Here is a 56,269-nt window from a genome sequence, read left to right as displayed (position 1 = left end):
CGGGAAAGGACGCCAGCACCTGGACCACCGGTTGCGCCGCTCTGGCCACCCGCGGGTTCATTCCGATCCATACCCCGACCGGCACCCAGACCACGGTCGCGAAGATCACCAGCACGACGACGCGGGCGAACGTCGCCGAGCCGAGCAGCAGCGCGTGCCCGACTTCGCCGAATCCGACTGTCGCCGAGATGAAATCGACGGCACGATAGGCTCCGTAGCCGACGACCAGACACACCGTCGCGGCGAACGCCCAGTCCCCCACCCGCCGGCGCGCCGTGGGCGTGCGCAACGGATGCTCTGCGATACCGAACACCGCCATCAGTCGGTCGAGCGGGTTGACCAGCAGTCCCAGGGGGCGGCCGACACCGCGGCCGATACGGGAGCGTCGAAGGATGTTCAGCGTCAGGCTCCGCGGCGCCTCGGCGGATTCGGAATCCTCCATCCGGAACCGCTCGGCCCACGCGGTCAACGGGCGCCAGAACAGCACGTTGACACCGACCACCAGCACCACCATGACGGCGATGGCAAGCAGGACTCTGTTCAGTTCACCGTTGTCGCCGGCCGCGGCCACATAGGCACCGATGCCCGGGAGCGCGAAGTCGTGATTGTCGACACTCAGCGCCTCCGACGCGGTGAGGAAGAACCACCCGCCGCCGAAACTCATCATGCCGTTCCACACCAGCGGGATCATTCCGCTGGGCACATCGACCCGCCAGAAGCGTTGCCAGCGTGAGAGTCTGAGCAATCGAGCGGCCTCGTCGAGCTCCCGCGGCTGGGACACCAGGCTGTGGTAGAACGCGAAGGTCATGTTCCACGCCTGCGAGGTGAATATCGCGAAGATGGACGCGCATTCCAACCCGAGTTCCGATCCCGGGAACAAGGCGATGAACCCGGTGACGGTCACCGACAGAAAGCCGAGGATCGGCACGGACTGCAGAATGTCCAGCAGCGGGATCAACACCTTCTCGGCGCGCCGGGATCTGGCCGCCACCGTCGCGTAGACGAAGGTGAACACCAGTGAGGCGCCGAGCGCGATGAACATCCGCAGCAGCGAACGTCCTGCGTAATAGGGCAATTCGGCAGGGTCGGTGGATACCGACGCCGGAGCCGTCTGCACGGTCCACGGCACGTCGGCACTGTGGACCAGTCGCACCACGAGCCACACCAGTGCCGCCGCGCCGACGAAGACCATCACGTCAGCGCCGACGTGGACGGAGGGCCGGGCGAAGGCGGCCCGCAGGGAATAGGTGCGCAGCATGACCATGGTGGTGTCACTCCTCGGTTCGATGGTCCGCGTATTGGGCGCCGAGACTCGGCTGAGATCCAGATCGGTTGCACTCGTGCGCAAGTCAGCTGTTGCGCACCCAGGACGTCACCGCAGGGCGGACGGATCCCCGGTCACGCGGAGGTACTCACTCGCCGGCCCCATGCGGGCTGCCGGCCACACCGGATACGACCGGATCAGGCGGAGAGCGCGCATGGAGGCGGTGTACTACTTCCCTCACTCATGAGGGCACCTCCGATCGGTCATCGATTGCGCCCACCCGGGGCGCTGCACTGAGATCAGTAGACCTCACCGCGGCCCGACAGTCAAACGCTTATCCAACTGTCGAGTGTCACTGCGTGGGTACCCGCCGCCAGACAAACCACCTACCACCAGCTCATTCAAACTATTATTTGAATGCGTTATCGTTTGACTACCGATCGAACTCGATCAGTTTTGACAGCGCGCGCACCGGCTTCCCGACAGCCGGTTCACAGGATGTACCCGGACACTCGCGCGCATGGTCCTCGAAGTCGGCTCAGGCGCGCCGCTTGCGCGCCCGGCCGCTTTTCCGTTCCAGTCGCCGCGATATCACCAAGGTCGCCAGATCGACGGCGTCCTGATCGATGGCCATGTAGACCCGATGCCGGCCGGCAACCCGGTCACCGACCAGCCCGGCGAGCTTCAGCTTGTTCAGATGGTGGCTGACGGTGGGCAGCGTCTGGTCGATGGCTTCGGCCAGGGTTCCGACATCCTGCTCGCCGTGCGAGAGCAGCCACAGCAGGTGCAGACGTACCGGAGTGGCCAGCAGCGCCATCGTGGAGGCGGCCTCCTGCAACAGCTCATCGGGGAGCGGCTGCGGTTCGGAATTCTTCGGCACGTGGCGGCGTCCTCTCTCGACAGATGTCAGCATCCCGGCTCTTGCATGGTTGTGCAACCATTTGACTGCCGCGTCGTGCGGACGGCGACCCGATGAACGATCGCCCCGAGGCCGAACCGACGTTGCGGGCATCCGCGGCGATGTCGTCGTTTCTGCTCTATCGGTCGATGGACAGCGGCCCCGCCGGCCTCACCGAAGCCGAGGCCGCACGGCGCGTCACGCACACGATGTCCGAGAATCGGCACCGCACCGCTGCCGTTCGGTCGCCTCGACGTGTCGGTCTTGCGCTGGGCTCACCGTTCGTCGCGCTGCTGGCCGGACTCGATATCGTCTTCGCCGTTCTCGGCGATGCCGGGGCGGCGATCACGGTCGCGGCGATGATCCTGCTCGCCGTGGCCCTTCGACTGTGGCAGCAGGGCCGGTCGAGTCGTGCGGTGGCCGCTCTGCGCCGCAGCATCCCGAGCACCATGACGGTGCGCCGGCGCGCCTCCGACGGGGACCCCGCCGTGGAGCGGGAGGTGCCCGTCGACGATGTCGTTGCCGGTGACATCGTGGTGTTGCGCCCGGGTGATGCGCTACCCGTCGATGTGCGCATCGTGACATCCCTGGACTTGTTGGTGGACCAGTCCACCCTCAGCGGGGAGTCGCTGCCCGTCGGCAAGTCCGGCGAGGAGGAGCCCAGTTTCTCGACCCGGCCGGTCCCCGCCAGTTCCCGGCTGTGCCTGGCGGGCACGACGGTGCTGGCGGGGTCGGCGACCGCGGTGGTCCTGGCCACCGGCGCCGCGACCTACGCCCGCAGCCTGGTGGCGACGGCGCGGCGGCTGCCACGGCGCTCGAGCTTCGACCGCGGCGTGCAGTCGGTGGGCTGGACGCTGATCCGGTTCATGCTGGTGATGATCCCGTCGGTGATGGTGATCCGCGGTCTCGTCGACGGCTCCTGGGCGCAGGCCGCGGTTCTCGCCGTCGCCGTCGCGGTGGGCCTGACACCGGAGATGTTGCCGGTGGTGGTGACATCGAACCTGGCCCGCGGCGCGATGCGCATGGCGGGCCAGAAGGTGATCGTCAATCGGCTCAACGCCATTGCCGACCTGGGAGCGATGGACGTGCTGTGTGTCGACAAGACCGGCACTCTCACCGAGGACCGGATTGTCTACGCCCACAGCCTGAACACCGCAGGTCGCCTCGACGGCGCCCCCGCGTGGTACGCCGCCATTGCCGAACGCCACCGCTGTGACATCGACATCCGCTATGGCGAGGCCATCACCGCACTGGTGACCGAGGCTCCACCCGATCAGGCCGGTGCGGGTGAGCACACCAAGATCGCCGAGATCGGCTTCGATTACACCCGGCGCAGGTCGACCATGGTGGTGGCCGACGGCGCAGCCCACATCCTCATCTGCCGTGGCGACCCCGATCGGGTGTTGGAGTGTTGCAGCAGGATTCGCACCGATCACGGCGATATCGAGATGTCCCACCAGGACGAGTCCTGGCGCCTCGTGCTCGGCGACTGCCACGCGCGCGGATTCCAAGTGCAGGCCATCGCCATTCGCCGCGGGCCTGCGCGATTCGAGAAGTACGGCGCCCGCGATGAGCGGGATCTCGTCCTGCTGGGATTTCTCTGCTTCCTGGACCCGTTGCGCGCGAACGTGTCCGACACCATTGCCACCCTGGAGACGCACGGTGTCGGTGTGCGGATCCTGACCGGCGATGCCCAGGCCGTCGCCGTCGACGCCGCCGTACGCGCCGGACTCGACGTCGCCTCGGTCGTGGTCGGTGACGATTTGGAGGATCTCGACGAGGATCAACTGCTGCGGCGCACGAATGACACCACCGTCTTCGCCGAACTCACCCCTGACCAGAAGGCGCGGGTGGTCACCGCCTTCCAGCGGGCCGGCGCGGTGGTGGGCTTCGTCGGGGACGGGCTCAACGACATCGCGGCCCTGCGCGCCACGGATGCCGGGATCGCCGCCGACACCTCGACACCGGCCGCCAAGTCGGCGGCGGACTTCATCCTTCTCGATCGCGATCTCGGCGTCATCGCCGACGGCGTCCTGGAGGGCCGGCGCACCGTGGCCAACACGTTGAAATACGTGCGCGTCACCGCGAGTTCGAACTTCGGCAACGCCCTGTCCCTGGTTGCCGCCAGCGCGTTGGTACCGATTGTGCCGATCCTGCCCGTGCAGCTGCTGGTACAGAACCTGCTCTACGATCTGGCCCAGTTGGCCCTGCCGTGGGATCACGTCGATCCCGACTACCTGAGCCGACCGCGGACATGGCGCTCCGACGGACTGGTGGGCTTCATCGTCATCTTCGGACTGTTGAGCTCCGTATTCGACGTCTTCACCTTCGGGGCTTTGTGGTTCGCTTTCGGCGGCGACCGGGACCATGCCGTCTTCCAGTCGGGCTGGTTTCTCGAAGGCCTGCTCTCGCAGTTGTTGGTGGTGCTGGTGCTGCGCACCGGCGGTGCGCCGTGGGGTCGGCGCCGCCCGAGCCTGGCGGTGATATCGGCAACCGTCGCCGCGGCCGCCGCCGGATGCTGGTTGCCGTTCAGCCCGCTGGCTGCGAAGCTGCACATGAGCCCGCTCTCGCCGGCCTGCTGTTCCTTCATCGGCGCCACCGTGCTGGTGTACGCCGCAGCCGCGCACGTGGTCAAACGCGTCCTGGCGCGCAGGCAGCCTAGAGCGCGGGCCGCGCGATCGGCGTCGCCGGCGCATCTTCCGGAGTAGTCACCGACGTCGTGACGCCCACCGTCATCGTCACGGGAGCCGGGGTGGTGTAGGTCGTCGACACCCCCGCGTTGTTGATGCTGTTGTGGCCCAGCGTCGTCGTGCCCGACAGCGCCATCTGATCCACACCCAGCCAGCACCACACACAGACCGCCAGAACACCCGCACCGAGCGCCACCCGCTTGCCGCGACGGCGTCTTTCACCGAACCTCATGAGTTCGCCTCCAATCTTGCAATACGACGATTCGATAATCATAGAATGATTTGAATATCGGCGCGACCCCTACCTCCGCCGTCGACCGAAGGCGGCATGCCTCAGTTCGGTACCGGTGCCCGCCCCTCACCGCCGGCCAGCAAGGACAGCAGCAACTCGGCGCGCACCCTGGCCACACCGAGATCGCAGTCCAGCAGCCTTTCGGCAGTCCTGATCCGGTTTCGCAACGTATGCCGGTGGATCCCGAGCTCCGCTGCGGCCGTCTCCCACTGCCCGTTCGCCTCCAGAAACGCATGAAGCGCTTCGATCAGGCCGCCGCGCTGCTCGCGGTCGTACTCGACCAGGGGCGCCAACACAGCCTCCGCCACAGTGGCGAGCACCTTCCGGCTCGCATTGTCGGACAGCAGGATCTGACCGGCCACCGCCCCGAATTCGACCGGCGCGCCGCCCCGTGTGGCCATCGCGGCGGCGCGCGCGGAATGCTGCACGGCAGTGGGCAGATCGTCGAGCACGTGTGTTCCGCTCATCCCCACCCGCACGGCCCGGCGGGTGGGCGCGTCCAACCCGTCGATGAGCCGGCCCGCGAAATCGATGCCCACCCCGCCCGGGACGATGACCACCACCTCGACCTCGCCGGCATGCACAAAACACTGATACCCCTCGCGCTCAAGGAGGTCCGCGCACGCAGCACCGACAGCCGGCAGCACCTCCCGCGAATCACTGTCGATCGACAAGGCGCGAATCCGCCGATGCGAATCCGCAACGGGGGCCAGCAACGTCCACGCGGGCTGCACGTCGGCGGTGGCGGTCAGCACCAAGCCCAGCGCCGAGGAATTCAGCCGGCGCTGGGCGTCAGCCAGCCGTGCCGGCTTGTCGAAGTCAAGGGCCAGAAGGGCGTTCGCATGTCCGAGCAGCACCTGATCGATGTGGCTGAGCGGCTGCGCCCCGATGACCACCAGTTCGCCGTACGATCTCGATCCCACTCGGATGCGTTGGTGCGCAACGGTGGTCGGCGCCCCGTTCAGTACGACGGTCGTCGCGCCCGCGTCGGCACCCGGCAGCACTGCGCGTCGGATCTCGTCCAGTACCGTGACATCGGCCGGCGCCGGATGACATGCCACCACGTCGCCGACGGTGTCCACGATCACCACCGTGGCGGCCAGCGCGCGGCCGAGTTCGCGTGCCACGGCGTGCGCTCCCCCGGTGATCACCGCCCGGGTGAGATGCGGCTGCGCCCTCGACACGCGGACGACGTCGTCGTACTGCAGTTCGGCGATCCGGGCCGTGACGGCTTTGACGATCGCGGCGAAAGGTGTCTCCAGCGGCACCTCGATCAACGGTAAGCCGATCTCGTCGGCCACGGCGATGAGATCCTCCGGTACCGCCGGGTGGGTCAAGCCGGTCGCGAATCCGAGACCCGCCACCCCGCGGTCGTCGAGTTCGCGTAGGTAGGCGGCTCGCTGCGGGGCCGTGTCCGGAAGTCTGATCCCGGTCGTGAGCACGAGTTCATTGCCCGACAACCAGCGCGACGGATCGGCCAGTTCGGTGGTGAGCACCACGTCGATCGGACGGCCCACACCGGTCGCGCCACCCCGCAGCCGAAGCGCCAAACCCGTCTGAGTGAGCACCCACGCCACCGAAACACGCACCCGGCGATTATACGGAGTGGTGCAAAATCACCTCAGGAATGTACAGAACGGAGCGGGCCGCATCGGTGTGGCACAGCGCACACTTCTTGGGTGCAGCAGACTTCCCCGCAGGCTCCCTTAGGTAGCGTCTCCACCTCCCCGCGCCTGTCCAGGTCGCTCGGCTTGTGGGCGATTGTCGGCCTCGGCCTCGGCTATATGACGCCGATGACCGTCTTCGACACCTTCGGCATCGTGTCGGAAGAGACCAACGGGGTGGTCCCGCTTGCCTACATCGTGGCGCTGATCGCCATGATCTTCACCGCGCTCAGTTACGGACGGATGACCCGCGTCTTCCCCTCGGCCGGGTCGGCGTACACCTACGCCTCCGAGGTGATCCACCCCAATGTCGGTTTCCTGGTCGGCTGGTCCTCCCTGCTGGACTATCTGCTCCTGCCGATGGTCAACGCGGTCATCGGCCGGATCTACTTCGAGTCCTTCTTCCCCGACACCCCGTCGTGGATATTCGTCGTCGTCTACGTCGGGGTCGTCACCGCACTCAACTGTTGGAGCATCAAGGGCACCTCGAGCATCAACGGCGTGCTGGTGGTCTTCCAGGTCCTTCTGATCGGCATCTTCGTCGTCCTGACCTACATCTCCCTCACCCGAGGCTTGGGTCAGGGCACCGCCCTGACGCTTGCCCCGCTCTATCACGCCGGCGTCGACATGCAGGCCGTCATCGCGGGCGCCACCGTGGTGTGCTTCTCGTTCATCGGATTCGACGCCATCACGATGTACAGCGAGGAGGCGAAGTCGGCGACCACCGTCCCGAAGGCGATCGTCCTCGCGCTGCTCATCGGCGGCGCGATCTTCCTGCTCGGCGCCTGGTTCAGCCAGGCCGCCTTCCCCACCCTCGACGGCTTCGAGGTCACCGACGACACGCTTCCCGAGCTCGCGCTCAAGGTGGGCGGCGAGTTCTTCAAGATCCTCTTCGTCTCGGCCGCGCTATCGGCCATGTTCGCCTCCAGCCTGTCCTCACACGCCAGCGTGTCCCGGATGATCTACGTGATGGCCCGCAACGGCACGGGCCGGATCCCGCGTTTCCTGTCCTACATCCACCCGAGGTTCTTGACGCCGCTGCACGCCGTGCTCATCGTCGGCGCGGTATCGCTGCTGGCCTTCCGGTTCACCCTCGAGTTCGTGTCATCGATGATCAACTTCGGTGCCCTCATCGCCTTCACCATGGTCAATCTGACCGTGCTGCTGTACTTCGCCGTCTATCAGAAGAAGCGACACACGCCGGCGGAGATCTTCACCAACATCGTGCTGCCGATCATCGGCATGCTGCTGACTGCCGTGCTGTGGCTCAACCTGCACTTCGACGCGCTGCTCTACGGCGCCATCTGGTTCGTCATCGGACTGACCCTGCTGATCTACGTCACCCGCGGCTTGCGCAACCCGATGACCATGAGAATCGAAGAGGACACCCTCGCCGAAGAGGGCACCCCGATCCCCCATATCCAGCACGGCAAGAAGGGCGGTTCCCGATGACGCTCGTCGTGGGTTATCTCGCGACAGCCGGTGGGGCCGACGCCTTGTCGCTGGGCGTGCGGTTGGCCCGTACGCTCGGCACGGATCTGCAGGTGTGCTTGGTGCTGGCCCCCGACGACGTGACCACGCCCCGTCTGACCTCGGATCGGTACCACGAAGTACTGGCCGAACAGGGTCAGGCGTGGCTGGCCGAGGCACTGCGCCTGGTGCCGGATGACGTCACGGCCGACGGAAAGGTCATCGTCGCGGAATCGGTGGCCGAAGCCCTTGGCGCAGAAGCCCTTCGGCTCGACGCCGAGGCCATCGTGGTGGGCGGCTCGGGCGGCGGGCTGGCCGGCAGCCTGTCATTGGGCGCCCTGGTCGATGAGCTGTTGCATACCGCGCCGGTCCCGGTCGCGGTGGCGCCGCGGGGCACCCGCCACTCCGAAGTGGAACGCGTCCGATCCGTCACGTGTGCGATCGGCGACCGTGCCGGCGCACGCCGGTTGCTCGACGCCGCCGTGCGGACGAGCAGCGCCACGGGCGCACCACTGCGGCTCGTGTCGCTGGTAGCACTCGACCAGCACGGCGCGGCCGGAATCGAGGCCGCCCGCGAACACGCTTACCGCACACTGAAGTCCGCGCAGGCTGCGCTTCCGGAGGGTTTCGCCGTGACGGCCGTCGTCGCGGACGGTGCGACCATCGAGGCCGCCGTGGACGAGCTCGACTGGGCGGACGGCGACCTGCTGATGCTCGGCTCCAGCAGGCTGGCTCCGCCACGGCGCCTGCTCATCGGGTCGACCGCCGCCAAGATCCTGCGGGTGCTGCGGGTACCGATCATCGTCACACCGGGCGAGGACTAGCCTTCGGGGTCAGTCGGCGTTCTTGGCCGACTTCCGCTCGGCGAGCTTGTACTTCACCAGCGCGACCAGTGCTTTCGGGTTGCGGGCCAAGGCGCCTGCGGCCTGCAGGCCCAGCTTGACCTTCTGCCCGAACGTCAGCTGCTGCTCTGGTTGCGTCACTGGCTCTCCTCTGTTGCCGATGGGGTTCGAACAATAGCGTGCCGGAGCTCCACGCTGTCCGGCACGGCGACTACCGTCCCCATCGCAGCGCCGCGGTGTGCACCGGGGCGTCCCACCACTGGGCCAACTCGTCATCGAAGGTCATCAGCGTGAAAGAGGCACCGGCCATGTCCAGGCTGGTCACGTAGTTCCCGACCAGATTTCGCGCGATACCGATCCGCCGGCGGGACAGTTCATCGGCCAGATCGTTGAACAGCAGGTACAGCTCCATCAGCGGTGTCGCACCGAGGCCGTTGACCAACGCCACCACCTGGCTTCCCGCATCGAGCCCGAGGTGGGCCACCAGGATCTCCGCCGCCTCGGCCACCAGATCGGCGGCCGGGCGAAGGCGGTCACTGCGACGGCCTCGTTCACCGTGGATGCCGACACCGATCTCGATCTCGTCGGGACCAAGCGCCAGGATCGGCCCGGCTCCCGGAGGCGACGAGGACGTCAGTGCGATACCGAAACTCGCGCTGCGGTTGACGACGTCCACCGCCGCGGCGTGCACATCTTCCAGCGACCCTCCGGCTTCGGCGACCGCTCCGGCGATCTTGTGCACGAACAGGGTGGCGCCGGTACCGCGGCGGCCGACCGTGTGATCGGAGCCGTCGACCGAGACGTCGTCGTCGACGAGCACGCTGGCCACGTCGATCCCCTCGGCCCGGGCGGCCTCGGCCGCGTGGCGGAAGTTCAGCACGTCGCCGGTGTAGTTCTTCACGACGTGCAACACACCGCCTCCGGCCGATGCCGCCCGGGTGGCGGCCAGGATCTGGTCTGTGCTCGGCGAGGCGAACACCGCACCGGGCGCCGCCGCGGCCAACATTCCCACGCCGACGAATCCGGCATGCAGCGGTTCGTGACCCGAACCGCCACCGGACACCAGACCCACGCGGCCCGCACCCTGTGCCGTCGCCCGGCGGACGATCTGCGCGTCGGCATCCCACACCACCAGATCCGGCACCGACCGTGCCAGCCCGGCCAGACTCTCCAGTGCCGCATCGGCGGGGTCGTTGAGAAACTGCTTCGTCTTACCACTGCGGGTGTCCTCGATCGGTGCGGCGGCGTCGGCCGTCAAATCGCTGACATCGGGTACCTCGACACCCACCCCGCGCCCGGCGGCGGCAGCGATCTCGGCCACCGCCACCGCACCGGGATCGGGCGCGCCGATATTGCGTTGCGCCGAATAGGCGGCTCGGCCACGCTTGGCCACGAATTCCCGGGTGGATCGCGCACCCTCGGCCGCGGCGACCGCAGCGTCGGTGTAGGCCGCGGTCGCGGTGCCACCCTGCGCCGCGACCCGGGCGATGGCGGCTCCGGCCGGCAGCAGGGCGTCGAGCAGGGTCTTGTCCCCGGGACCGCTCTGCCCCAACTCGGCGATCCCCGCCGCTGCGGCCTGCACCATGGCGCCGGCAGTGGCCACGTCGATCGCCTCGACATCACCCGCCTTCGCCCCTGCTCGTTCACAGGCCACTGACAGCAGCGGCCCTGAGCTACCGCCCATTTCGCGATTCAGCACGGCACCCACAGCCCGCAGGAACGTTTCCGGAGACGAGCGGTCGAGGTCCTCCCACTGCGCCGCGACGCCGCGCGCGCCACGGGCCAGGCTGCTCCCGAAATCCCCGTCACCGACGGCGGCATCAAGGCGGTCCCATTCGGCGCGGCGCTCCAGCGCGGTGTCGACGCAGGTGCGGATCAACGTTTCCAATGCTGTCCAGCTCATCCCGCTCACGTTACGGACGGGCGGGCCTGCCGCGCGGTCACACGACCCTAGACCTTTGGCGGGACTGGTGGTCCGCGCCGAGGTGTATTGAACGTGCCCATGATTCAAGGAATGTTGTTCGACCACATCGACCATACAGACAGCGGCACCATGTATGGTCTGCTGTCATGAGTGGCGTGAGCTTCGACCTGTCCTCTGTGTTCGGCACCGTGGCCAAGGCCGTCCCCGAGCAGACCTTCCTGGTGTGGCGCGACCGGCGCTACACCTACGCCGAGTTCGATCGGCGGATCGACGGGTTCGCCAGTTTCCTGGTGTCGGCGGGTTTGGGCGTGCACACCGAACGCGACGCCCTGGCCGGGCACGAGTCCGGTCAGGACCACCTGGGCATCTATCTGCGCAACGGCAACGAGTACCTCGAGTCGATGATCGGCAGTTACCGCGCCCGCGTCGCCCCGTACAACGTGAGCTTCCGCTACGTCGAGGAGGAGCTCGTCTACCTGCTCAACGACTCGAAGGCCCGGGCCTTGGTCTACAACGCCGAGTTCGCCCCACGGGTGGCGGCCATCCGGGACCGGGTACCGCACCTGGAGGTGCTCCTGCAGGTGGCCGACGCGTCCGGTCACGAACTGCTCCCGGGTGCGGTCGACTACGAATCCACCATCGCCACCCCCACCCCGGCGGGGGGCCTGCCCCAGGCCTGCGGCGACGACCTGTACATCCTCTACACCGGCGGCACCACCGGCATGCCCAAGGGTGTGCTCTGGCGCCAGCACGACATCTTCCTGTCCTCGATGGGCGGACGCCCGTTCGGCAGCGATCACGCCCTGAGTTCCTACGAGGAGCTCGCCGAGAAGGCCCGCACCGCCGGCGGCGCCCTCGGCATGCTGATGATCCCGCCGTTCATGCACGGCGCCGCACAATGGGCCGCCTACAACGCCATCACGATGGGCGGCCGGATCGTGATCCCCGACGATGTCGAGCGGCTGCGCCCGGCCGACGTCCTGCGGCTGGCCGAACGCGAACGGGTGCTGACCATCCCGGTGGTCGGCGACGCAGTTGCGCGGCCACTGATCGAGGAGATCGAGAACGGCGATTACGACCTGTCCGGCCTGTTCACCATCACCAACGGCGGTGCAGCCCTGTCGCCCACGGTGCGGGAACGCATCCTCACCGCACTTCCCCACGTCATGCTGCTCGACGCGGTCGGCGCCTCGGAGTCCGGAGCGCAGATGAGCACCTACTCCACCGCCGCGGCGAGCCGCGAATCCGGCACAGCTCAGCCGGCCCCTGCTGCGGTGTTCAGCGCGCAGTCCGACACCGCCGTCGTCGCCGAGGATTTCAGCCGGGTGCTGCTGCCGGGTGAGGGCGGCGGATGGCTGGCCCGTCGCGATCTGATCCCCCTGGGCTATCTGGGCGACGCGGAGAAGTCCGCACGGACGTTCCCGACGATCGACGGCGTGCGCTGGTCGGTTCCCGGGGACCGGGCAAATGTGTTGGCGGACGGCCGGATCGAACTGCTCGGCCGCGATTCGGTGACCATCAACTCCGGCGGCGAGAAGATCTTCGTCGAGGAAGTCGAGCGGGCCATCGCCGCGCATCCGAAGGTCTACGACGTCGTGGTGGTGGGCCGCCCGTCGGAGCGTTGGGGCCAAGAAGTGGTCGCCGTGGTCCAACTGGCCGACGGCGCGTCCGCCTCCGACGAGGAGCTCGCCGAGATCTGCGGGCGATCGGTCGCCCGGTACAAGATCCCCAAGGCCTTCATCCGGGAGCCGAAGATCGTGCGCTCGCCGGCCGGTAAGGCTGATTACCGCTGGGCCAAGACGATTGCCGCCGGCGCGGTCGCGTCGAGCCCCTAGATCGCCGTCAAGTCCGACGGGACCACCAGCAGCGACCTGTTCCCGCCATGGAACACCTCGGCCGGGTGCACACCCGCGGGGTCGAGTCCGGCGGCAGCCAGCGCCTGGGCCTTGAAGGCGCACGCCGCCGCACTGAGCACGTGCCGCACCGGTACCAGCGCGGTGAGCCGGCCGGCGTTCCACACGGTGACTTCGGTGCGTCCCCGTTTCAGCGCCGCCTGTACCCGGCCGCTGAGTTCGCCCGCGGCGGCCACGGCCACCGACTCGTCACGCCGATCGCCGGTGCGCAGGCCCAGGATCTGCAGCGGGCGCAGGTCGCCCGGCCTGGTCAACGTCACCTGCACATCCCAACCGGCCATCGCCCGGTCGAAAAGCCAGCCGCCCGCCGAACGCACCACGTCGGCGGTGTCCACCCCGATCACGTCGAGCCGGTAGACGGCCGTGCGGTCGGCGCCCAGGCGCGCCACCGCCGGCGGCAGGAGGTCATCGGAGTCGGCAGATTGCGCACCCATAAAAGTCAGTATGCCATCCCGTAATACTTACGGTAAGCCATTTCCCGTCGTCATCTCAGCGCCTGGAAATACCGCCGGATCCCGGCGAGCATCGATACATGAGCGGCGAGGGCCTGACGCACCGTGAGCGCGGCCAGTACCGCCGGCGCCGTGATGTCGAGATGTTCGGTGAGCGTGGTGCCCTCGGCCGTACCGTCGAACGACACCCGGCCGAAGAGTCGCACACCGGGGAACTGCCGCGCCTCGGTCAGCACCTCACCTCGAGCGGGGATATACAGTTCGGCCGCGTAGCTCGCGCGTAACACGAGGCGACCCAACGGGATCCGATCCCGGACCCGGTAGGCCCGCAGCTGACCGCCACCGGGCGCCTCCCGGTGGCGGGTCGGCCGCACCGACACCACGAGCGGATGCACCAGCGTAAGGTTGGCCAGGTCGACATAGAAGGCCCGCACCGCAGCGGGCTCGGCGGGGATCAGGTCGGAAAGGGTGTGCGTACTGCCGACGGTCCAGCGCACCGCGCTAACCGAGAATGGCGGTCAGGTAGGTGATGTCACCGAAGGCGGACAAGCCCTCGATCGGCGGCTCCAGTCCGTACGTGGCATACAGCTCCGAACTCTTGTGCAGGGTCACAGCCCAGCCCCGGTCGGCAAGGAACACCGACGACTCGGTGCGCTCACCGGCGTAGAACAGCTCGGTGATATCGATATCGGTCGCGCCGCCGAAACCGTCGATTCCCTTGCCCTGCCACTGCTCCTGGGCAGACCGCATCTGATCGCCGATCCGCGCCAGCTCGTCCGGGGTGAGCGTGCCGGTGTTCTCCGCGGCGATCCGGCTGCCCGGGGCACTGAGCGCGGTGACGTTGTCCAGCAGGCGGTCCTGCGCATCCGGCGGCAGGTAGACGAGCAGGCCCTCGGCGATCCACGCCGTCGGCTGGGATGGATCGAACCCGTTGGCCCGCAACGCCGCCGGCCAGTCGTCGCGCAGATCGATACCGATGGGCCGGTGCTCGATGGCGGGCACGGCGCCCTGATCGGCGAGCACGCCGGTCTTGAATTCGATGACCTGCGGCTGGTCCAGTTCGTACACCGTGGTGTCCGCCGGCCACCTCAGCCGGTAGGCGCGGGCGTCCAGCCCGGAGGCGAAGATGACCGCCTGCCGAATACCGGCGGCCGTCGCGTCGGCGAAGAAATCGTCGAAGTACTTGGTCCGCGCGGCGATCCCGTCCGACATCCGGTGCACATCGAACGGTCCGCCGTCGGTGTCGATCTCACCGCGGGCATACCGGGTGAACGCGTCCAGGCCGACCGCGGAGACCAGCGGTTCGGCGTAAGGGTCATAGATCAGCGGTCGTGGACCACGAGTGGCCATCGCCCGCTGCATGGCCACCACGGTCGCCGTCACGCCCACGCTGGAGGCCAGATCCCAAGTGTCGTTGTCTGTACGTGCCATAGTTAGACACACTACGCTTAATGTCGAGTCCTCATCCTTGAGGCGGACCGACACTCGAGAGCACCAACTGCAGGAAGGTGCCGTAGAGATCCTCGCCGTCCAGATGGCTGGCCAGGGTGATCCCGTCGTTGGTGGCCAGCAACACGCGGGCCAATGGCTCGGCCGGGATGCGTAACGTACCTCCAAGCCGGGCAACACCTTTGGTGATGTAGTCCGCCAGCGATCGAATGGTTTCCAGCCGCTGGGCCGCCACCCGCTCCCGCGCCGCCGGGTTGCGCAGCAGAAACAGGGTGAACTCGCAGTTCAGGGCCGCCGCGTGTAAGGCATCAGCCCCGCTGAGTAGTCGCCACCGTTCGGCAAAGCCGGTCACGTCGATATCGGCCAGCCGATCGTAGGACTGCATCACGTCGGCGAATCCGTCCAGGAAACGCTGGCGGTGCCGCTCGATGACCGCCAGGAACAACTCGTCCTTGCCGCCGAACTGGGCGTAGATCGCGCCGCGGGTATAGCCGGCGGCTTCGGCGATGTCCTCCAGCGACCCGGCGTACCCGCGTCCGGCGAAGATCTTCTCCGCGGCATCGAGCAGCACGGTACGGGTCTGCTCCATCCGCCGTTCCCTGGTCCAGCGCTCGGTCACCCCGTCATTCTTGCAAGAAATCATCTCAAATACATTCTTGTATCTGAGATTCATCTATGTATTATCGTGACTGTCGTCACAGCTCTGACGTTTCTTCCCGGAAGGGATCTCCATGTCCATCGATTCCGCACGATCCGCCCGCCCCGGTGACTGGGTCGACGCCGAAGGCCTCACCCCCGATGCCGCCAGCGCGCTCTTCCCCATGCAGATCCCCACCGAGCGGTACACCTCGCCCGAGTTCGTCGACCGCGAACGAAAAGCCATCTGGACCCGCGTCTGGCAGATCGTGGGACGCGTCGACGAACTGCGAAAGCCCGGCGACTTCAAGGAGTACCGGATCTTCGACCAGTCCTATGTCGTGATGCTCGGCAAGGACGGCGACCTTCGCGGGTTCGTGAACGCCTGTCGGCACCGCGGCAACGTGTTGCTCTCGGGCACCGGCCAGGCCCGGCAGCGCATCGTCTGTCAGTACCACCTGTGGTCCTATGACCTGGACGGAAATCTGCGCGGCTGCTCGAAGCCCGAAATCGACAAGGACGCCTACGGTTTGCTCCAGGTGGCGGTTGACACCTTCGCCGGATTCATCTTCCTCAACCCGGATCCGGATGCGGCTCCGCTGCGCGACTTCCTCGGCGAAGACGTCATCGGGATGCTGGAGCCCTATCACCTCGACGAGATGACGACGGTGCTCGATGTGCGAGAACCGTTGGAATGCAACTGGAAAGTGGTGATGGATGCGTTCGAGGAGGGCTATCACATCTCCGGCATCCATCCACAACTGCTGCGCGTCATCGTCATCGATCCCACCAAGACCAAGTACCGATTCCTGGACAGACACAGCGTCGCCGTGGCCCCGTTCGAGGTCGCCCACGTCGCGGGCATGGGTCCGGAGAAGCAGGTGGAGGGCATCATGGAACTGCCCGAGACCTTCCCCGGCGTGGTGCGGGTACTCCCCCGCTTCACCGAACTCGTCGAGACCTACCGTGAACCGGACGGCACCTTGGTCTTCCCCGACGGGGTGACCGGCCGCACCCTCTTACAGCGAGCCACGCGCGACTCACTGACCAACGACGGTCTGGACGTATCCGGTCTCACCGATGAGCAGATGAGCGATAACCACGGCTGGGTGCTGTTCCCCAATTTCTTCATGACCATTCGCGCCGGCGAGGCGACGATCATCATTTCCACCCCGCATCCGGACGGTGACCCGAACCGCTGCATCTGGCACATCACCAGTTTCATGTGGCTCCCGCAAGAACACCGCGCGGCATTCGCCGCCGACCTGGTGGACGTCACCGAACCGGGCAGCTACAAGTATTTCGAAGCGCTGCAGCAGGATTACGAGCAGATGCCACGTCAGCAGCTCGGTCTGCGAAACGCGCGCCTGGATCACATGGCGTTGGTCGACGAGGAGGTCGTCATCGCCCATTACCACTCCGTCATCGACCGGTATCTGGCGGCGACCTGATGTCCCGGCGGGCCGATACCGTACTCCGGTATGCCAAGACCACCGGGGACCTTGTCACCAAGGCCAAACAACCCGGCTTCACGGCCGCGGACTGGGCACCCCTGGCCGAGCTCGTCGACACCGAGAACTTCCACCGGGTCGGCGCCTTCAAGGAGGAGATGGACTGGGATGCGTACGTGGCGTTCCTGACCGGCTGGGCCACCACCTCGGAATGGGAATGCACGTTCAAACGAATCACCGAGCACGACGGCCTGGTGTTCCTGGAGCTCGAGGAACGCAGCGTGGTGGGCGATTTCCGCAGTGTGGTGAACTCACTCTCGGTCTATGAGTTCGGGTCCGACGAACGGATTCGGCGCCTTGACCTGTACCTGCAGATGGCGCTGCCACAGTGATGGCACCACTTGGTGCCGACCAGTGGGGCGAGCCGGAGTACGCCGCATTCGCGGCGCTGCTGAACCTGCCTGCCGACAAGGTGCCCCGCGCCGGATCCGGTGGGGCGCTGGACCCGCTGAACTTCGACATCATCGGGATGCTGGCCCGTCACCCCGAAATGGCCCGGGTTTTCCTGGGATTCAACGGGTTTCTGTTACAACGCGGCGAGTTGTCCGGCCGGCTGCGCGAGCTCGTCATCCTGCGGGTGGCACACCGGCACCGATCGGCTTTCGAATGGGGCCAGCACGTCCGGCTGGGCGCCGCGGTGGGCGTCACCGCAGACGACGTCGCCGCGCTCACCGAGGGCAATGACGGTTTCAGCGGTACCGACCGGCTGGTCCTGGATGCCACCGACGAACTGATCGGCACCGGTCGTGCGGACTGGTCCACCTGGGAGGCCCTGGTGGACGAACTCGGCGAACACGCCGCCATGGAGCTGATCTTCATCGTCGGCACCTACACGCTGACCGCGATGGCATTCGGCACCTGGGGGCTACAACCGCAACCGGGAAGTGCTGCCCTACCGAGACGAGGAGAAACCGCGTGAAGCTGGAAGACCGGATCGCCAAACATCGCCGGATGGCCGAGAGTTACCGCGACAAGTACGTCCTGCAGAAGGTGCAGGAGGGCGAAAGTTACGACGAATGGGTGTTCACCGACGACGCGGTCTACACCTCCCCCTACTTCGTCGCCGATCAGGAGCTCGTCCTCAAAGATGTGGCGACGCACTGGGATACCGCGGCCACCATCGAAGCCAAGGCCTACGGGGTGGAGTTCCCCGATTGGAAACCCGTCGACTTCAAGGTCTGGCCGGCAGAGAACGGCTTCGTGATGCGCTACCGGTGGCAGGGCACCTCGCAGACCACCGGCAAGGTGATGGGCTTCTACTCGATCAGTTTCGTCGACACCAACGACGATGCCGAGATCACGCACTGGTCCACCTACGTCAACGACGAAGAGTACGGCCCGTTCCTGGAACTGGCCATCGACGCACGCGGACCGTTCCACCACGACGAGTACATGCAGGCCCTGGGCAAGCACTTCGCCAAGCACGGGCTGACGTTCGAATGACTGCCGCCACCGACAAGGTGTACTACGACCCGTGGGACCCGGCCCTCAATGCGAACCCGTACCCGATGTTCAAGCGGTTCCGCGACGAAGCACCGTTGTATCACAACGAGATTCATGACTTCTATGCGGTCAGCCGGTTCGACGACGTCAACCGTGCGCTGGTTGATCACGCATCGTTCAGCTCGGCCCGTGGCGCGGTGTTGGAGATCATCAAGGCCGGTGTGGAGATCCCACCGGGCTCGCTGATATTCGAGGACCCGCCCATCCACGACATCCACCGCAACCTGCTGTCCCGCGCCTTCACGCCCCGCAAGATCAACGCGCTGGAACCGAAGGTCCGCGAGTTCACCGCCCGGTGCCTGGACCCACTCGTCGGTGCCGACCGGCTGGACTTCGTCAAGGATCTCGGCGCGGTGATGCCGCTGCGCGTGGTCAGCGAGCTGTTCGGCATTCCCGAGGACTATCAGAGCCGGGTCACGCAAGACGGTGACAAGTACGTGCGCACCGAACGGGGAGCCCAGATGACCGACAACCCCGACGGGCCCATCACCGACGGTCAACTGTTCGCCGAGTTCGTCGACTGGCGGATCGACCATCCGGCCGATGACCTGACCACCGAACTGCTCAACGCCGAGTTCACCGACGAGACGGGCCGCACCCGCAAGCTGCGCCGCGAAGAACTGCTGATGTTCATGAACGTCGTCGCGGTGGCCGGGTCGGAGACCACCACCCGGCTGATCGGGTGGGCCGGCAAGCTGCTCTCCGAGCATCCCGATCAACGCCGCCGGTTGGTCGACGACAGGTCCCTGGTACCGGGCGCGGTCGAGGAGATCCTGCGCTTCGAGCCGCCGGCGCTACAGGCCGCCCGCCACGTGATGCGCGATGTCGAGTTCCACGACGCCACGGTGCCTGCGGGCAGTGCGATCATCCTGTTGATCGGTGCGGCCAACCGCGATGAACGCCGGTTCGGAGTGAACGCCGACCAGTTCGATGTGACCCGGGCGCCGCGGCAGCACCTGACGTTCGGGGTCGGCGCACACTACTGCCTCGGCAACGCGCTGGCACGCATCGAGGGCCGTATCGCCCTGGACGAGATCATGAATCGCTTCCCGGACTGGGCAGTCGATCTCGACAACGCGGTGTTCTCGTCATCGTCGGTGGTGCGCGGCTGGGACAGCATGCCCGCCCACATCTGAACTAGGGAACGGGTGCCGGAGCAGGTGCCGGCGGCGGGAAGAGCGAATTGATCGCCGCCTGAATCGGATCCACCGGCGGCGGTGCCGGCACGGACTCCGCCGGCACCGGGACCTGCTGCGGCGCAGGAACCTGCTGAGGCGCCGGGACCTGCTGAGGCGCGGGGGCCTGCTGCTCGGGAACGACCGGCACCGCGGCGGGCGGCGGGCCGGGCAGCGGACCAGGAGCCTGTTCGACGACGGGCGCCGCGGCCGGCACCTGCTCGGGCGCCACGGCAACCTGCGGCGGGACCTCGACGGGTATGACCGGGATAGCCGCCGGCTCGCCGGCCTGCAAGGGCACGATGGCTTCGGAATACACGGGCGGCGGTGCGGCGGGCTCCGAATTCGACCGCTCGGGCACGACGAGCTCCTGAGCCTGCGGCGCGGGAGCCGGGATCGAGCTGACGATCTGCGACGTCCCCGCCGCCGGGCTCACCGGCTGGGTGGCCGTAGCCAGCGGCGCCGGCGCATCAGGGTCGCTGAACTGCGAGCCGACTGCCAGCAGTGCGATCACAGCGGTGACCGCCGCAGCACCGGCCACGGTCGCCAACCTTGCGGGTGACGTATCCCGAACCCAGCCGCGTAGACGACGAACTCTGCCGTCGGTCGACCCGGCCGGAACAGCATTGGTCGCCACTGCGCGGGCCGCGTCATAGGCCGGGGTGAAGCGGGTCGTGGCTGCTTCGGTGGCCTCTGGTGGAAGTGCCACCGCCACCGTGAGCGAGTCGTCCGGATCGGCCGGCTCCGGCTCGATGTCCACATCGAGCAGAACCGACAGATCGGCGTCGGTCAGCGTCACCGCACGCGCCGCAGCTTCGTGGGCGGCGCGGTCCTCCGCGGCCGGGGCGGCGGCGTTCTGCAGCCGCACCGAACGAACGTCGGCGTAGCCGCACTCCTTGAGCGTCGCGATCAGCTGCGCCGCATGCGCAGCCACGTCATCGCCCCAGGTGACACCGACGGACTCGATCTCATGCCCGCTGGCCGACGCGATGGCCTGCGCTCCCCGCACCGCGGCCAGCGCCCGTGACTGCAGGTCATCGATGGTGCTGACGCTGAAGGAGTCATCGTCGACCGTCAGTGCTTCGGGTTCTGCGCCGTCGACCAGGACCCAGCCCACACCGGCCGATGTCACCGACAGACCCAGTACCGTCTTCACCCCTGGCCCACTCCTGTCACGTTGTTCACACCGGCCAACCGTCAATCGCGCCGAGCATAGTTTGCTCGCTTCCGTGCGGCATCTTGTGAGGAAAGCGCGAATTGATGTCGTACTGGGACCTTCGGCGCTCCGCTCCACCTCGTTACCTGGGGCTGGGTACCCCGAAAACCACGCTGCACACATCGTGGGCCGGCCCGCGGTGGCACCGAATGTTCACCGAGTGGTCACCGACCGGTTCCGGTCAGCGCCCGAAGCCGGCCTTTCGTAGCGCGTCGGCCATCGAACCCGACGACTGACGAGGCTCCGGGCGGGCTTGGTTGCCACGGTTCTGGTTGCGGCGTTCGCCACCATCGCGCCGGGGAGCATTGTTACCCCGTTCGGGCCGCTTACCCTGGCCGCCCTGCGGATTGTCGTTGAGCCGGAGGGTCAAGCCGATGCGCTGGCGTTCGACGTCCACATCGACCACCTTGACGCGCACCACCTGACCCGACTTGACCACCTCATGCGGATCCGAGACGAAACGGTCCGACATCGCGGATACGTGCACCAGCCCGTCCTGGTGCACACCGATGTCCACAAACGCACCGAACGCCGCGACATTGGTCACGACACCTTCGAGCACCATGCCGACCTTCAGGTCGGCCACCTTCTCCACGCCGGCCGCGAAGGTGGCGGTCGAGAAGGCCGGCCGGGGATCGCGCCCGGGTTTCTCCAACTCGGTCAGGATGTCGGTGACCGTCGGGATCCCGAAGCGGTCATCGGCGAACTCGGCCGGCTTGAGTGCCCGCAACGACCGCTCGTCGCCGATCAGCTCGCCGAGGGTGACACCGGCACGGTCCAGGATGCGCCGCACCACCGGGTAGGACTCGGGGTGTACGCCGGAGGCATCCAGTGGATCCTGGCCACCGGTGATCCGCAGGAAGCCCGCGCACTGCTCGAAAGCCTTGGGCCCCAGGCGGGGAACCTCAAGGAGGGCCTTGCGGCTGGCGAAGGCGCCGACCTTCTCCCGATGCGCGACGATGGATTCGGCCAGCGATTCGGTCACCCCGGACACCCGCGACAGCAGCGGCACCGACGCGGTGTTCAGATCCACCCCGACGGCGTTCACTGCGTCTTCCACGACGGCATCCAGGCTGCGGGCCAGCGTGCCAGGGGTGATGTCGTGCTGGTACTGCCCGACACCGATCGACTTGGGGTCGATCTTCACCAGTTCGGCCAGCGGGTCCTGCAGCCTGCGCGCGATGGAGACCGCGCCTCGGATGGTGACGTCGAGGTCGGGCAGTTCGTGGGCGGCGTACGCCGACGCCGAGTACACCGAGGCGCCGGCCTCGCTGACCATGGCCTTGGTGGGCGCCGGTGCGCCCGCGGCCCGGATATCGGCGATGAGTTCGGTTGCCAGAGCATCGGTTTCACGCGAGGCGGTGCCGTTGCCGATCGCGATGAGCTGCACACCGTGGCGGGCGACCAACGCGGCCAGGGTGGCCTTGGCGTTGTCCCATTGCTTCTGCGGCTGGTGCGGGAAGATGGCGCAGCTGTCGACCACCTTGCCGGTGTCGTCCACCACGGCGACCTTCACGCCGGTCCGGAAGCCCGGGTCAAGACCGAGGGTGGTGCGGGTGCCCGCGGGCGCGGCCAGCAGCAGATCCTTGAGGTTGCGCGCGAACACCGCCGTGGCTTCCTCCTCGGCCCGCTGCCGCAGCTTGATCCGGGCGTCGACAGAAGCCGAGATCATGAGCTTGGTACGCCAGGCCAGGCGTACCGTCGCGGCCAGCCACGGCGTCGCCGGACCCGGCGCGGTCATATCGATCCCGAGAGACTGTGCGACCCGGGCTTGGTAGACCTCGTCCTCGCCGGGATCGAAGGTCAGTGCGAGTGCCTCTTCCTTCTCACCACGCAACACCGCCAGCACCCGGTGTGACGGCATCTTCTCCAGCGGCTCCGCGAAATCGAAGTAATCGCGAAACTTCTGTGCGGCAGCGCTCTTCGCGGCGTCATCGGACCACGGCCGGGTCCGCAGGGTGCCATCGGCCCAGAACTTCGCGCGGACCTCGCCCACCAGTTCGGCGTCTTCGGCGGCCCGCTCGATCAAGATGTGCCGGGCCCCGTCGAGCGCGGCGGCGACGTCGGCGACGTTCTCGCCCAGGAATTCGGCCGCGACCTCGTCCGGCACCACGGTGGGGTCGGTCAGCAACCGGTCGGCCAGCGGCTCCAAACCGGCTTCGCGGGCGATCTGCGCCTTGGTGCGCCGCTTCTGCTTGTACGGCAGGTAGATGTCCTCGACCCGGGCCTTGGTGTCTGCGGCGAGCAGCGCGGCCTTGAGCGCGTCGGTGAGCTTGCCCTGCTCCTCGATGGAGGCCAGCACGGCCGCACGCCGCTGATCCAGCTCGCGTAGGTACTGCAGGCGCTCTTCCAGGGTGCGCAGCTGGCCGTCGTCCAGGCTGCCGGTGGCCTCCTTGCGGTAGCGGGCGATGAACGGCACCGTCGCCCCCTCGTCGAGCAGCGCCACAGCGGCCGCCACCTGGCCTTCTGCGACGGCCAGTTCCTCAGCGAGACGGGTGTTTACAGATTTGACGATGTGTACGGCGCTCTGACTCACCCGGTGGACCCTACCGAATGGCGGCGACAGGACCGGGCAGCCCGGGCCGAACGCCGATCGTGAGGCGGCCGGCGATCGACGCCACCAGGAACGCCGCCAGCGCGGTGAAGCCCCCGGCCCCGCTCAGGCCGAACTTCGCCATCAGCAGCAACGCCACGCCGGCCACGCACACCAGCACGCCGGCGGCCGTCGAACGAAGGCCGGTGGCGCCGGCCGGGGCGTCCCACCACGGCAGCGGTCGGTGCTCCAGCGGAGACAGAAGGGTGAAGAAGACGGCCATGACCACGGCGAAGACCACGGCGCGTAAGGCGAGCAGCCCCCAGAATCCCGGCGCGTGCACGTCATAGGCATCCAGACCGACGGCGTGCAGACCGAACGTCGCCACCGCGATCGCGGGGATATGCCAGAGGTAGAGCGTCATCGCTCCCCCGTTACCCGTCGCGACGACAGCCCAGACCCGCGGGCGCTGGGCCCACCGCCGGATCGGCCCGGCGGCGGCGACGAACAGTAACGACATCCAGGTGCAGTGCAGGGCCAGCACGGTGGTGGGCGGCGAGACGTTGGAGAGGCGTTCTGTGCCGGTGACCACCAGGGACACCTCGTAGGGTCCGGCCACCACCAGCAGCACCTGACCGGTGCAGGCGACAGCGGCCGTCAGCAGCGCCCCGATCGGATGGATCAGCCCACGGGCGTAGGCCACGCCGATGACGATCGGGATGAGCCAGACGAGGACGAAGTTGGGTAAGCCGGCGTCGGGAGTCCCGAGAGTCAGGCGCAGGGCATCGAAGGCCGCCGCGGCGGCGATCAGGGCCGCCACCACGGCGGTGAAAGCGCCCAGACTGCGTAGCCGGGTCAGCGCCGGCACGAAGGCGAGCACCACCAGGTACACCCCGAGAAACCACAGCAGGGCGACGCATTCACGGCCCAGGCCCGCCGCGGATTCCGCCCCGAGAATCGCGCGCGCGGCCAGCAGCGCGACCGCCCAGAAGGCCAGATACCAGAACACCGGGCGGCACAGTCGCTGCGCCCTGGTGAACAGCCATGTGCCCCAGGTGCTCCGGCCCGGATGCCAGGAGTAGGCCCCCGCGGCTCCGCCCGCCAGGAAGAACAGCGGCATGACCTGCACCACCCAGGTGATCGGCGCCAGCGCCGGCAGTTCGCCCAGGATGTTGCCGATGCGAAGACCACTGTCATCGATGGTCGCCAGCAGCAGCGCAGAGTGCCCGAAGATCACCACCACCAGGGCGGTGAGCCGGGCGACGTCGACGGCACGGTCGCGGCCCGGGGTGGCCGGGGCGGTGTGCGTGTTCACGGGTTCGGTGAGCGACATACCGTCAGCCTGCCCGAATTCGCGCCGACTGGGATGAGTAGGACTACGTGGTTTCGCACCGGGGGCGAGCGAAGCGACGGGGGGATTTACGGCAACGAGGCGATCAGCGGGGTGTCGACACCGGCGGGGCCCAATTCGGCGGCGCCACCGGGGTTCCCCAGCGGCCGGTCCCGGCCCGGCAGCACATCGCTGAAGAACGCGGCGTTATCGGCCATGTACGGCAGCTGGTCCTCGGGCAGATCGGTCTCGTAATAGATGGCGTCGGCCTCGCAGGCGATCCGGCAGGCACCGCAGTCGACACATTCATCGGGGTTGATGTACATGGTGCGGGCGCCCTCGTAGATGCAGTCCACGGGGCATTCGGCGACGCACGATTTGTGCTTGACGTCCACACAGGCGCTTCCGATCACGTAGGTCATGCCCGCAACGCTACGGCCGGATCAGCCCGGATTCGCCTGCCGAAGGCACTCTCCGGTAGGGACCAAAGTCCCTATTGACCATGGCGGGTATCGAGCGGCTGACGGCGGCGGGTGGCGCCCCACAACCCGACGCCGATTCCGACGACCGCGCCGCCCAGGCCGATCACCTGCTGGCCTCGCGTCAGTTCCTTGTGCACCGGAAGACCACCCAGCAGGTCGGCCGCGTCGGCGCCACCGGATGCCAGGAACCATCCGCGGGTGTCACGGCCGCGCAATCCGGCCGCGAGCAGCAGTCCGCCGATCAGCGCGTCGCGGTAGCCCATGGACCGCAGCAGCAGCCGCGCCGAAGGACCGGGATCGTTGGGTTCACCCCACAACTTGTTGGCGCGCATCGGATCCACCAGGAAGGACAGTCCCGAAGCGAGCCGAATGCCGCCTGCGACGAGCGCTGCGCCATCAACACCGGACATGGCCGACCTCACACCAGGATCGCGTTGTCGGGGACCAGGAACGGCTCCGGCATCGGATCGGTGGGCCCGATCACGCCGGCACCGGTGAGCAGGCCGATCAGATTCCCCAGCACGTTGGTCGTCTGGAAGAGCACGTCGGCGACGAACTGGACCGGCAGCACCGCGATCGACGCGATGGTGCTGATCAGGAAGATGCCCTGGTCGGCCACGGCTTGCAGCTGTGCCACGACCTGGTCGGTGAACTGGTTCAGGAAGTACGGGATCGAGGCGAAGATGGTGCGCACGCTCAGCCGTACCTGCGTGCCCAGGTCGGGGTAGCCGATATCGGCGATCGCATCCTTGAGCGCGGCTTCCACACCGTCGTCCGGGATCGCACCGGGGCCGTGCGCGGTCAGTGGCACACCGTCGAAATCGCTCGACAACGGCGCGCCGAAGAGGCTCAGGATCGTCGGTGTGATGTCAGCGATCGAGTACTGCAGGTTGACTTTCCCGTCGCCGAAGTCGGGCCCATCAGCGACCACGAATGTCGTTGTCTCGGTGGGTGTCTGGAATCCGTGCCCGAAACCGAGCTGCGGCTGGTGGCCGTGGTCGGTGACCACCAGCACCGTCCAGTCCTCCCCGGTGGCGGCCTCGCGGTCGGCGACGGCCGTCAGGATCAGCCGGAGGTTCTCATCGGTACGGGTCAGGGCATCCGTGTATTGAGTGGACGCGCCGCCGTGTGCGTGGCCGGCCTCATCGACCTGGACCAGGTAGCTGAACAGGAAGTTCGGGACGTCCTCGTATCCCTGGTCGACACCCAGGATCGTCCTGACCGTCTCGTTGGCCACCACGGTATCGGTCTGCGACCAATTGGTGTCTCCGGCGACACGTGGGATGAGGATGGACTGATCCGCGCCATAGGTGCCCGCGCCGGAAATGTCGGTGATCACGTCCCAGTCGGCGATGGTCTTGGTGACGGTGCCCCGGTTCCACGCTTCCAGCCGGTCGAACACCGTGTGCCAGACGTTGTACACCTGCGGGTTGAAGATGTTGTTGATCACGCCGCTCTTGGTGTCCCACACGCCGGTCAGCATGGTCGTCCAGGACGGGTTGGAGATGGTGGTGTGCCCCTGGATGCTCGACGCGCCGGTGGTGCTGGTGTCCAACAGATCCAGGAAGCTCTCGTTGTTGCCGTTGTCGTCATTGCCGAGCAGCCGGCCCAGGCTGGTGCCGTCGATACCGATGACGAGGACATGCTGGGTGGGGGCGGCGGTGATCTGGCCGACCGCGTCACCGGTGCTGGTGCTCATGGCGCGGCTGCGCGAGGTGGTGGTGGCCGCGGTGGCACTGGACAGGCCGGCCGGCGTGGCGGGCACCGCGGGCAGCGGGAGCGGTAACGGCTCGGGATCGGGCGCGGGAGCGACGGGTGTGCTCACCGTCAGCGTGGGTGCCGTCTTCACCGCGGGTTCGACGGCCTTGGCGGCGATCGGCTCGGCGCTGCTCTGCGGGGTGACCGCGGGCGCCGGATCGGGGTCCGCGGCAACAGTCGCGGGCACGGCCAGCGTCACCTTCTTGCGCGTGGACGTGGTGGAGCCAACGGCCGTCCCGGAGACCGATTCGGTTGCCTTGCGGACCTTTTCACCCGGTGTCCGGCTCTTCTTCGGTGTGCCGACGTCCCCGCGTGTGGGCGTACCCGCCTTCGGTGTGGACTCCGCCGGGCTGTCGGCATCCTCGCCCGGGGTCGCACCGGTGGTGACGTCGGTATCGGCTTTGGGCGCCGAGGAGGCGGTGGCCCCTTTGTCACTGTGACTGTCACCGTGGCCGCTGTCGCTGCCCGGTGAGTCTCCGCTCGTACTGCTGGCACCGCTGTCGGCGGGGTCGGCATAAGCCACCGCGGTCGCGGCCGCCGATCCGGCCCCGGCGATCACCCCGGCCATGGCGACACCCAGGCATACCTGTTTGACGGTCTTCACCAGACATCTCCGATCCGATATTCGAGACTGGAGGCTACGCGGCCATTGACAGGCATCACACAGTTTTCCGGGATCCGCGACGACGGCCGAGCCGAGATACCGAACACCCGATGTTTGCCGGGTGCACTGATTACAGTGCTGTTCGTGGGCGTGAAGCTACTGGTCGGCGACCGGCGCAAGTCCGCCGGCCGTTGGCTGGCGCTCGCGGCGTCGTTGATGGTCTCCGCAGCCATGTTCCACGCCCAGAACACCTCGCCCACACCGGATGCCGCCCCGGCGCGTGAGCCGGTTCGGACGTCTGCCCCGCCGGCCGTTTCCCCGACCGTGACAACCACCGGAGCGGAGTTGCTGGCGGCCAGTGCCCCATCCGAAGAAGCCCGGGTATTCGACTATCCACTGGCAGCGGGCGTCGCCCCGGAGGGCGGGCTGCAGCTCAAGACGATCTGGGTGGCACGCGCCATCAGCATGATGTTCCCGGAGATCAAGACCATCGGCGGTTACCGGCAGGATCCGCTGAAGTGGCATCCGCACGGACTCGCCATCGATGTGATGATCCCGAACTACCATTCCGACGCCGGGATCGAACTCGGCAATCAGATCGCCGGGTACGCCCTGGCCAACGCGCAACGCTGGGGTGTGCTGCACGTGATCTGGCGGCAAGGTTTCTACCCCGGCATCGGCGCGCCGAGCTGGACCGCGGACTACGGCAACGAGACCGCCAACCACTTCGACCATGTGCACATCGCCACCGACGGTGGCGGTTATCCCACCGGACACGAGACCTACTACCTGGGGTCGATGCAGTCCTAGCCGGTGCGGACGGTTCGGTGACCTAGTGCCCTATTGGCCCCGGCGGGGCGTGCCGAAGACTGATCGCTTCACGTCCACCGCGTCTCGGCGCACCGACAGGGGTAGGAATGATCGATTTCGAGTTCGACGCCGCACGGTCCCTGGTCGTCATCCGTCCGCAATCTCGGCTCCAGGCAGGAGATTTCGATACGCTCACCAATGCCGTCGACCCGCAGATCGAGGCGGCGGGCTCATTGGCCGGCATCATCATCGACGCTCCCTCGTTTCCCGGTTGGGCTGATTTCGCCGCGCTGATCCGCCACTACCGTTTCGTCCGGGACCACCAGAAACGTGTCAAGAAGGTCGCCGTGGTGACCGACTCGCCGATCGGGGATCTCGCCGAACACCTGGCGTCACACTTCATGTCGGCGCAGATCAGACATTTCCCCGGCGGCCACCTAGAGTCGGCCCGACAGTGGATTGCGGGCGGGTCGTGATCCGCCTCAGCCGGAATCATGGTGTGCCCGGCGATCACGCTCTACGCTGGGGCCGCACCGCCGACCGACGCAGGTTCGACGCCCCGATGGAGATGCACCCTGGCCAGTCATGAACCCGGGACTCGACGGAAACGTTCCGGCCTCTTGTGGCTGAGCCGCGAAACGGGCCAGGAGGTGCTGCGGGCCGACGGCACGGTTGTCGGGCTGGTCGCCGACCTCTCCGTCGAACTCGATCAACCCAGCGGACCGCAGATGGTGCAGCGCCTTCTCATCCGGCGCCGGCGAGCACCGAGCCTTCTGGTCCCGTGGACAGCGGTGGTCGAGTTCGGACGTCACGGCGTACTCCTGAACGACGGGATCGACACGGCCGTCCCGTTCGACCCGGATGGCACCGGGCTTCGTGACCACGAGATCCTGCTTCTCCGCGACGTACTCGACACCCAGGTCGTCGACATCGTCGGGCAGCGCCTGGCCCGTGTTTCGGATGTGGTGCTCAATCGAACGGCGGATGGCCGACTCGAATTGGTCGGCGCCGAAGTCGGATTCGGCGGGGTGCTGCGACGACTCGGTCTGCACCGACTGGCAGTGCGCGCCGGCGACGACGTCGTGGACTGGACCGATCTGCATCTCACCTCGGAACGCGGCCACACCGTGCAACTCAACACGCCCCGTTCGGCCGTCCACCATCTCGACGAGTCCGCGCTCGTCGCACTCGTTGACCGGCTCGACGTCGAGTCGGCTGCCGAGGTTCTGGCGACGACGAAACCGCTTGTCGCGGCGCGGGTAATCCATGGCTCGGACCCGGTCATCGGGGAGAAGGTACTCCGAGCGATGCCCGGTGACCGCGCCGCGCACATCGTGGCGGCGATGCCGTCCGCACACGCGAAGCGGTGGCTCGCCCGCCTCGCACGAGCACACGCCCATCCCGGCCGCCGTTCGCTCCGCTTCCAGGTCTGGCCGCGGCGCCGGCGGACAACCGGCGGCAGGTCGCGATGAAAGGTTCGACGCGACGAAGGTGGACACTCGGGTCGCTGATGGCGGTGGTGGGACCGGGTCTGCTCGCGGGACTTTCGGACGACGACCCCGCCGGCATCACCACGTACTCGGTCCTCGGCGCGGACCACGGCTACCAGCTGCTGTGGGTCCTGTTGCTCTCCACCGTCGCGCTGGTGTTGTTCCACGGGCTGGCAGCGCGCATGGGCGTGGTGACAGGCCAGGGTCTCATCGGCCTGGTCCGTCAGCGCTACGGCGTGCGACTGGGTGGCGCCACCCTCGCGGCACTGGTCATCGCCAATGTCGGCACCACCTGCGCCGAGTTCGCGGGGATCGCCGCGGGCACCGAACTCTTCGGGATCAGCCGATATCTGAGCGTCCCGGCCGCCGCGCTGCTGGTATCCGTGCTGGTGTTGCGGGGCAGCTTTCACCGCGTCGAGCGCTTCCTGCTGGTGCTGTCCACGGTGTTTCTGGCGTATGTCGCCTCGGGTCTCCTCGCCCATCCGGACTGGCACGCCGCCGTTCACGGTCTGATCGTGCCGAGTATGCCCAGCGGCGGCGCAGCCATCGCCATCGTCACAGCCACCGTGGGAACCACCCTTGCGCCGTGGGGGCTGTCTTTCATCCAGTCCTACGCCGTCGACAAGAAGTTACGGACCGCCGACCTGGCGCTCGAACGCGTCGACGTGATTACCGGAGCGCTGCTCACCGGAATCATCGGCTTCTTCGTCGTCGTGGCCTGCGCGGCGACACTGCACCGAAGCGGCCGGCCGATCCGGGATGCCGCCGATGCGGCCGTGGCGCTGCAACCGCTCGCCGGAGGCGCGGCGTCGACACTCTTCGCGGTCGGGCTGATCGGCGCGGCGCTCCTGGCCGCCTCCGTGCTGCCGTTGTCGACGGCCTACTCGGTGTGCGAATACGCCGGAGTCGAGGCGGCGGTGGATGATTCGTTCGGCGAGGCGAAGACCTTCTATGTCACCTTCGGGGGCGTGACGCTCATCGGTGCCACCGCGGTGCTCGTGCCGACGGCACCGCTGGTCACCATCTTGGTCGCCACCCAGGTACTGAACGCGGTGCTGCTCATACCGATACTCATCGCGATGATCGGTATCGCCAGGGACCGTGACCTCATGGGTCGTTTCACCATCAGCCGGGCCGCCACCGCGGCGTACGTCGTCACGACGGCGGTCGTTCTCATCTGTGTCGCTGCGTTGGCGGTCACGACGCTGACCGGCTGAGCGGCGCTCAGCGGTCGGCGCTGCCCGCCGAAGCCGTCAGGTCGGACGTATGCGCCACCCGCGGAAGAGATGTCGGTGGTTCGGCGAATTCCGCGGCGACACCGACTTCGCGAGCGAAGAAGGCGCCGACATCGTGTCCGCCGCATCGCCGAGAAATACCGCGGCGAGCGATTCCCGTTCGGCCTCCGCCTCGCGCGCTTCATCCCGTCGGGCAGTTGGATACCCTTCAATTCGACGACCGCGACCTCGACACCCCACTCCAACGTCACCACGTCGAGAATCCGTCGGCCGGACGCGAAGGAGCCGAGCCGCCGATGTGCGCGGCGTGCGGGATCGGGTGACGCACAATCGAGCGATGCACCCGTCGGCGCTTCGAGATAGCGCTGTGCGCTTCATCGTCGACTCCGACCCGGGACGATTGCGGCTGCGCAGCGCAGCGGTCACCACGCTGTCGCTGGTGCTGGCCATCGTTGCGCTGCTGACGTTCACCCGGTACACCCATCAGCCGGTGACCGTGGCCATGCTCGGCGCCATCGTCGCCATGCAGTCGTCGGCGGCGGTGAAGGACAAGCAGCAACACGACCGGGTCATCACCACGCTGTTGCTGCCCTTGCCGGCGGTGGCCGCGGTGGCGCTGGCGGCGGTCCTTGCCCCTCTCGACTGGGTGGCCGATGTCGGGTTCATCATCGTGCTGTTCCTCGCCGTGTGGGTGCGCCGATTCGGCCCCCGGGGCAACGCGCTGGGCATGGTCGCGTTCATGGCGTACTTCTTCGCTCTGTTCATCCACGCCACCCCCGCCCAGATTCCGATCCTCGCCGCCGCAGTCGGTGTCGGGGTCTGCGCCACCCTGTTCGTGCGGGTGGTGGTCCTTCCCGACCGGCCGCGCGCCGAAGTGGTCCACCTGGTGCGGGCGTTGCGCGGGGTGTCGATCACGGTGCTCGACGCCGTCACCAAAGACCGCAAGAAACACGATCTGGCTGCGGTGCGGCGCCGGCTGGACCGCCTCGGCGAGACCGGGTTGATGATCGATGACTGGCTGGATCGGCACGATGCCGCGGCCACCCTCAGCGTCACCAGCGACGAGCTGGCGCTTCGCGTCTTCGATGCACAGATCTCCGTCGAGCAATTGGCCGGCCTGCTGTGGGGCCTCGATGCTGCCGGCGAATGGACCGGCGGACTCGTCGACGCCGTCATCGCGCTTCGCATGTGCCTCCAGGACCATCCGACCCAGGAGGAGCTTCGTGCGGCCCGCAAGAGCGCGGCCGCGGCTGCCGACCGAGCCGACGTGTCCGCGGCCTCGGGTATCGCCACCGTGGTCGCCTATCGGGCGGTGCAGGCGCACCTTGCCATTCACCACATCACCACCAACGCCCTGGGTGTCTCCCCCGGGCCCCAGCCCGCGCCCGAACCAGAAGCCGGGGACAAGGACGAGGACGAGACCACGGGCCTGGACCCCAGCACCAAAGCCGCCATCCAGGTGGCCGTCGCCACCAGCGCGGCCACCGTGCTCGGTGAGCTGATCTCCCCCGATCGCTGGTATTGGGCCGTGCTGACGGCCTTCCTGGTGTTCACCGGGGTCTCCACCCGCGGGGAGATCCTCACCCGGGCAGGGCACCGCATCGTCGGCACCATCGCCGGTGTGGTGGCGGGGGTTGTGCTGGCCACCCTGATCGGGCAGAACCAGCCCGTACAGATCCTGGTGTTGGTCGTCTGTGTGTTCTGCGCGTTCTATCTGGTCACCGTCGCCTATGCCTGGTTGACGTTCTTCGTCACCGTGGTGCTGGCGATGCTGTACGGGCTGCTCGGCAATTTCAGTATCCAGGTCCTGGAGTTGCGTATCGCCGAGACCGCCGCCGGCGGTGCGGTGGGTATCGCCTCGGCGTATTTCGTCTTCACCACCGGCACCCGCGCGACGTTCGTCGAGAAGGCGGGTGACTACTTCGACCGGCTGACGGAAGTGATCGACGCCGGCATCGCGTCGGTGCTCGCACCGGGCGGGGAAACCGATCTCGTGGCCGAGACCCGCAGCCTCGACAACGCCCTGCAGGAAGTCGTGAAGGCCGGCAAGCCACTGCAATTCGGACCTGCGGTCCGAAGCCGGCGCGGAGCTCAGCGCCTGGTGCGCGGCCTCCGCGCGGGTAACCGCTCGGCACATGCCCTGGCCCGCGCCGGTGTCAATGCCGCACGTGCCGATCCCGCCACCGCGCCGTCGGAGTCCACCGCCATCGCGTTGCGTAAGGCGGCCGACCACGTGTGTGACACCGTCGCCGGCGTCGGCCGGATGATTGCGGCCGGCGACACCGGAGCCCAGGACAAAGCCGCGACAAACGTGATCGCAGAGGTGATGACGACCTCGGGTATCCCGCCCGGGCCCGTCCGGGCGGCAGTGCGGGCGCTGAACAATCTGGACCGGACGTTGACCGAGGTGACCAGCCGAGTCTGAGCGCCTCCTGTGAGTTTCAGTAGCGTCCGCTGATTGCCGACGCGAGCGTCAATTGGTGGTCGAAAGATCGGGTCATCAGGAAGAGGCGCAGATGACCAACGAAGTTCTCGCACGCGGCAATTCATCTCGGTATATCGGTCGCATCGGCGGACTGGCCGCCGCACTCGGCATCGGCACCGTCCTGCTCGTCGGCGCCGACGCGGTTGCCTCGGCCCAGACCGGGCCGGCGGACACGGCCGCCGCCACGTCGTCCAGTACGGCACAGACCGCGCCGACGCCCCCCACCAAGCCGAAACCGCACGCCGCAAGCCCCCGCCACCCCAAGAAGCCAGGCACCGATCCATCGACATCACCGCCTGCCGACTCGACGTCCAATTCACCTGCCACGCAATCGACCCCCGACTCAACGACACCGGCGCAAAGCAGCACATCCCCGGTCGAGAAGGTGGCCGCCGTTGCGACCTCCACCGCTGCCACCGCTGCCACCACCACCGTGTCGAAGACCGCGGCGACGCATGTGAAGTCCGCCGCCGTCCCCGCCACATCCGTCACGACGAACCCGATCACCGTCAATCCGACCCTCACGTTCAACGACGGCATCATCGACGGCAACGCGAACGCCACCGACAGCCGCGGGGTCACCTTGTCCTACACGGTCGTGTCCGGCCCGAGCCAGGGCGGAAAGATCGCCTTCACCCCGGAAGGGACCGCCGGCAGCTTCGCCTATCTGCCGTACGCCACGGTGGTGAAGTCCGGCACCGAGACGTTCCGCGAATTGGTCAGTGAAACCACGGCATTCGACAAGAATCTGGAGAACGTCCCGCTTCTGGGTTCTCTGGTGTTCGAACCGATTCTGGACAAGCTGTACCAGACGAAGGGTGTCAACACCGCGCTCGCGCCGCTCATCGGCTACGCGGTGGTCGTGCCGTACACCGCCGACCCGTCGGCGCTCAACGCCACCGGTGCGCCGATCGCGTACACGGTGAAGGTGAAGTCCTTCGACGGCACGCTGATCAGCACCAACTTCTTCCCTGCGTCTCATCTTGGCTCGGGCTCGGCGCCCACCATTCTGGAAGGGCCCGGACTGGGCAGCGCCGGACTCACCGACCCATACTCCGCCAACGGAATCCCGTCCAACCCAGGTCTCGTTCCGGGCGTCGCTCCGCTGCGCGACGCCGGCTACAACGTCGTCACGTGGGATCCCCGCGGGGAGTTCGCCTCCGGGGGCACCCTCCAACTGGACAATCCGTCCTTCGAAGGCAAGGACGTGTCGTCCATCATCGACTACGTCCTCAAGCTCCCGGAGACGGCTGACAACCAGCGGATCGGGATGGTGGGCGGTTCCTACGGCGGGGGTATCCAACTCGTCAGTGCGGCAATCGATCCCCGTATCGATGCGATCGTGCCGAGCATCGCCTGGAACAGCCTGAACAACGCGCTGTACCCCAACGCCGCGTTCAAGACCTCGTGGGCCGCCATCCTGGTGCTGTCGCTGCTCGAAGGGGCCGCGCGGATCAACCCGACGATCTACGGCGGTGTACTGACCGGGTCGCTGTTCGGCTTCCTCACCCACAGCGCACAGTCGCTGCTCACCTCAAGCGGCCCCGGCCCGCTCGTCAGCGCCATCAAGGTGCCGACGCTGTTGCTGCAGGGCACCGCCGACGGGCTTTTCACGCTGCAGCAGGCCGTCACCAATGAACAGTTGCTGGCCAAAGACGTTCCCGTGAAGATGGTCTGGTTCTGCGGCGGTCACGGGGTGTGCTTGAACCCCGGCAATGCCGATCAGGCCACCCTTCTCACCCAGGACACCCTGGCGTGGCTCGATCAGTACGTCAAGCAGGACGGCTCGCCGGCCGACGCCATTCCGACGTTCCAATGGTACGACCAGAATGGGGATCTGCACTCCTCCAACGTCTTTCCGTCGGATCCGGCCTTCAACGGCACCCCCGTGACGGCCACCGGATCCGGTGGCACCATACCGATCATCCCCATCGTCGGCGGCGCAGGACCGCAGACCAAGGTCTTGAACCTGGGACTGGACGCCCTGGACGCCGCCCTGTTGTCGATCGCCACGGCCGCGCCGGCCAAGAATGCGATCAACCTACAGGTGTCGGTGCCCGGTGGCACCGAGATCGTCGGGGCCCCGCAACTGTCGTTCACCTATGCCGGCCTCGGCACGAGTCGCACCGTGTACGCCCAGATCGTGGACAACGACACCGGCCTGGTCCTCGGCAACCTCGACACAGCCATCCCGGTCACGCTGGACGGGCAGTCGCATACCGTCTCGATCGCGCTGGGCACGCTGCAGGACATCGCCTATACCGCGGCCGCGGCGGGTAGCATTCTGACGTTGCAACTGGTCGGGTCGGCCACCCAGTACGAGAATCTCACCCAGTTCGGTGTCATCCACGTCTCCGGGATGACGCTGACCCTGCCCACCGTCGGCGCGGGGGTGGACACGTCGGCTGCTGTCTAGCGCGCTACCTGGACCGGGCTCTGCGCGAGGTCCTCAGACTCGACGGGGACCATCTGTTCGGTTCCCGCTGTGGTCACGTGGCATGCCGCGCATTCGCGACCCAACGTGACCTTGCGTATCCGCCTGTCCGGAAACAAGCGGTGGAAGCAGGCGAAGCAGATCTTCTGGATCATCAACTGGGTCTCCCGGTCGGGCAACCGAGTCAGCGGCCGCGACGGAGTGAGTCGATGAGCTTCAGCCGCTCCTTGAACAGGATCTCGAGATCCTCTATCGAGCGGCGCTCCAGCACCATGTCCCAGTGGGTGCGCACCGGCCTGCCCTTTTTCGGCGCGGGTGCCTCCCCGTTGAGCAGGAGGCCCTCCATACCGTTTCGGCATGCCCAGGTCGCGGGAATTTCGGCATCGCTGGCGAACGGTACGTCGAATTCCTTGCCGTTCGCCGTGCGGTAGCGCGCGACCTGGCGCGGCGGGAGATCGAGATTTCGGTCGGTCTCGTAGCTGATGGCGCCGAGGCGCGTGCCTTTCAGGCGACGGTCGACCATGCTCAGCGGCCGATGACGATGGGCGGTGAGGAAATCAGTTCGAATTGCACAGCAGGCCTCTTGGGGTGCGGAGGGGTGTTCGGCGGGAACCGCTACGTACCTATGACGCACTGTTTGCCTGATATGCCCGTTGACCGGAGGTTCTCCTGCCAGTCTAGCGCAGCACCGCCTGTACAGCCGGGACTGCGCGAATTACCCACGCGGTGGTCACAATCGGACTGTCACGCCATCGCACAACGCAGAGATTCACCGTCGGCAACATCCGACTCTTCGGCGCGCCGGACCGGCGTCGGGCGTCATCGGGCGAGATGATACGGATGTGGCTATTGATGCGAATGTGACGAACGACGTGCCGACGCCTCAGTCGTCTGACGACCAGACGGCCGAGGTGGCTTCCAGTCCGCAGCCGCAGCAGCGGGCCTGGTCGATGCCCAAGCCTCCGGTAACCCGTGGGCAGGCGGACGAGGTGGGACGGATTGCGCTCAAAGGCGCAAAGTCCGTCATCACGCTCATCGCCGCCATCGCTGGATACGGCGGCCGCCTCGCGCGCCGACTGGCCCGTGCCATCGAGACGGTCCCGCCGGCGCTGCGCGTCCTGGGCCTGGTCGGCGTACTCACACTCCTCGGCATGGTCGGCGCGATCACGCTGCACGATTCGCTCGGTCTGGCCTGCATCGTCGTGGTGGTGCCGGTGTGCTCGATCGCCCTCGGTGCGCTTGGCCACCGTTGGTACGCCGAACAGCGTGCAGGGGGCATGCACAGCCCGGCAGCGGAGGCGTCGGCCACCGATCTGCAACGGTCGGTCGAGTACGTCGACCACAAGCTCACCGTCGCACTCAATGCCTTCGGCGCAGAACGTCATCAGCACGCGATGATCGCGCTCTTCCAGGCCAAGACGGCGGTGGAACTCACCCTCGGAACAGAGCAGGACACCGCGAGCCATATCGACGCGCTGTTGGCGGTGGACGACCACAACGCCCGACCGCGGATTCGCGCGGGCGCGACCGCGAAATCGTTGTTGCGGGAGAACACTTCCCTGGCGGCGTCGTGAACGACGCCACCATCTCCGGCCACGTCGCGCTCGTCGAGGACGACTACACCCTGGTCATCAATCGCGGTGCGCAAGCCGGCGTGACCGCAGGCATGATCTTTGCGGTGCACTCGGAGTCGGTCCAGATGATCACCGATCCTGAATCCGGCCGGGAATTGGGCAGGCTCACTCGCGAGAAGCTTCGGGTGCGTGTGTTCGACGTGCATCCGTTGTTCTGCCGCGCACACACTTTCGCCCGCACCGACGACTTCTACGGCCTGTTCCAGGCGACTGCCGTGGTGACCGTCGACGTCGGCGACAGTGTTGAATCGGTGCGCGGCGGTGAATCGGTGCGCGGCGGTGAATCGGTGCGCGGCGACGCGGTGACCCGCCAGGCGACGTCCGGGTAGCGGGCGTGGCCGCGGCTCGGTGGCCGGGACCGGCCTTGATCCTTGCGGGCGCGGGGTTCTTGATCATCGAGGCTCTCGCAGCAACCGCATCGATGTCACTCGGATACTCCTACGCCCGCAACTTCATCAGCCAACTTCAGCTGGCGCCGTACCCATACGGCGTGGCCATGAGCACCGCGTTCGTGCTGAACGGTGTATTGACGGTGGCCGCAGCGGTCGCGTTGCGACGGCGTCAGCCGCCGGGAGCGGGGCGGGGTGTGCTGTTGGCCCTGGCGCTGACCTACGGTTTCGGGATTGTCCTGGCGGGGATCTTTCGGGGAGACATCGCGCCGCAGGTGCACAGCATCGGTGCCGGCTTGTGCATTCTCGCCGGCAACCTCGCGCTGCTCACAGCGGCCTGGCTGCTGCACCGACGGGGGCGCACCACAGTCGCCCTCGCGCTGGGGTTGCTCGGGTTGCTCGGATTGACCGGAACTGTCCTCATGCTCACCGTCGCCCTCCCCGATGACGCCGGGGTGGCGGAGCGCATCGCGGTCTACCCGAACCTCCTCGGCCAGGTCGCCATCGGGATCGGTACGGTGCCCAGTCGAGACAGATTGATGCACAAGGGCATTCCCCACACCAACCGCTAGAAGTTGACATCGGTCGTCGAACATGTGTTCTAATGACTGTCACGCCCGCCCCGCTTCACGGGCCCATGCTTAGAAGGAGTTCGCCGTGACGACGACCATAGCCGCCCCCGACGCAGAGCTACAGGCTGCCGCCTTCTCCCCTGCCGAAAGCAGCGCCCCCGCGAGCGCACCTGCCGCACCCCCGGCTCCGCCCACCGAAAAGCCAAAGGCCGCAGCCAAGAAGACGGCCGGCAAAAGGACGAAGACCCTCGAGCTGACCCTCACGGTCACCGGCACCGCCGACGGTGAGTGGCGTGCCGAACTCAAGCAGGGCACCACCTATCTGGCCCGGGATCTCGCGGTGGCGGCCGCCGCCGTTTCCCGCGCAGCCAAGGAACTACACGAGGATCTCGCCACCCCGATCGATGAGGTGATCGAGGCGGCGCGCTCCCAACAGGCGGCCAGGGTTGCCACTCTCGAAGCCGAACTGGAAGCTGCCCGTAAGGCGCTCGCCGAACTGGTCTGAACCGGGGCGAACCGCCCACCTCAGCAAAACTCCATGTGGGCAAACTGTCTTGCGCGTCAGGCATACGATGCCACCGGCATACAGCCTCCATATCACGACACGTGGCTACCTCTGCCTAGTGCAGCTACATGAAATGGTCGATAACACAGCAACTTCCAAGTTTGACGCCAGATTGAATTGGTACCGTTGGGCATGGCTTCATGGGGACGGGTCCGGCGGCGACCGCCAGTCGGTGACCTCGACGTAGCGACCGAGCCGCGGCGTTCGGCAACGCAACCCGCGCACGATGCGACACCGCGCAAGGCGGCCACCCGAAACACCGGCGCCAACCCTGAGGGTCCACTCACCTTCTGCGCAACGCTCACCGAGCTGGCCGCAGAACACGTCCGGCTGCGTCGCGCCAATCGCACGTCGACGGCCGACATCCTCGGCAATGCAGACGCCAATGTGTCACTGACCAGCTACGGAAAACGTATCGCCTCGGTATGGAAGACCATCGAGACCATCGGGGCCGGCGAGGTCAAACCTCGTCGTGTCATCCTGTGGCTTGACGACCCGGCCGCCATGGTGGATCTGCCGCCATCCCTGAGACGGCTGCAGGCCCGTGGGCTGGAGATTCGGAGCTGCCCCGATTACGGCCCGCACAAGAAGTACTTTCCCTACGTCAACGAGATCCTGCCGGAGCAGCCGGACCAGACGCTGGTCACCGCCGACGATGACGTCCTGTACCCGGCGAATTGGCTGAAAGATCTTCTGAGCGTGCATGATCCGTGCGAAGTCACGGCCTTCCGGGCGCGGGTCCGCAGCGACGGCCCGTACCGCACATGGCCACTGTGCACCACCACCGAAGCCTCCGACACCGTGTTCGCCACCGGCACTTCGGGTGTCGCGTATCCGCCGGCGGTGCTTCACACGTTGCAGGATCGCGGTGACGAATTTCTCCGAGTGTGCCCACGGGCCGACGACTTCTGGCTGCACTACGCCACCGTTGCTGCCGGCATCCAGATTCGGCAGGTTCGCGACACCGCTGCGTTGTGGTGGTCGACGCCGATCACATTGAATCGCGGGCTGTGGGATGGCACCGGGGCCGCGAACGACGCCATCGCCGACGAGACGCGTCGTTACTGGCTGGCGGCCTGAGCTTCGGCGCCCAGGACCCGGTCACTGCCCACGCTCTGCCCGTATGTCCGCAGCAGGTATGGACAGCGTGAAAGTGGCTCCGCCACCAGGGGTTTGCGCGACGCTGATCTCGCCACGGTGCGCATGGGCGATCTCCCGCACCAGCGCCAAACCGATACCATAGCGGCGCGGGCCGCCGGTCATGGTGTGCGCGTGGCCGTGGGAGAACCTGTCGAACAAGGTGTCCATCGCGGCGCGGTCCACTCCGACTCCGTCATCCTGCACATCGATGACGGCGCGATCACCGCGGCGACCGACCCGTAGCGTGATGGTGCCGCCCGGGTGCTGGTGGGCCAGTGCGTTATCGACAAGTGCAGATATTGCCCGGCGCAGTGCGGATGTCGATCCGAGGACGACACAGCTCTGCCCGTCATCGGTGCCGTGTTCGACAACCAACCGCACCCCCGCCGCTTCGACGTGCTGCGCCATGCTGCCGTGCACGGCATCGGCCAGCCCCGCGAGGTCGATTCGATCGCGGGGCGCGCCGCCCACCGTCATCGACGCCGAGGCGAGCAGGTCTTCTATCACCGCACCGAGAGCGCGGGTGTCAGAAGCGAGAGCGTCGATCTGATCTTTGGCGGCGTGGGCGTCCCCGTCGTCGAACTGGCGAGCGAGCATCTGCACCCGGGTATGCAGAACCGTCAGCGGCGCACGCAGTTCGTGTGAGGCATCGGCGACGAATCTGCGTTGCAAGGCCAGGGCTTCGGTCAGCGGCCGGATAGACCGGCGGGTGAGTAGGACCACGACCGCCACGGACACCGCGATTCCCGCGAGTTCGGCGATGGCCAGCGACAGCAGCAACCGACTTCGACTGGCCTCGTACGGACGCAGATCGAGCAGCGCGACCACTCGCCCCTCTGGTTTGTCGGCCACCAACCCGCGGTACCGCGTGCCGCTGATCTCCGTGTCGAACGCCCCCGGGGATCTGGCCAGCAACTCCGCCACGGGTAGGCCATCGGAGCTGGCCTCCTCCTTGCCGGTAGGATCACGCAGTACCAGCATCATGCCGGTCGGCGGATCGGTGGCATCGTCGGCGGTCGCGGCGACGTTGCTCAGCTGCGAGGTGATCTGCTGGCTCTGGACCCGGGCGTCGACGAAGAACACCGCGGCGCCGACGATCAGCAGGACCAGGGTCAGGGCGAGCGAGGCCTGCAATGCCGCGACCCGTCCGGCGCGCCGGACGACTGTCAGGTCACCGTCCGACATCAGCCTGGCCCCAACCGATAGCCGATTCCGTGCACCGTCTGCACCACTGCCCTGCCGAGTTTGCGACGCAGATAGTGCACGTAGGTGTCGACCACGCCCGCGGAATCGGCACCCTCGAAGGCGATCTCCAGCAGTTGACGGCGGGTGAAGACTCGCTTGGGCGCACTCATCAGTGTGGCCAGCAGTGTCATCTCTCGTTCGGAGAGTTCGACCACGCGATTGCCGGTGGCGCTGCCGCTGACCGTCCGAGTGATCCGGTCCAGGCACAACCCCCCGGCACGCAGCGTGGAACCCCCGTCCGGGCGCCTGACGAGGGCACGAACCCTGGCGAGCAACTCGGGTATTTCGAACGGCTTCACCAGATAGTCCTGCGCGCCGGCGTCGAGCCCGTCGACGCGGTCGGCGACTGATCCACGTGCCGTGAGAAGCAAAGCGGGAGTGGCGATACCGCGGGACCGGAGCAGCGCGACGAGGTCCGCGCCGTCCATCACCGGAAGTCCCCGATCGATGATCATCGCGTCGTAGGTACCGGTGAGACCGCTGTGCAGACCTTGTTGCCCGTCCGCGGCGACGTCGACCCGATAACCCTCGTCGACGAAGAGGTCGGTGAGCAACCTGCTCAAGGCCGGGTCATCCTCGACAACGAGCAGCAGCGGTGCTGATTGTCCGTCGCTCACCCAGACAGCGTCCCATGCCGGTTCTTGGAAGGCTCGAAGAATCCGGTGCCAGCATTCGACGCATGAACTCACCTCGATCGGGCTTCCACCGCGCCACCGCGGCGTCGTGGGCATTGGTGGGTCTCGGTGTCGCCGGTGTCGCCGGGGCTTCCTCCCTGGCTTACGCGGATACCTTCACACCTGCAGCGGAAGCTCCTGTCGAGGTCGCGGTTCCCGTCGCTCCCGAGGACGTCGGGCCACCGACTGGCCCGGATCTCCCTACGGCGCCCGACATCGTGGCCACACCGGTCGACCCGCCGCCGCCCGTCGCGGTCTCGACGGAATCCGCCCCGACTCCGGCGCCGGTCACCACCGACGCACCGGTCCAGCAGTACACCCCGCAACAGACCTACGAACAGGCACCTGCGTACGACACCCGGCAAACACAAGCTCCCGCGCCGACCAAGGCGGCGACGACCGCCCCGCCGACCACGCGGCACGTCAAACCGCCGACGACGGTGAATTCCCCGAACTACTCACCACATGTCACGATCTCGCGCGGCTCATGACCATCACCCCGCAGCGACACCTCGAGCCCGCCGGCGCCACCGCCGAAGTGCACTGGCGACGGTGGACGGTCGACATGCAGGTCATCGTCACGGACCCAGGCTGCCTTGCCGAGGCACATCTGACTGTCGATACCGAACTCGACGCCGTCGAAGCTTCCGCCTCCAGGTTTCGAGCCGACTCCGAAATCAGCGCGCTGGCAGGGTCATCGGGGCGGCCGACGGAGGTCAGCGAATTGCTCGCGGAGATGCTGGGAGCCGCACTTCAGGCAGCACGGTACACCGACGGGGATGTCGACCCGACCATCGGCGCCGCAGTGATCGCGCTCGGCGATGACCGCGATGGCACCGCGCTCGATTCGCCGGTACCGCTGGCAACGTCGGTCACGCGGCCGGCGACGTGGTCGATGGTCCACATCGACAATCGAACGGTCACGGTGCCCGCGGGCGTCGTGCTCGATCTCGGCGCGACGGCCAAGGCCCTGGCCGCGGATCGCTGCGCTGCGCGGGTCCACGCTGCCACCGGCTCCGGCGTGCTGATCAACCTCGGCGGCGACATCGCCACCGCAGGAACCGCACCCGAGGGCGGTTGGCCGGTACTGGTTCACGACGGCGACGACGAGCCGGCGTCGTTGGTGGCGCTGTGTTCCGGTGCAGCCATGGCCACCTCGAGTACGGTGCGCCGCACATGGCGCCGCGGTGGGCAGCGGCTGCATCACATCCTGGACCCGCGGACCGGCGTCTCCGCTGATCCGGTGTGGCGAACGGTCACCGTCGCGGGCGCCAGTTGTCTGTCCGCCAATACCGTCAGCACGGCCTCGATCATCCGCGGCCGGCGAGCGCCGGATTGGATTCGCCACCAAGGCATTGCAGCACGGCTGGTGGACTGCGACGGGATTGTGCACACCCTCGGCGGGTGGCCTGATGACGATATCTGCAGGCCCCGATGACCAGCGAGGCGCTGTGGGCGCTGGGCCGCGGCACCGGGATCACCGCGCTCGGTTTCCTCACCATCTCGGTGACGTTGGGCATCGCCACCCGCTCCGGCCGTCCGTTGCTGACGCTGCCGCGGTTCGCCGTCGCCGATGTCCACCGCTTCGCCGCGCTGGCGGGGACCCTGCTGGTGACGCTGCACCTCGCCCTGCTCTTCGCAGACCCCTACGCCCAGCTGCGCCTCGTCGACTTCGTCGTGCCGTTCCTCGGCGCGTACCGCCCGTTGTGGCAGGGGCTGGGGACGCTGGCCTTCGACCTCCTGCTTGTCGTGATCGTCACGAGCTTGCTGCGGCATCGACTGGGCCTCAAGGTCTTTCGCATCGTGCACTGGGTCGCCTATGCGCTGTGGCCGGTCGCCCTGGCCCACGGACTCGGCAACGGAACCGATGCGGGACGTCCCTGGTTCTTGGTGTTCGCCGGATGCTGCGTGTTGGCAGTGGCCGGCGCGCTGGCTTGGCGGCTGCACTCCAACTACACCGAATACGCCGGCGCACGCCTCCCGGGTCGCCCATGACGACCACACGCCTGCTCACCGGCCACGAACCCGGCCTGGCCGCACACCGGCAACGCCATGGCGAACTTCCCGCGCCGACCGCCGCGTCGCTGGCCGGCTGCGTGAGCGACGCAGGCCTGACCGGCCGCGGCGGCGCGGGCTTTCCCACCGGCCGCAAGATCGCCGCTGTCACCGGCCGTAAACCGGTGGTCATCGGCAACGGCGCCGAAGGTGAGCCACTGAGCGCGAAGGACGCCACCCTGCTCACCTGCGCACCACACCTCGTGCTCGACGGGTTGAGTGTCGCTGCGACGGCGATCGCCGCGGACTCGGTGGTGATCTACGTTCCCCGGCGCGCCATCGCCGCCGTTCGGGTCGCCGTCGCGGAGCGGGTCGCGGCGAACACGGACCGTCGACGGATCACCGTGGTCGAAGCTCCCGACCGGTTTGTCTCCGGTGAGGAATCGGCGGTCGTCAGCCGCGTCGAGGGCGGCCCCGCATCGCCCCGCGACCGGACGGTGCTGACCACGACCTCGGGGGTTCGGCGGCGGCCCACGTTGGTCAACAATGTCGAAACCCTCGCCCATATCGGGCTCATCGCCCGCTACGGTCCGGCCTGGTTTCGCGCTGTCGGTGACCACCAGGAGCCGGGCACCATGCTCGTCACCCTGTCGGGCTCGCTCGCGCAGCCGGGTGTGGTGGAGGTACCCACCGGATCTCGGCTGTCCGACCTACTGACGACGTCCGGGCGCACCGACCTTCGCATGGTGCGCGCAGTCCTGGTCGGCGGATATCACGGCAGCTGGATCCCGGTCGAAGCGCTGACCGCACGGCTGTCGCGCGCCGGCCTCGCCGCACTCGGCGCGACACCAGGTGCGGGCGTCGTCCACGTGCTCGGACGTCACGAGTGCGGCCTTGAGCGCACCGCCGCCATCGCGTCCTACCTGGCCGGCCAGAGTGCGCGCCAGTGCGGTCCGTGCCTCAACGGCCTGCCGCGCCTGGCGCAGCTGCTCGACCAACTGGCGTTCGGAGCGGTCGACGACGCATTGGTCGACGAACTCCAGCGGACCATGCGGCTGGTCGACGGCCGCGGTGCGTGCCGCCACCCGGACGGGACTGCCCGCATGGTGCGCACCGCGCTCACGGTGTTCGCCGGCGACGTCGCCCAGCACCGCCGCGGTCGCTGTGAAGCGCTGCCGGCCAACGCAGACCACCACGTACGAGCGATATCGTGACGGCATCGTCGATGCGCTTGCACATCGACTGGACCCGCTGCGACGGGCGTGGACTCTGCACCGAACTGCTCCCCCGTCTGCTGGACCGCGACGACTGGGGTTACCCCCTGGCTCGCGACGGCTCGCGCGAACCCTCGGTGCCCGCGCGGACGCTGGCTGATGCGCGCCGCGCGGTCAGCCGGTGCCCTCGACTGGCCCTGACGCTGATCACCGAGTGAACGCCCCGACACATGACCAAAGGCCCTAGTCGCCAAAGAGATCACCACCGAAGCTGAGATGGTGTCCCCGAGGGAAGAGTCATGACCAGTCACCATCTCAATGCACTGGAGGCCGGGTTCCTGCAGGCCGAGGATGCCGACGGCCACACCAGTCTGGCCCTGGGCGCGGTCGCCCTCCTGAGTGGACCGGCGCCCAGCCACGATCACCTGTTGACGGTGCTGGCGGAACGCGCCGCCCGAGTCCCCCGCTGTCATGAGGTACTCCACGAGACGCAGATGGACCTCGTGGCGCCGCGCTGGGTCGAAGACGAGGGGTTCGACATCGCGCACCACGTCCGCCGCGTCGCGGTGACGGCACCGGGCGACGACGCCGCGTTGTTCGCCCTCGTCGCGCAGGTGATGGAGCGACGCCTGGACCGCTCGCGACCGTTGTGGGAATGCTGGATGATCGACGGGCTGGCCGGTGACCGATGGGCGATGTTGATCAAGATCCACCACTGCGTTGCCGACGGTGTCGCCGCGACGGCCATATTCGAAGAGCTGTGCGACGATTGGGCGCTCACCGCGCCTGCCGCCGACACCTCCGAGTCGACGACCAAACGTTCGGGCAACTGGAGCCTGAACCCGGTCGGATGGATGCAGTCAGCGTGGCGGATGTCGGCGCGCGCACCGCAGGCCGCGCTCCGCGTCGCGAGTGGCGCCACCGAGCTGGCGACAGCGCTTCTGGAGGTGTCGCCCAAATCCTTCACCGGGCCGTTGAGCGATCTGCGGACCTATAGCGCAGCCAAAGTGCAGCTCGACGACGTGCGCATGATCGGTGAGCGGCTCGGTGTCACGGTAAACGACGTGGCGCTTGCGGCGATCACCGACAGCTTCCGCTCGGCGATGCTGCGGCGCGGACTCACCCCGAGGGCTCATTCACTGCGCACCGCCGTGCCGGTGTCGCTGAGATCGGCCGACGCCCTGCACATTCCCGACAACCGGATCGCGGTGACCTTGCCACAATTACCGGTCGAACATGCCGACCCGCTGCGGCGACTGCAAGCGGTCCACGACCGCATGATGTCGGCCAAATCCGGTGGTCAGGTGAGTGTGGGCGCATTGGCCGTCGCAGCGGCGGGGCTGCTGCCGTATGCCCTCACAGCACCGGTGGTGCGGTTGCTGACCCGACTGCCACAACGCGGAGTGATCACCGTCGCCACGAACGTGCCCGGCCCGCGTCGCCGGCTGCACATCGCGGGATGCGAGGTGCTCACGCTGATGCCGGTGCCGCCGATCGCCATGCACCTTCGCACCGCGATCGCGATTCTGAGCTACTGCGATGAACTGGTATTCGGGGTGATCGGCGATGCCGACAGCCCGCTCAGCCCGGAGGAACTGGCCCGTGGCATCGAAGCCGGGGTGGCCCATCTGGCCACCATCGCTGCAGCTGCGCGACGTTCACGCCGGGTGGGCAACCTCCTGCTGTTGGCCGGATAGTCCCGCAACGCCGAATGATTGGGATAGACCATGTATTTCGACCACGATATGGGCTGGTGGAGTTACGCCGGGATGGGAATCGGCATGGTGGTCTTCTCCGCTGCGATTCTGTTCGGAATCATCGTCGCGGTGATATACGCAGTCCGGGACCGCTCAGCGATCGCCCCGCCGCCGCAATCCCCGACCGCAGAGCAGATCCTCGCCGCCAGATTTGCCCGCGGCGAGATCGACGAAGCGGAATACGGGCACCGGATGGCCCTGCTCCGCAGCTCGGCCCAGCACTGACGGAGTGCGACGGTTCGGTCCGTTCAGAGGGCCGACACGCCGCCCTCGAGGCTGCGGGCAAGATCGGACAGGGCACGCGTCACCGCCACCTGACTGCCCGACCCACCAGGTCCCTGCTCGCTGGGCGCCAGCCGGGCGAGCCCGGCACCCACCCATTCTCTCCCTTGGAAATTCAGCTTTGCTTTCGCGACGGTCCGGTCCTCGCGATCGTCGATGGAGATCGTGACCAACCAACCGTCCTCGACCGGATCGAGCCGCTCAGCACGTTCTTCGACGCTCATGGGGGGACCTCCTCAAGATGCGGGACTGTCTTCATCCCAGCGCCACGCCGTCAGCTCCGGTAGGGCCCGAAGTCACACGCACCCCGGACTTTCGTCAACCGGAGGTCACCCAGGGCCGCTGCGGAAGGGGGACTTATGGCCCTGGTACCGGAGTGGGCCGAGTCCGTAACGTCGCAACCATGTTGCCAGACACCAAACCCGTAACCATCCTGTCCGAGAGCGAGTGCTGGCGGCTGCTCAGCACCGTGTCGCTCGGCCGACTTGTCACCACCGCAGACGGCGAACCGGCGATCTTTCCGGTGAATTTCGTCGTGCAACACCGGACGATACTGTTCCGCACCGCGGAGGGGACGAAACTGGCCGGCACGGCGATCAACAAGCAGGTGCTGTTCGAGGCCGACGGCCACACCCTCAGCGAGGGTTGGAGTGTCATCGTGAAGGGCGATGCTCGGGCCCCGCACACCGACGACGATATCCACGATGCCGAGCATGCCGGCCTGCGTCCGTGGACAGCCACCCCGAAACCGCACTTCGTCCGGATCCGGCCGCTGCGGATCACCGGTCGACGATTTGCCTTCGGCACTGAATCCGCTTTCTAGCCAACAGATTCGGCGCCTCCATGCCTGAGCCTGAGGTCGACGGCGCCATCGTCGTCGCAGTCGACGACTCGCCGGAGAACGTGGCCGCAGTGCGCTGGGCTGCAGAAGAGGCCCTCCTGCACGACCGCCCACTGGTACTCGTGCATGCGGTCACCCCGGATATCGTCGACACCGACGAGCCTGTTCTTCGCGCTCGGTTCGACCGTTGGCGGATGCACTGCGCCCGCATGCTTCTCGACAAAACCAAAGCGGACCTGGTCGAGCACACACGGCTGGACGCCGACGTCATATCGTCGGCACCGTACTTGGACAATCCGGTGAAGGCGCTGACCCGACTGTCCGATGGCGCATGGATGATCGTACTGGGCAGCCGTTTTCGCGGGTCCCTGGGCGGTCGGCGAATCGGCTCGACGAGCGCGGCGCTGTGCTACCGGGCCCGGTGCCCTATCGCGGTGATCCACATGCAAGAGCAGATCCCGGCGCAACGACCGGTCCTCGTCGGAGTCGACGGTTCAGCCGCGTCCACGCATGCAGTGGCCCTGGCCTTCGACGAAGCCGCGCGGCGGCACGTCGGCCTGGTGGCGGTGCACTCATGGAGCGACGAAAATGTCCTGCAACTGCTGGGATCGGACTGGGAAGACTACCGCGGACACGCCGAAGCGGCGCTGCGCCGGGCAGTGGCGGACTGGCGAGCCCGTTATCCGGATGTCGAGGTGATCGAGAAGGTGTACTGCGATCGGCCGGCCCACTGGCTCATCGAGGAATCCGAGCACGCCGGTCTGGTGGTCGTGGGCAGTCACGGGCGCGGGGCCTTCTCGACCCAGATCAACGGGTCCGTTGCCACCGCAGTGGCCGAAGGCGCTGCCGTACCGGTGATCATCACCCGCGGGGCGTGACATGCCCGAAGCACACCCGGTTCCGACGGACCAACAGCCCGGCACCCCACGAATCGTCCCGCTGTTCGACGGAAGAGCAACGGTCACCTTGCGCAAACTCACCCCCGCCGACTTCGACCGGGTCGTCGAACTCGCCGACGGACTCAGCGATGACGAAAAGTACCTGCGCTTCTTCACCACCCGCCCGGCTTTCATCCCGCAATGGGCCACCTCGCTCACCGAAGCTTCCGGCGATGTCGTCGCACTCGGGGCCTTCGACCACGGCGAGCTGGTCGGTGTGGCGAACTACACCCGCTGCGAGGTGCCCGACCAGGCCGAGGTCGCCGTCGTCGTCGCGCGATACCAGCACGATCGCGGTGTGGGTACGGCATTGCTCGGAGAGCTCGTCCGACTCGCCAAGCGTGACGGTTTCCGGCACCTCGTGGCTGACGTCCTCGCCGAGAACCACCGTGTGCGGCGCGTCATCGCAGACTCCCACCTGCCGGTGACCTTGCACCGAGATGGGTCCATTGTCGATGTGGACGTCGACCTAGACGTGATCCCGCAGGACGAGTAACGAGCAGTTCGTGCCGCGCAGGATCGCCGCGGCGACGGGGCCGACGAGCTGGGCGACCACTTCGGAGTCTTTCGCCGAGGCGATGACCAGTTGATCGATATCGGCGCTCTGGGCAAGGAGATTGGTGATGTCGCCGGGCCGTGGGAGTACCGCGATCTGCATGTCGGCGTGGTCTCGCTCCCGATCGCTGACCAGCGACTCCAGCCTTGCGCCGACATTCTCCGAACGCTCCGACTCGGCAGGCCACGGGGTGAGCGCAAGAATCGACGCGTCACGCAACGCCGCCTCGTCGATCGCCCTTTGCAAGACGGCCTGTGGATCCGGCTGGTCATCGAGAACGGCGACGATCCAACGATGCGGCCCGACGCGCTCGCGGGCATGCCGACGGTGCACGATTGCCACCGTGGACTGCGCGGCCTTCGCCAGACGCGCTGCGGTCGAACCCCGCCGGCCCGGACCGGAATCGTGGGTGCCTTTCCAACCGACGCACACCAGCTCCGCCGAACGGGATACTTCGGCCAGAACGTCCACCGGATCGCCTTGCAGAATGTCCGTCTCTATCTTGACCTGCTGCCCACTGGCATTCAGGGCGTCGCTGACCGCCTGCAGCGTGCGGCCGGCTTCGGCGACCACAGTGTCCTCGTGATCGTGCGCGTCGACGACGTGGACCAATCGCAGCGGGACATTCCGGTTGACAGCTTCATCGGCAGCCCAAAAGGCGGCTCCCAAGGCTGCTTTGGAGCCGTCGATACCGACGACGATGGGCTTCGATACCGACGTGGACATGGTGTGCTTCCCTCTGGACGAGTGATGTCGCGATACGTCTCACGTTAAGCGTGGACGAAGCGATCAGCTATGGGCTTTGGTCCTCAACCTCGGGACGTCAGTCCTTGTCACCAGGCGGCCATGATGACTGAAGCGTGCGGCGCGGCGGTGGATGCGCGTGTCCGCGCCGCGCGTGCGGGCTGGCGGTGCGCCGACGGGCTCGCGGTAGAACACCGATTTGGTGATCTCGACCAGCACCAGGTACGCGACCGCCATACCCGCAAGCGCGGCGAAGAACTGCCAGGGCAGCGGCGCGAACCCCATGCTCCGGGCAGGACCCCAGAAGCTGATGGCGATACCCACAGCGATCACGGCCACGGTCGCCAGGGTCAGCAGACCACCGGGCCGGCTGCGGGTGAAGGGAATTCGTCGCGTGCGGATGGCGAAGATGATGAGTGTCTGTGTCGCCAGCGACTCCACGAACCAACCGGTGCGAAACTCCGGCGGAGCGGCATGCAGCACGCCGAGCATCAGGCCGAAGGTCAAGAAGTCGAACAGGGAACTGACCGGACCGAACGTGAGCATGAACCGCCTGATGAAAGCGATGTTCCAATGTGAAGGAGCACGCAGCTGTTCGGGGTCGACCCGGTCGGTGGGGATGGCCAACTGGGAACTGTCGTACAGCAGGTTGTTCAGCAGGATCTGGCTGGGCAGCATCGGCAGGAACGGCAGGATGGAGGAGGCGGCGGCTGCACTGAACATGTTGCCGAAATTGCTTGAGGTGCCCATCAAGACGTACTTGATGGTGTTGGCGAAGATGCGTCGACCTTCTGCCACACCGGCGGCCAGCACACCGAGGTCCTTCTCCATCAGCACCACGTCCGCCGCGTCTTTGGCGACATCGCTGGCAGTATCGACAGATATCCCGACATCGGCGGCATGAAGTGCCAGCGCATCGTTGACCCCGTCGCCCAGGAATCCCACCGCCCGTCCGACGCGGCGGGCCTCGGCGATCAACGCCGCCTTCTGTTCGGGTGAGATCCTGGCAAAAATGGTGTGGTTCTGGACGGCACGTGCGTAGTCGTCAGGACCGAGGACCGCCAGTTCGGCTCCGGTGATGGTCCCTTTTGTCGGCAAACCCAGCTCAGCGCACACTTTCTCGGCAACCCGCGGGTTGTCTCCGGTGGCGACCTTGACCTCGATCCCCAGCTCTGCCAAAGCGTGCAGGGACTGCGCTGCAGCGGGTTTCGGCTCGTCGGCGAAACACAGAAATCCGTCCAAGGTCAGGTCTGCCTCGTCGGCCGCGTCGATCTCGGTCAGGTCAGGGGCTGGTCGGCTGGCCACTGCCACGACACGTCGCCCCTCGTCGAAGAGTGCGTTCAACGTCGCCTGGGCACCGTCTGGCACGGTGACGCAATGCTCGAGGATCTGCTCGGGGGCACCCTTGGTCACGAGTCGGCGCTGTCCCCGGTCGTCGACCAAGGCGGATGTCGCTCGCCGGGCATGATCGAACGGGAGCACCGCCACGCACCGCGCGCTGTCGATGGTCACGGTGCCGGCGGCCGCGGTGAGGGCGGCGTCCAGCGGATTGGCACTCTGCCCGCCCGCGGTCTCCAGGTCGCTGGCCAACAGTCCGAGCCTGAGTACCGCATCGCTGTGGGCACCGGTGGCGTCGACCGCGTCGATGTAGGTGATCTGGCCGTTGGTGAGTGTCCCGGTCTTGTCCGTGATCAGCACATCGATATCGCCGAGGTCCTCGATACAGACCAGACGTTTGACGAGGACATGTTGGCGGGCCAGCCGTCGTGAACCGGTCGCCAGGCTGGTACTGACCACCGCGGGGAGCAATTGCGGGGTGATGCCGACGGCGATCGCCAACGCGAACAACGCAGCGTCGATCAGGGGGCGTCCGAGCATCACATTGATCCCTAGGATGAAGGCGGTCAGGATCAGCGCCACCCACAGCAGGAGATAGGAGAACCTTCGCAGGCCCCGCTGAAAGTCGGTCTCGGGTTGACGTTCACCCAATCCCACAGCAAGCCTGCCGAACTGAGCGCGCTGCCCGGTGGCATAGACGATGCCCACAGCGTCGCCGGCGGTGACCACAGTGCCCATGAAAGCCAAGTTGGAACAGTCGGGCAGGCTGCGCGCATCGTCGACGGACAGCGCAGTTTTCTGGGCCGGAGTGGATTCTCCGGACAGGATGCTCTCGTTGCACTCCAGTCCATGGACCGTCACCAGACGGATATCGGCGGGTACCACCTCCCCCAGCGTCAACCGGATCACATCGCCCACCACCAAATGGGTGACACTGTCTTTGGTGAACTGACCGTCCCGACACACCAGGGCGAAATGGTGTACCTGCGAGTGCAATTGCGCGGTCGCACGCTCGGCCCGGTATTCGTTGACGAAACTCAACCCGATGCTGGCGATCAGGATGATCCCGATGATCAGTGCCTGGGTGTGATCGCCGAGGAAGAATGCCATGACCGCGGTGGCGGCCAGGAGCAGCAACAGGGCGCTGCGCAGTTGGCGCATCAGCACGGCCCACGCGCTGACCCGGTGGGTGCGTACGGCGTTGGGGCCGTCGCGGTCCAGCCGCAGCCGGGCTTCTTCCGAGGTCAGACCGGTGGCCATACTGCCGAGTGTGGTGAATGCGTCCTCGGCGGGCACCGCGGCGGCCCACTCCCTGGTGAGCTGGTCCGGCGGCGCCATCACAGGTCTGCCGGCCTCGACCGGCAGACCGCCACCGGAACCGGCGAGTGGTGCAGCATATTGAGGCTGGTGGATCCCAGCACGGTGGCGGCCAGCGGATTGCGGCCCCGGCTACCCACCACGACGAGCTGAGCCTCCCCCAACCGCTGCAGGAGTGCGCGGCGGGGTTTGGCGGCATCCACGAAAAGACTGACCTCGGTATCGGGGTACTTGTGGCGGTAGGGCTCCACCGCATTGACGAGTTCCTCGCGTTGAAGTGCCTCCAGGGCGTCCCAATCGATCAAGAACGGGATGGACACCTCCCCGGGTGGGGTGCGCATCGACCAGGAGTGCACCGCCCACAGCGGAGCGCCCAGCGCAGCGGCCAGTTCGAAGGCCAGATCAACGGCGCCATCGCTGGAGCCGTCCACCCCGACGACAATCGGTTGTGCTGTCGGGCTGAGTAATTCGCCCCGCCACGCCACCACCGGGCATTCGGCGTGGGCGGTGAGGTGGAGCGTGAGTGAACCCACGAGCAGAGCGACCGAGGGCGACAGCTCGTCACACCCCAGCACCAGCATCCGCGCGTGCCGACTCAGCGCTTGCAGGGCTGTGTCGACGGTTTCGGTGAGCGCCTCGGTGGTGATCTCCAAATCGGGATGGCTCGCCCGAACCGCACTGGACACCGCGTCGAGGATGGGATGTGCAGCCTCCCTTTGCTCGTCGATATAGGCCGCTTGGAACGCGGCCATGGCGTCGGTGAGGTTGTGCCCGGAGTACGGCATGGCGTGCACGATGTGCAGCCGCGCTCCCAGCCGCACCGCGAGCGCGCCTGCCCATCGCGCCGCATGCCGTGCCGAGATCGTCCCGTCGACACCCACCACGATGGGCCGTGCCGAATCAACCATGGTGCGCCCTTTCTTCCTCATTGTCAGGCCGGTGCCGCACCGATTCCCACAGGATCCGCTGTTCGGCGGTGACGGTACCGACCGCTTCGTGGCCCAGGATCCGGCCGGCCGGCACCTCCGGGACATCGCCCTTCAAGATGTGCAGGTCGGTCCCGCAGATGGTCACGGCATCCACGCGGACGATCGCGTCGCCGGGGCGCTGGATCTGCGGATGGGGCACGTCTTGCCAAGAACGGTGGCCGGGGCCTTGATAGACGAGGCCTTTCATGTGCGGATTCCTTCCGGATGGGTAGAGGCAGCGTTGAGTTTCACGGCGGTCAGATGGCGACGCAGCACACCTCCCGCGCTTCCGCGATGTTCTCCTGCAGCGACCGGCTGGTATCGACGCGGTGGGCGCCCACCCAATCCTCAGGGTCGGGCGTCAGCGGGGCGGCCATCTCCGCGGTGGCATCGGAGGCCGTCTCACCACGTGTCGCGATACGCGCCTTGGCATCGTCAAGGGTTGTGGTGCAGACGAATTCGAGCACCGGTGCGGAACACTCCGCGGCCACTTCATGGGCCAGGGTGCGGTGTCTGCGGTCGCGCCAGGTGCCGTCCAGGATGACGGTGTGCCCTCCGGTCAGGAACTGCTGTGCTCGCCGGAGCACATCGGTATAGACCGTGTCGACGTTGGCGGGATCGTACAGCCCGGCGTGCAGGGTGCCGGCGGTTCCGCCGATGCGGCCGCTCCGCTGCAGATCGCGGCGGACATCGTCGGTCGACACCACGTGCGCGCCGATCTCCCGGGCGAGCGACTGCGCTAGTGTGGATTTCCCGGTGCCCGGTCCCCCGCCGATGATGATGAGCCGGACGGCACCTGCGCTGAGATGCTCCAGCGCGATGGCGAGATGCCTGCGCGCGTCCGCGCGTGCCTCCGAGCGCCCCTGTCGCACGCAGATGCAATCCACCTTGGCGCGCACGACCGCGCGGTAGGCGGTGTAGAAGTGCTTGAGCCCGGGCGGCGCCTGATCATCGGCCAATCGGCAGTACTGGTCCAGGAAGTGATCACCGAGGTCCTTGTGGCCCAGGAACTCCAGATCCATCGCCAGAAACGCGGCGTCGTCGACGCCGTCGACATACCGCAGCTGGTCATCGAACTCGAGGCAGTCCAGGAGCGCCGGACCCTCCGGCAGGCAGAACACATCGGAGCTCTGCAGGTCGCCGTGACCGTCGACGATCCGACGCTCCTCGATGCGCCGGGCGAACAGGGCAGACCTTCTCGACATGAATTCGGTGGCGAGCTGCCCGACCGCTGCCACGGTATCGGCCGGCAGGATGTCCGCGGTGTAGCGGTGCAACTCGGTGAGATTCTCCTGCCACCGCGCGGCCACCGCCTCCGGGGTCGCCGACAGGTCGATGACGTCGCTGCGCTCTGCTCGACGGTGGAACCCTGCCAGTACCTCTGCGATCCGGTCCAGGTGACCCGTGACGGGTAGCCCGGCGGCGATCATCGTGGCGAGGCACCGTGAATCGGGGTGGCGCCGCATCACGATGACCGGTTCGGCGTGACCTTCCTGCGGACCGGTCAGGTGCGCGACCCCCAGGTAGCTCGTTGGCGCCAACCGCCGGTTCAATGCGACCTCGCGCTGACACACCTGCTCTCGCGCCTGCGGTGTGCTGAAGTCGAGGAAATCGGTGACCACCGGCTTCTTCGCCTTGTACGCACGGTCACCCACCAGCACGACGATCCCGGTATGCGTCTCGTGGACCGCAGGGCTGATCACCGCGGAATCGATGGGCGCGCCGGGTACTTCGTCCATGACAAGAATCGTCACCGCCGGCGCACCTCGGCGGAAGCGGTCGACCGTCCCCTGGGCGACGCCATTGGTCCTCATTCACCAGAGCACAAAGACTCTGTTCGGAGCCGCGCTGCCGCCAGGGGCGAATCCTGGGACCAATGGCCCTTCTGCGCAACGTGACGTTGAGCGATGGTCAAGGGGTCTTCACACCATGCCGAAGGGACCCCGAACATGCAGCGGACCAAAGTGGCCACCAGCGTGCTCAAGGACGCGGTGAAGTCGGCGTGCCGAGCTCCGTCGATCCACAACAGCCAGCCGTGGC

Annotated in this window: 55 protein-coding genes and 3 pseudogenes (2 of these 58 only partly in view); 31 read left to right on the top strand and 27 right to left on the bottom strand. The window is 67.1% G+C overall.

The window, feature by feature from the left end; translation table 11 throughout:
• On the bottom strand, positions 1-1,264 hold the 5' portion of the coding sequence (locus H7J86_RS02155) for an ABC transporter permease (RefSeq protein ID WP_267289107.1). Its footprint begins 479 nt before the window's first position; only the first 1,264 of its 1,743 coding nucleotides appear in the window; it begins with the start codon at positions 1,262-1,264; its stop codon lies off the left edge, out of view.
• Between the two features lie 538 nt (positions 1,265-1,802).
• Positions 1,803-2,144 carry an ArsR/SmtB family transcription factor gene (locus tag H7J86_RS02150; protein WP_235683297.1) on the bottom strand — a complete coding sequence of 114 codons (342 nt, stop codon included), beginning with the start codon at positions 2,142-2,144 and terminating at the stop codon, positions 1,803-1,805.
• Between the two features lie 92 nt (positions 2,145-2,236).
• Here H7J86_RS02150 and mgtA (H7J86_RS02145) point away from each other — a divergent pair, with 92 nt between their 5' ends.
• On the top strand, positions 2,237-4,870 hold the full coding sequence (gene mgtA / locus H7J86_RS02145) for a magnesium-translocating P-type ATPase (protein ID WP_267289105.1): 2,634 nt from the start codon (positions 2,237-2,239) through the stop codon (positions 4,868-4,870).
• On the opposite strand, the gene H7J86_RS02140 is transcribed toward mgtA (H7J86_RS02145), so the two are convergent.
• Positions 4,821-5,084: a hypothetical protein gene (locus H7J86_RS02140; protein WP_090361052.1), complete on the bottom strand. Its 264-nt coding sequence runs from the start codon at positions 5,082-5,084 to the stop codon at positions 4,821-4,823. The genes mgtA (H7J86_RS02145) and H7J86_RS02140 overlap by 50 nt on opposite strands.
• A gap of 101 nt (positions 5,085-5,185) precedes the next feature.
• Positions 5,186-6,721 (bottom strand): PucR family transcriptional regulator, encoded by a 1,536-nt coding sequence (locus tag H7J86_RS02135; RefSeq protein ID WP_267289289.1) that lies wholly within the window; start codon positions 6,719-6,721, stop codon positions 5,186-5,188.
• Positions 6,722-6,823: 102 nt separating this feature from the next.
• Between H7J86_RS02135 and H7J86_RS02130 the strand changes: the two genes are divergently transcribed.
• Both H7J86_RS02130 and H7J86_RS02125 read left to right on the top strand, forming a co-directional pair.
• Positions 6,824-8,260, top strand: coding sequence for an APC family permease (locus H7J86_RS02130; protein WP_267289103.1), 1,437 nt, complete (start codon positions 6,824-6,826; stop codon positions 8,258-8,260).
• Complete coding sequence (locus H7J86_RS02125; RefSeq protein WP_267289101.1) at positions 8,257-9,102, top strand: universal stress protein; 846 nt, start codon at positions 8,257-8,259, stop codon at positions 9,100-9,102. The genes H7J86_RS02130 and H7J86_RS02125 overlap by 4 nt, the downstream gene beginning before the upstream one ends.
• Positions 9,103-9,111: 9 nt before the next feature.
• Here the strand turns inward: H7J86_RS02125 and H7J86_RS02120 are convergent, their stop codons facing one another.
• The 3 genes and pseudogenes from H7J86_RS02120 to H7J86_RS02110 all read right to left on the bottom strand — a co-directional run.
• Positions 9,112-9,261 (bottom strand): hypothetical protein, encoded by a 150-nt coding sequence (locus H7J86_RS02120; RefSeq protein WP_170847376.1) that lies wholly within the window; start codon positions 9,259-9,261, stop codon positions 9,112-9,114.
• Between the two features lie 70 nt (positions 9,262-9,331).
• On the bottom strand, positions 9,332-10,354 hold the full coding sequence (locus H7J86_RS02115) for a dihydroxyacetone kinase subunit DhaK (RefSeq protein WP_235633006.1): 1,023 nt from the start codon (positions 10,352-10,354) through the stop codon (positions 9,332-9,334).
• A 78-nt stretch (positions 10,355-10,432) separates the two neighbouring features.
• Positions 10,433-11,023, bottom strand: a pseudogene (locus H7J86_RS02110) (DAK2 domain-containing protein); the annotation flags it as partial.
• 167 nt (positions 11,024-11,190) lie between these two features.
• On the opposite strand from H7J86_RS02110, the gene H7J86_RS02105 reads away from it, so the two are divergent.
• Positions 11,191-12,879 (top strand): acyl-CoA synthetase, encoded by a 1,689-nt coding sequence (locus H7J86_RS02105; RefSeq protein WP_267289099.1) that lies wholly within the window; start codon positions 11,191-11,193, stop codon positions 12,877-12,879.
• Here H7J86_RS02105 and H7J86_RS02100 read toward each other — a convergent pair.
• Genes H7J86_RS02100 through H7J86_RS02085 form a run of 4 tightly spaced genes read right to left on the bottom strand, consistent with a single transcriptional unit; the run spans position 12,876 to position 15,477 of the window.
• Positions 12,876-13,391, bottom strand: a complete 516-nt coding sequence (locus H7J86_RS02100) for a hypothetical protein (protein WP_267289097.1) — start codon at positions 13,389-13,391, stop codon at positions 12,876-12,878. The two genes, H7J86_RS02105 and H7J86_RS02100, sit on opposite strands and share 4 nt — an antisense overlap.
• Positions 13,392-13,441: 50 nt before the next feature.
• On the bottom strand, positions 13,442-13,906 hold the full coding sequence (locus H7J86_RS02095) for an SRPBCC family protein (protein ID WP_267289095.1): 465 nt from the start codon (positions 13,904-13,906) through the stop codon (positions 13,442-13,444).
• Positions 13,907-13,910: 4 nt separating this feature from the next.
• A complete protein-coding gene (locus tag H7J86_RS02090; protein WP_187095749.1) occupies positions 13,911-14,840 on the bottom strand; it encodes a class I SAM-dependent methyltransferase in 930 nt (309 codons plus the stop codon).
• A gap of 31 nt (positions 14,841-14,871) precedes the next feature.
• Entirely contained in the window at positions 14,872-15,477 is a 606-nt protein-coding gene (locus tag H7J86_RS02085; RefSeq protein ID WP_267289093.1) for a TetR/AcrR family transcriptional regulator, read from the bottom strand.
• 112 nt (positions 15,478-15,589) lie between these two features.
• On the opposite strand from H7J86_RS02085, the gene H7J86_RS02080 reads away from it, so the two are divergent.
• Genes H7J86_RS02080 through H7J86_RS02060 form a run of 5 tightly spaced genes read left to right on the top strand, consistent with a single transcriptional unit; the run spans position 15,590 to position 19,644 of the window.
• Positions 15,590-16,945: an aromatic ring-hydroxylating oxygenase subunit alpha gene (locus H7J86_RS02080; RefSeq protein ID WP_267289091.1), complete on the top strand. Its 1,356-nt coding sequence runs from the start codon at positions 15,590-15,592 to the stop codon at positions 16,943-16,945.
• Positions 16,945-17,337 (top strand): hypothetical protein, encoded by a 393-nt coding sequence (locus tag H7J86_RS02075; protein WP_090361084.1) that lies wholly within the window; start codon positions 16,945-16,947, stop codon positions 17,335-17,337. The genes H7J86_RS02080 and H7J86_RS02075 overlap by 1 nt, the downstream gene beginning before the upstream one ends.
• Positions 17,337-17,924, top strand: a complete 588-nt coding sequence (locus H7J86_RS02070) for a carboxymuconolactone decarboxylase family protein (protein WP_267289089.1) — start codon at positions 17,337-17,339, stop codon at positions 17,922-17,924. The genes H7J86_RS02075 and H7J86_RS02070 overlap by 1 nt, the downstream gene beginning before the upstream one ends.
• Positions 17,921-18,448: a hypothetical protein gene (locus tag H7J86_RS02065; protein ID WP_267289087.1), complete on the top strand. Its 528-nt coding sequence runs from the start codon at positions 17,921-17,923 to the stop codon at positions 18,446-18,448. The genes H7J86_RS02070 and H7J86_RS02065 overlap by 4 nt, the downstream gene beginning before the upstream one ends.
• Positions 18,445-19,644: a cytochrome P450 gene (locus tag H7J86_RS02060; RefSeq protein ID WP_267289085.1), complete on the top strand. Its 1,200-nt coding sequence runs from the start codon at positions 18,445-18,447 to the stop codon at positions 19,642-19,644. Before H7J86_RS02065 ends, H7J86_RS02060 begins: the two co-directional genes overlap by 4 nt.
• A 1-nt stretch (position 19,645) precedes the next feature.
• Here the strand turns inward: H7J86_RS02060 and H7J86_RS02055 are convergent, their stop codons facing one another.
• The 6 genes from H7J86_RS02055 to H7J86_RS02030 form a co-directional block, all read right to left on the bottom strand.
• The gene (locus H7J86_RS02055; RefSeq protein ID WP_267289083.1) at positions 19,646-20,839 is read right to left on the bottom strand and encodes a DUF7159 family protein; all 1,194 of its coding nucleotides are present in this window, start codon (positions 20,837-20,839) and stop codon (positions 19,646-19,648) included.
• A 241-nt stretch (positions 20,840-21,080) separates the two neighbouring features.
• A complete protein-coding gene (locus H7J86_RS02050) occupies positions 21,081-23,435 on the bottom strand; it encodes a Tex family protein (protein ID WP_308204811.1) in 2,355 nt (784 codons plus the stop codon).
• Positions 23,436-23,445: 10 nt separating this feature from the next.
• Positions 23,446-24,765 (bottom strand): acyltransferase family protein, encoded by a 1,320-nt coding sequence (locus tag H7J86_RS02045; protein ID WP_267289081.1) that lies wholly within the window; start codon positions 24,763-24,765, stop codon positions 23,446-23,448.
• 86 nt (positions 24,766-24,851) lie between these two features.
• The gene (gene fdxA, locus H7J86_RS02040) at positions 24,852-25,184 is read right to left on the bottom strand and encodes a ferredoxin (RefSeq protein ID WP_090361100.1); all 333 of its coding nucleotides are present in this window, start codon (positions 25,182-25,184) and stop codon (positions 24,852-24,854) included.
• A gap of 71 nt (positions 25,185-25,255) precedes the next feature.
• Entirely contained in the window at positions 25,256-25,654 is a 399-nt protein-coding gene (locus tag H7J86_RS02035; RefSeq protein WP_090361103.1) for a DUF4267 domain-containing protein, read from the bottom strand.
• Positions 25,655-25,662: 8 nt separating this feature from the next.
• Positions 25,663-27,606 (bottom strand): alkaline phosphatase family protein, encoded by a 1,944-nt coding sequence (locus H7J86_RS02030; RefSeq protein WP_267289079.1) that lies wholly within the window; start codon positions 27,604-27,606, stop codon positions 25,663-25,665.
• Positions 27,607-27,750: 144 nt separating this feature from the next.
• On the opposite strand from H7J86_RS02030, the gene H7J86_RS02025 reads away from it, so the two are divergent.
• The 4 genes from H7J86_RS02025 (at position 27,751) to H7J86_RS02010 (ending at position 31,123) form a co-directional block, all read left to right on the top strand.
• Positions 27,751-28,416, top strand: coding sequence for a VldE C-terminal domain-containing protein (locus H7J86_RS02025; protein ID WP_372517207.1), 666 nt, complete (start codon positions 27,751-27,753; stop codon positions 28,414-28,416).
• A gap of 107 nt (positions 28,417-28,523) precedes the next feature.
• Positions 28,524-28,892 carry a SpoIIAA family protein gene (locus H7J86_RS02020; RefSeq protein WP_267289077.1) on the top strand — a complete coding sequence of 123 codons (369 nt, stop codon included), beginning with the start codon at positions 28,524-28,526 and terminating at the stop codon, positions 28,890-28,892.
• A gap of 144 nt (positions 28,893-29,036) precedes the next feature.
• The gene (locus tag H7J86_RS02015; RefSeq protein WP_267289076.1) at positions 29,037-29,888 is read left to right on the top strand and encodes a magnesium transporter MgtE N-terminal domain-containing protein; all 852 of its coding nucleotides are present in this window, start codon (positions 29,037-29,039) and stop codon (positions 29,886-29,888) included.
• 38 nt (positions 29,889-29,926) lie between these two features.
• Positions 29,927-31,123, top strand: a complete 1,197-nt coding sequence (locus tag H7J86_RS02010; protein ID WP_267289074.1) for an NRAMP family divalent metal transporter — start codon at positions 29,927-29,929, stop codon at positions 31,121-31,123.
• 123 nt (positions 31,124-31,246) lie between these two features.
• On the opposite strand, the pseudogene H7J86_RS02005 reads toward H7J86_RS02010, so the two are convergent.
• Positions 31,247-31,410: pseudogene (locus H7J86_RS02005) on the bottom strand (slipin family protein); the annotation flags it as partial.
• Positions 31,411-31,478: 68 nt separating this feature from the next.
• Here H7J86_RS02005 and H7J86_RS02000 point away from each other — a divergent pair.
• Entirely contained in the window at positions 31,479-33,566 is a 2,088-nt protein-coding gene (locus H7J86_RS02000; protein WP_267289072.1) for an FUSC family protein, read from the top strand.
• 91 nt (positions 33,567-33,657) lie between these two features.
• Positions 33,658-36,042, top strand: a complete 2,385-nt coding sequence (locus tag H7J86_RS01995) for a CocE/NonD family hydrolase (protein WP_267289070.1) — start codon at positions 33,658-33,660, stop codon at positions 36,040-36,042.
• 202 nt (positions 36,043-36,244) lie between these two features.
• Here H7J86_RS01995 and H7J86_RS01990 read toward each other — a convergent pair whose 3' ends face one another.
• Entirely contained in the window at positions 36,245-36,583 is a 339-nt protein-coding gene (locus H7J86_RS01990; RefSeq protein WP_090361123.1) for an RNA polymerase-binding protein RbpA, read from the bottom strand.
• A gap of 319 nt (positions 36,584-36,902) precedes the next feature.
• Here H7J86_RS01990 and H7J86_RS01985 point away from each other — a divergent pair, with 319 nt between their 5' ends.
• From H7J86_RS01985 to H7J86_RS01965, 5 genes are all read left to right on the top strand, one after another.
• Positions 36,903-37,634 (top strand): glycosyltransferase family protein, encoded by a 732-nt coding sequence (locus tag H7J86_RS01985; protein WP_090361125.1) that lies wholly within the window; start codon positions 36,903-36,905, stop codon positions 37,632-37,634.
• A complete protein-coding gene (locus tag H7J86_RS01980) occupies positions 37,631-38,023 on the top strand; it encodes a hypothetical protein (protein WP_267289068.1) in 393 nt (130 codons plus the stop codon). Before H7J86_RS01985 ends, H7J86_RS01980 begins: the two co-directional genes overlap by 4 nt.
• 5 nt (positions 38,024-38,028) lie before the next feature.
• On the top strand, positions 38,029-38,655 hold the full coding sequence (locus H7J86_RS01975) for a DUF998 domain-containing protein (protein ID WP_267289066.1): 627 nt from the start codon (positions 38,029-38,031) through the stop codon (positions 38,653-38,655).
• An 85-nt stretch (positions 38,656-38,740) separates the two neighbouring features.
• Positions 38,741-39,160 carry a DUF6319 family protein gene (locus H7J86_RS01970; RefSeq protein ID WP_235632997.1) on the top strand — a complete coding sequence of 140 codons (420 nt, stop codon included), beginning with the start codon at positions 38,741-38,743 and terminating at the stop codon, positions 39,158-39,160.
• 192 nt (positions 39,161-39,352) lie between these two features.
• Positions 39,353-40,300: a hypothetical protein gene (locus tag H7J86_RS01965; protein WP_267289064.1), complete on the top strand. Its 948-nt coding sequence runs from the start codon at positions 39,353-39,355 to the stop codon at positions 40,298-40,300.
• A 21-nt stretch (positions 40,301-40,321) separates the two neighbouring features.
• On the opposite strand, the gene H7J86_RS01960 is transcribed toward H7J86_RS01965, so the two are convergent.
• On the bottom strand, positions 40,322-41,545 hold the full coding sequence (locus H7J86_RS01960; protein WP_267289062.1) for a sensor histidine kinase: 1,224 nt from the start codon (positions 41,543-41,545) through the stop codon (positions 40,322-40,324).
• Positions 41,545-42,222, bottom strand: coding sequence for a response regulator transcription factor (locus tag H7J86_RS01955; protein ID WP_267289060.1), 678 nt, complete (start codon positions 42,220-42,222; stop codon positions 41,545-41,547). The genes H7J86_RS01960 and H7J86_RS01955 overlap by 1 nt, the downstream gene beginning before the upstream one ends.
• 62 nt (positions 42,223-42,284) lie before the next feature.
• Between H7J86_RS01955 and H7J86_RS01950 the strand changes: the two genes are divergently transcribed.
• From H7J86_RS01950 to H7J86_RS01920, 7 genes are all read left to right on the top strand, one after another.
• Entirely contained in the window at positions 42,285-42,770 is a 486-nt protein-coding gene (locus H7J86_RS01950; RefSeq protein ID WP_267289058.1) for a hypothetical protein, read from the top strand.
• On the top strand, positions 42,767-43,717 hold the full coding sequence (locus H7J86_RS01945; RefSeq protein ID WP_267289056.1) for an FAD:protein FMN transferase: 951 nt from the start codon (positions 42,767-42,769) through the stop codon (positions 43,715-43,717). Before H7J86_RS01950 ends, H7J86_RS01945 begins: the two co-directional genes overlap by 4 nt.
• Complete coding sequence (locus H7J86_RS01940; protein WP_090361146.1) at positions 43,714-44,274, top strand: ferric reductase-like transmembrane domain-containing protein; 561 nt, start codon at positions 43,714-43,716, stop codon at positions 44,272-44,274. Before H7J86_RS01945 ends, H7J86_RS01940 begins: the two co-directional genes overlap by 4 nt.
• Positions 44,271-45,488 (top strand): NADH-ubiquinone oxidoreductase-F iron-sulfur binding region domain-containing protein, encoded by a 1,218-nt coding sequence (locus H7J86_RS01935; protein ID WP_267289054.1) that lies wholly within the window; start codon positions 44,271-44,273, stop codon positions 45,486-45,488. The genes H7J86_RS01940 and H7J86_RS01935 overlap by 4 nt, the downstream gene beginning before the upstream one ends.
• Positions 45,485-45,706, top strand: coding sequence for a ferredoxin (locus H7J86_RS01930; protein ID WP_308204810.1), 222 nt, complete (start codon positions 45,485-45,487; stop codon positions 45,704-45,706). The genes H7J86_RS01935 and H7J86_RS01930 overlap by 4 nt, the downstream gene beginning before the upstream one ends.
• Positions 45,707-45,787: 81 nt before the next feature.
• Positions 45,788-47,185, top strand: a complete 1,398-nt coding sequence (locus H7J86_RS01925; RefSeq protein ID WP_267289052.1) for a wax ester/triacylglycerol synthase family O-acyltransferase — start codon at positions 45,788-45,790, stop codon at positions 47,183-47,185.
• A gap of 30 nt (positions 47,186-47,215) precedes the next feature.
• Positions 47,216-47,470: an SHOCT domain-containing protein gene (locus H7J86_RS01920; protein WP_090361158.1), complete on the top strand. Its 255-nt coding sequence runs from the start codon at positions 47,216-47,218 to the stop codon at positions 47,468-47,470.
• Positions 47,471-47,493: 23 nt separating this feature from the next.
• Here the strand turns inward: H7J86_RS01920 and H7J86_RS01915 are convergent, their stop codons facing one another.
• On the bottom strand, positions 47,494-47,751 hold the full coding sequence (locus H7J86_RS01915; RefSeq protein WP_267289050.1) for a dsRBD fold-containing protein: 258 nt from the start codon (positions 47,749-47,751) through the stop codon (positions 47,494-47,496).
• Positions 47,752-47,930: 179 nt separating this feature from the next.
• Here H7J86_RS01915 and H7J86_RS01910 point away from each other — a divergent pair, with 179 nt between their 5' ends.
• Genes H7J86_RS01910 through H7J86_RS01900 form a run of 3 tightly spaced genes read left to right on the top strand, consistent with a single transcriptional unit; the run spans position 47,931 to position 49,802 of the window.
• Positions 47,931-48,350: a pyridoxamine 5'-phosphate oxidase family protein gene (locus tag H7J86_RS01910; protein WP_267289048.1), complete on the top strand. Its 420-nt coding sequence runs from the start codon at positions 47,931-47,933 to the stop codon at positions 48,348-48,350.
• A 20-nt stretch (positions 48,351-48,370) separates the two neighbouring features.
• On the top strand, positions 48,371-49,246 hold the full coding sequence (locus tag H7J86_RS01905; RefSeq protein ID WP_267289046.1) for a universal stress protein: 876 nt from the start codon (positions 48,371-48,373) through the stop codon (positions 49,244-49,246).
• 1 nt (position 49,247) lies between these two features.
• Entirely contained in the window at positions 49,248-49,802 is a 555-nt protein-coding gene (locus H7J86_RS01900) for a GNAT family N-acetyltransferase (protein ID WP_267289044.1), read from the top strand.
• On the opposite strand, the gene H7J86_RS01895 is transcribed toward H7J86_RS01900, so the two are convergent.
• The 5 genes and pseudogenes from H7J86_RS01895 to H7J86_RS01875 form a co-directional block, all read right to left on the bottom strand.
• Positions 49,776-50,588, bottom strand: a complete 813-nt coding sequence (locus H7J86_RS01895; RefSeq protein ID WP_267289042.1) for a universal stress protein — start codon at positions 50,586-50,588, stop codon at positions 49,776-49,778. The two genes, H7J86_RS01900 and H7J86_RS01895, sit on opposite strands and share 27 nt — an antisense overlap.
• Before the next feature lie 63 nt (positions 50,589-50,651).
• Positions 50,652-53,282, bottom strand: coding sequence for a magnesium-translocating P-type ATPase (mgtA, locus tag H7J86_RS01890; protein WP_267289040.1), 2,631 nt, complete (start codon positions 53,280-53,282; stop codon positions 50,652-50,654).
• Entirely contained in the window at positions 53,282-54,169 is an 888-nt protein-coding gene (locus tag H7J86_RS01885; RefSeq protein WP_267289038.1) for a universal stress protein, read from the bottom strand. Before H7J86_RS01885 ends, mgtA (H7J86_RS01890) begins: the two co-directional genes overlap by 1 nt.
• Positions 54,170-54,236: 67 nt before the next feature.
• A pseudogene (locus H7J86_RS01880) lies at positions 54,237-54,437 on the bottom strand (alcohol dehydrogenase catalytic domain-containing protein); the annotation flags it as partial.
• A gap of 49 nt (positions 54,438-54,486) precedes the next feature.
• The gene (locus H7J86_RS01875; RefSeq protein ID WP_267289036.1) at positions 54,487-55,968 is read right to left on the bottom strand and encodes a bifunctional aminoglycoside phosphotransferase/ATP-binding protein; all 1,482 of its coding nucleotides are present in this window, start codon (positions 55,966-55,968) and stop codon (positions 54,487-54,489) included.
• A 210-nt stretch (positions 55,969-56,178) separates the two neighbouring features.
• Between H7J86_RS01875 and H7J86_RS01870 the strand changes: the two genes are divergently transcribed.
• On the top strand, positions 56,179-56,269 hold the 5' portion of the coding sequence (locus H7J86_RS01870; RefSeq protein ID WP_267289034.1) for an Acg family FMN-binding oxidoreductase. It continues 884 nt past the right edge of the window; the window shows 91 of its 975 coding nt (coding positions 1-91); the start codon lies at positions 56,179-56,181; its stop codon lies beyond the right edge, outside the window.

This window comes from Mycobacterium hackensackense (assembly GCF_025822555.1).
In the GTDB taxonomy this organism is placed as follows: Bacteria; Actinomycetota; Actinomycetes; order Mycobacteriales; family Mycobacteriaceae; genus Mycobacterium; species Mycobacterium fluoranthenivorans.
This window is presented reverse-complemented; position numbering and strand designations above follow the sequence as displayed.

What these genes read in the sequence shown, in the direction of transcription:
- mgtA (WP_267289105.1), top strand. Translation starts at nt 2,237, where the DNA reads ATGAACGATCGCCCCGAGGCCGAACCGACGTTGCGGGCATCCGCGGCG.
- H7J86_RS02140 (WP_090361052.1), bottom strand. Translation starts at nt 5,084, where the DNA reads ATGAGGTTCGGTGAAAGACGCCGTCGCGGCAAGCGGGTGGCGCTCGGT.
- H7J86_RS02125 (WP_267289101.1), top strand. Translation starts at nt 8,257, where the DNA reads ATGACGCTCGTCGTGGGTTATCTCGCGACAGCCGGTGGGGCCGACGCC.
- H7J86_RS02105 (WP_267289099.1), top strand. Translation starts at nt 11,191, where the DNA reads ATGAGTGGCGTGAGCTTCGACCTGTCCTCTGTGTTCGGCACCGTGGCC.
- H7J86_RS02100 (WP_267289097.1), bottom strand. Translation starts at nt 13,391, where the DNA reads ATGGGTGCGCAATCTGCCGACTCCGATGACCTCCTGCCGCCGGCGGTG.
- H7J86_RS02090 (WP_187095749.1), bottom strand. Translation starts at nt 14,840, where the DNA reads ATGGCACGTACAGACAACGACACTTGGGATCTGGCCTCCAGCGTGGGC.
- H7J86_RS02080 (WP_267289091.1), top strand. Translation starts at nt 15,590, where the DNA reads ATGTCCATCGATTCCGCACGATCCGCCCGCCCCGGTGACTGGGTCGAC.
- H7J86_RS02075 (WP_090361084.1), top strand. Translation starts at nt 16,945, where the DNA reads ATGTCCCGGCGGGCCGATACCGTACTCCGGTATGCCAAGACCACCGGG.
- H7J86_RS02070 (WP_267289089.1), top strand. Translation starts at nt 17,337, where the DNA reads ATGGCACCACTTGGTGCCGACCAGTGGGGCGAGCCGGAGTACGCCGCA.
- H7J86_RS02060 (WP_267289085.1), top strand. Translation starts at nt 18,445, where the DNA reads ATGACTGCCGCCACCGACAAGGTGTACTACGACCCGTGGGACCCGGCC.
- H7J86_RS02045 (WP_267289081.1), bottom strand. Translation starts at nt 24,765, where the DNA reads ATGTCGCTCACCGAACCCGTGAACACGCACACCGCCCCGGCCACCCCG.
- fdxA (WP_090361100.1), bottom strand. Translation starts at nt 25,184, where the DNA reads ATGACCTACGTGATCGGAAGCGCCTGTGTGGACGTCAAGCACAAATCG.
- H7J86_RS02035 (WP_090361103.1), bottom strand. Translation starts at nt 25,654, where the DNA reads ATGTCCGGTGTTGATGGCGCAGCGCTCGTCGCAGGCGGCATTCGGCTC.
- H7J86_RS02020 (WP_267289077.1), top strand. Translation starts at nt 28,524, where the DNA reads ATGATCGATTTCGAGTTCGACGCCGCACGGTCCCTGGTCGTCATCCGT.
- H7J86_RS02010 (WP_267289074.1), top strand. Translation starts at nt 29,927, where the DNA reads ATGGCGGTGGTGGGACCGGGTCTGCTCGCGGGACTTTCGGACGACGAC.
- H7J86_RS02000 (WP_267289072.1), top strand. Translation starts at nt 31,479, where the DNA reads ATGCACCCGTCGGCGCTTCGAGATAGCGCTGTGCGCTTCATCGTCGAC.
- H7J86_RS01995 (WP_267289070.1), top strand. Translation starts at nt 33,658, where the DNA reads ATGACCAACGAAGTTCTCGCACGCGGCAATTCATCTCGGTATATCGGT.
- H7J86_RS01990 (WP_090361123.1), bottom strand. Translation starts at nt 36,583, where the DNA reads ATGGTCGACCGTCGCCTGAAAGGCACGCGCCTCGGCGCCATCAGCTAC.
- H7J86_RS01965 (WP_267289064.1), top strand. Translation starts at nt 39,353, where the DNA reads ATGGCTTCATGGGGACGGGTCCGGCGGCGACCGCCAGTCGGTGACCTC.
- H7J86_RS01960 (WP_267289062.1), bottom strand. Translation starts at nt 41,545, where the DNA reads ATGTCGGACGGTGACCTGACAGTCGTCCGGCGCGCCGGACGGGTCGCG.
- H7J86_RS01950 (WP_267289058.1), top strand. Translation starts at nt 42,285, where the DNA reads ATGAACTCACCTCGATCGGGCTTCCACCGCGCCACCGCGGCGTCGTGG.
- H7J86_RS01945 (WP_267289056.1), top strand. Translation starts at nt 42,767, where the DNA reads ATGACCATCACCCCGCAGCGACACCTCGAGCCCGCCGGCGCCACCGCC.
- H7J86_RS01940 (WP_090361146.1), top strand. Translation starts at nt 43,714, where the DNA reads ATGACCAGCGAGGCGCTGTGGGCGCTGGGCCGCGGCACCGGGATCACC.
- H7J86_RS01935 (WP_267289054.1), top strand. Translation starts at nt 44,271, where the DNA reads ATGACGACCACACGCCTGCTCACCGGCCACGAACCCGGCCTGGCCGCA.
- H7J86_RS01925 (WP_267289052.1), top strand. Translation starts at nt 45,788, where the DNA reads ATGACCAGTCACCATCTCAATGCACTGGAGGCCGGGTTCCTGCAGGCC.
- H7J86_RS01920 (WP_090361158.1), top strand. Translation starts at nt 47,216, where the DNA reads ATGTATTTCGACCACGATATGGGCTGGTGGAGTTACGCCGGGATGGGA.
- H7J86_RS01915 (WP_267289050.1), bottom strand. Translation starts at nt 47,751, where the DNA reads ATGAGCGTCGAAGAACGTGCTGAGCGGCTCGATCCGGTCGAGGACGGT.
- H7J86_RS01910 (WP_267289048.1), top strand. Translation starts at nt 47,931, where the DNA reads ATGTTGCCAGACACCAAACCCGTAACCATCCTGTCCGAGAGCGAGTGC.
- H7J86_RS01905 (WP_267289046.1), top strand. Translation starts at nt 48,371, where the DNA reads ATGCCTGAGCCTGAGGTCGACGGCGCCATCGTCGTCGCAGTCGACGAC.
- H7J86_RS01900 (WP_267289044.1), top strand. Translation starts at nt 49,248, where the DNA reads ATGCCCGAAGCACACCCGGTTCCGACGGACCAACAGCCCGGCACCCCA.
- H7J86_RS01895 (WP_267289042.1), bottom strand. Translation starts at nt 50,588, where the DNA reads ATGTCCACGTCGGTATCGAAGCCCATCGTCGTCGGTATCGACGGCTCC.
- mgtA (WP_267289040.1), bottom strand. Translation starts at nt 53,282, where the DNA reads ATGGCGCCGCCGGACCAGCTCACCAGGGAGTGGGCCGCCGCGGTGCCC.
- H7J86_RS01885 (WP_267289038.1), bottom strand. Translation starts at nt 54,169, where the DNA reads ATGGTTGATTCGGCACGGCCCATCGTGGTGGGTGTCGACGGGACGATC.
- H7J86_RS01875 (WP_267289036.1), bottom strand. Translation starts at nt 55,968, where the DNA reads ATGGACGAAGTACCCGGCGCGCCCATCGATTCCGCGGTGATCAGCCCT.